This window comes from Microcystis sp. M169S2 (genome assembly GCF_020245865.1).
Taxonomy (GTDB): Bacteria; Cyanobacteriota; Cyanobacteriia; order Cyanobacteriales; family Microcystaceae; genus Microcystis; species Microcystis ichthyoblabe_A.
This window is the reverse complement of sequence record NZ_JADBUB010000034.1, coordinates 1-57,671: the sequence shown is the minus strand read 5'-3', so window position 1 is coordinate 57,671 and position 57,671 is coordinate 1. Positions and strand designations below refer to the sequence as shown.

At 42.8% G+C, this 57,671-nt stretch carries 51 protein-coding genes and 1 pseudogene (1 of these 52 running past the window's edge); 23 read left to right on the top strand and 29 right to left on the bottom strand.

Annotated elements, in window-relative coordinates; genetic code table 11:
* Window positions 1–1,129: the 5' portion of an RtcB family protein gene (locus IM485_RS03830; RefSeq protein ID WP_287741424.1), read on the bottom strand. It extends 53 nt beyond the left edge of the window; only the first 1,129 of its 1,182 coding nucleotides appear in the window; its start codon is at window positions 1,127–1,129; the stop codon falls past the left edge of the window.
* 369 nt (window positions 1,130–1,498) lie between these two features.
* On the opposite strand from IM485_RS03830, the gene IM485_RS03825 reads away from it, so the two are divergent.
* From IM485_RS03825 to gltS, 3 genes are all read left to right on the top strand, one after another.
* Window positions 1,499–2,470 (top strand): hypothetical protein, encoded by a 972-nt coding sequence (locus IM485_RS03825; RefSeq protein WP_104396034.1) that lies wholly within the window; start codon window positions 1,499–1,501, stop codon window positions 2,468–2,470.
* 658 nt (window positions 2,471–3,128) lie between these two features.
* A complete protein-coding gene (gene dnaK / locus IM485_RS03820) occupies window positions 3,129–5,033 on the top strand; it encodes a molecular chaperone DnaK (protein WP_104396035.1) in 1,905 nt (634 codons plus the stop codon).
* A gap of 138 nt (window positions 5,034–5,171) precedes the next feature.
* Window positions 5,172–6,380, top strand: a complete 1,209-nt coding sequence (gltS, locus tag IM485_RS03815) for a sodium/glutamate symporter (protein WP_104396036.1) — start codon at window positions 5,172–5,174, stop codon at window positions 6,378–6,380.
* Between the two features lie 233 nt (window positions 6,381–6,613).
* Here the strand turns inward: gltS and IM485_RS03810 are convergent, their stop codons facing one another.
* From IM485_RS03810 to IM485_RS03800, 3 genes are all read right to left on the bottom strand, one after another.
* Window positions 6,614–7,576: a protochlorophyllide reductase gene (locus IM485_RS03810; protein ID WP_104396037.1), complete on the bottom strand. Its 963-nt coding sequence runs from the start codon at window positions 7,574–7,576 to the stop codon at window positions 6,614–6,616.
* A gap of 226 nt (window positions 7,577–7,802) precedes the next feature.
* Window positions 7,803–8,804 carry a CsgG/HfaB family protein gene (locus tag IM485_RS03805; RefSeq protein WP_104396038.1) on the bottom strand — a complete coding sequence of 334 codons (1,002 nt, stop codon included), beginning with the start codon at window positions 8,802–8,804 and terminating at the stop codon, window positions 7,803–7,805.
* 72 nt (window positions 8,805–8,876) lie between these two features.
* Complete coding sequence (locus IM485_RS03800; RefSeq protein WP_287741419.1) at window positions 8,877–9,860, bottom strand: succinate dehydrogenase/fumarate reductase iron-sulfur subunit; 984 nt, start codon at window positions 9,858–9,860, stop codon at window positions 8,877–8,879.
* A gap of 532 nt (window positions 9,861–10,392) precedes the next feature.
* Here IM485_RS03800 and IM485_RS03795 point away from each other — a divergent pair.
* From IM485_RS03795 to IM485_RS03785, 3 genes are all read left to right on the top strand, one after another.
* Window positions 10,393–10,779 (top strand): AbrB family transcriptional regulator, encoded by a 387-nt coding sequence (locus IM485_RS03795; protein WP_002765913.1) that lies wholly within the window; start codon window positions 10,393–10,395, stop codon window positions 10,777–10,779.
* Window positions 10,780–11,013: 234 nt separating this feature from the next.
* Complete coding sequence (locus IM485_RS03790) at window positions 11,014–11,157, top strand: hypothetical protein (protein ID WP_287741416.1); 144 nt, start codon at window positions 11,014–11,016, stop codon at window positions 11,155–11,157.
* Between the two features lie 6 nt (window positions 11,158–11,163).
* The gene (locus tag IM485_RS03785) at window positions 11,164–11,958 is read left to right on the top strand and encodes a CPBP family intramembrane glutamic endopeptidase (protein ID WP_104396040.1); all 795 of its coding nucleotides are present in this window, start codon (window positions 11,164–11,166) and stop codon (window positions 11,956–11,958) included.
* On the opposite strand, the gene IM485_RS03780 is transcribed toward IM485_RS03785, so the two are convergent.
* Window positions 11,941–12,738: a Tab2/Atab2 family RNA-binding protein gene (locus tag IM485_RS03780; protein ID WP_194017759.1), complete on the bottom strand. Its 798-nt coding sequence runs from the start codon at window positions 12,736–12,738 to the stop codon at window positions 11,941–11,943. The two genes, IM485_RS03785 and IM485_RS03780, sit on opposite strands and share 18 nt — an antisense overlap.
* A 562-nt stretch (window positions 12,739–13,300) precedes the next feature.
* Between IM485_RS03780 and rimM the strand changes: the two genes are divergently transcribed.
* From rimM to IM485_RS03760, 4 genes are all read left to right on the top strand, one after another.
* Window positions 13,301–13,879 carry a ribosome maturation factor RimM gene (gene rimM, locus IM485_RS03775; protein ID WP_287741407.1) on the top strand — a complete coding sequence of 193 codons (579 nt, stop codon included), beginning with the start codon at window positions 13,301–13,303 and terminating at the stop codon, window positions 13,877–13,879.
* A gap of 205 nt (window positions 13,880–14,084) precedes the next feature.
* A complete protein-coding gene (locus IM485_RS03770; RefSeq protein WP_110577905.1) occupies window positions 14,085–14,864 on the top strand; it encodes an ABC transporter permease in 780 nt (259 codons plus the stop codon).
* Between the two features lie 52 nt (window positions 14,865–14,916).
* On the top strand, window positions 14,917–15,381 hold the full coding sequence (locus tag IM485_RS03765) for a hypothetical protein (RefSeq protein ID WP_104396044.1): 465 nt from the start codon (window positions 14,917–14,919) through the stop codon (window positions 15,379–15,381).
* Window positions 15,382–15,445: 64 nt separating this feature from the next.
* The gene (locus IM485_RS03760) at window positions 15,446–15,940 is read left to right on the top strand and encodes a hypothetical protein (RefSeq protein ID WP_110577943.1); all 495 of its coding nucleotides are present in this window, start codon (window positions 15,446–15,448) and stop codon (window positions 15,938–15,940) included.
* A 140-nt stretch (window positions 15,941–16,080) separates the two neighbouring features.
* Here IM485_RS03760 and cimA read toward each other — a convergent pair whose 3' ends face one another.
* Window positions 16,081–17,721, bottom strand: coding sequence for a citramalate synthase (cimA, locus tag IM485_RS03755; RefSeq protein WP_287741400.1), 1,641 nt, complete (start codon window positions 17,719–17,721; stop codon window positions 16,081–16,083).
* A 289-nt stretch (window positions 17,722–18,010) separates the two neighbouring features.
* Here cimA and IM485_RS03750 point away from each other — a divergent pair, with 289 nt between their 5' ends.
* Complete coding sequence (locus IM485_RS03750) at window positions 18,011–18,556, top strand: hypothetical protein (protein WP_287741397.1); 546 nt, start codon at window positions 18,011–18,013, stop codon at window positions 18,554–18,556.
* Here the strand turns inward: IM485_RS03750 and sds are convergent.
* A complete protein-coding gene (gene sds, locus IM485_RS03745; RefSeq protein ID WP_287741390.1) occupies window positions 18,553–19,524 on the bottom strand; it encodes a solanesyl diphosphate synthase in 972 nt (323 codons plus the stop codon). The two genes, IM485_RS03750 and sds, sit on opposite strands and share 4 nt — an antisense overlap.
* Window positions 19,525–19,904: 380 nt before the next feature.
* Between sds and IM485_RS03740 the strand changes: the two genes are divergently transcribed.
* Window positions 19,905–20,600, top strand: coding sequence for an HAD family hydrolase (locus IM485_RS03740; RefSeq protein WP_104396049.1), 696 nt, complete (start codon window positions 19,905–19,907; stop codon window positions 20,598–20,600).
* Here the strand turns inward: IM485_RS03740 and IM485_RS03735 are convergent.
* The gene (locus IM485_RS03735) at window positions 20,597–21,217 is read right to left on the bottom strand and encodes a CPP1-like family protein (protein ID WP_104396050.1); all 621 of its coding nucleotides are present in this window, start codon (window positions 21,215–21,217) and stop codon (window positions 20,597–20,599) included. The two genes, IM485_RS03740 and IM485_RS03735, sit on opposite strands and share 4 nt — an antisense overlap.
* An 86-nt stretch (window positions 21,218–21,303) precedes the next feature.
* On the bottom strand, window positions 21,304–22,365 hold the full coding sequence (locus tag IM485_RS03730) for a CIA30 family protein (protein WP_287741387.1): 1,062 nt from the start codon (window positions 22,363–22,365) through the stop codon (window positions 21,304–21,306).
* A gap of 364 nt (window positions 22,366–22,729) precedes the next feature.
* Here IM485_RS03730 and IM485_RS03725 point away from each other — a divergent pair.
* From IM485_RS03725 to IM485_RS03715, 3 genes and pseudogenes are all read left to right on the top strand, one after another.
* Window positions 22,730–22,831: pseudogene (locus IM485_RS03725) on the top strand (IS30 family transposase); the annotation flags it as partial.
* Between the two features lie 26 nt (window positions 22,832–22,857).
* The gene (locus IM485_RS03720; protein WP_287741386.1) at window positions 22,858–25,347 is read left to right on the top strand and encodes a tetratricopeptide repeat protein; all 2,490 of its coding nucleotides are present in this window, start codon (window positions 22,858–22,860) and stop codon (window positions 25,345–25,347) included.
* A 43-nt stretch (window positions 25,348–25,390) separates the two neighbouring features.
* Complete coding sequence (locus tag IM485_RS03715) at window positions 25,391–25,762, top strand: hypothetical protein (protein WP_287741383.1); 372 nt, start codon at window positions 25,391–25,393, stop codon at window positions 25,760–25,762.
* 124 nt (window positions 25,763–25,886) lie between these two features.
* Here the strand turns inward: IM485_RS03715 and IM485_RS03710 are convergent, their stop codons facing one another.
* The 4 genes from IM485_RS03710 to IM485_RS03695 form a co-directional block, all read right to left on the bottom strand.
* A complete protein-coding gene (locus IM485_RS03710; RefSeq protein WP_287741381.1) occupies window positions 25,887–29,834 on the bottom strand; it encodes a serine protease in 3,948 nt (1,315 codons plus the stop codon).
* A gap of 39 nt (window positions 29,835–29,873) precedes the next feature.
* Window positions 29,874–30,482, bottom strand: coding sequence for a COP23 domain-containing protein (locus tag IM485_RS03705; protein WP_287741378.1), 609 nt, complete (start codon window positions 30,480–30,482; stop codon window positions 29,874–29,876).
* Window positions 30,483–30,541: 59 nt separating this feature from the next.
* Window positions 30,542–31,642 (bottom strand): S1C family serine protease, encoded by a 1,101-nt coding sequence (locus tag IM485_RS03700; RefSeq protein ID WP_002736123.1) that lies wholly within the window; start codon window positions 31,640–31,642, stop codon window positions 30,542–30,544.
* A 143-nt stretch (window positions 31,643–31,785) separates the two neighbouring features.
* On the bottom strand, window positions 31,786–32,397 hold the full coding sequence (locus IM485_RS03695; RefSeq protein WP_287741376.1) for a tetratricopeptide repeat protein: 612 nt from the start codon (window positions 32,395–32,397) through the stop codon (window positions 31,786–31,788).
* A 178-nt stretch (window positions 32,398–32,575) separates the two neighbouring features.
* Here IM485_RS03695 and IM485_RS03690 point away from each other — a divergent pair, with 178 nt between their 5' ends.
* From IM485_RS03690 to IM485_RS03680, 3 genes are all read left to right on the top strand, one after another.
* Complete coding sequence (locus IM485_RS03690) at window positions 32,576–33,133, top strand: Uma2 family endonuclease (RefSeq protein WP_002763043.1); 558 nt, start codon at window positions 32,576–32,578, stop codon at window positions 33,131–33,133.
* Window positions 33,134–33,534: 401 nt separating this feature from the next.
* Window positions 33,535–33,825: a DUF4160 domain-containing protein gene (locus IM485_RS03685; RefSeq protein WP_002797746.1), complete on the top strand. Its 291-nt coding sequence runs from the start codon at window positions 33,535–33,537 to the stop codon at window positions 33,823–33,825.
* Window positions 33,809–34,057 (top strand): DUF2442 domain-containing protein, encoded by a 249-nt coding sequence (locus IM485_RS03680; protein ID WP_002785172.1) that lies wholly within the window; start codon window positions 33,809–33,811, stop codon window positions 34,055–34,057. Before IM485_RS03685 ends, IM485_RS03680 begins: the two co-directional genes overlap by 17 nt.
* A 190-nt stretch (window positions 34,058–34,247) precedes the next feature.
* On the opposite strand, the gene IM485_RS03675 is transcribed toward IM485_RS03680, so the two are convergent.
* The 11 genes from IM485_RS03675 to IM485_RS03625 all read right to left on the bottom strand — a co-directional run bounded on the left by IM485_RS03675 (window position 34,248) and on the right by IM485_RS03625 (window position 44,664).
* Window positions 34,248–34,559 carry a hypothetical protein gene (locus IM485_RS03675; protein ID WP_016514503.1) on the bottom strand — a complete coding sequence of 104 codons (312 nt, stop codon included), beginning with the start codon at window positions 34,557–34,559 and terminating at the stop codon, window positions 34,248–34,250.
* On the bottom strand, window positions 34,556–34,912 hold the full coding sequence (locus IM485_RS03670; protein WP_002735616.1) for a type II toxin-antitoxin system RelE/ParE family toxin: 357 nt from the start codon (window positions 34,910–34,912) through the stop codon (window positions 34,556–34,558). Before IM485_RS03670 ends, IM485_RS03675 begins: the two co-directional genes overlap by 4 nt.
* Window positions 34,913–34,923: 11 nt before the next feature.
* On the bottom strand, window positions 34,924–35,076 hold the full coding sequence (locus IM485_RS03665; RefSeq protein ID WP_287741372.1) for a hypothetical protein: 153 nt from the start codon (window positions 35,074–35,076) through the stop codon (window positions 34,924–34,926).
* A 137-nt stretch (window positions 35,077–35,213) separates the two neighbouring features.
* Complete coding sequence (locus IM485_RS03660; RefSeq protein WP_190381333.1) at window positions 35,214–35,480, bottom strand: type II toxin-antitoxin system HicB family antitoxin; 267 nt, start codon at window positions 35,478–35,480, stop codon at window positions 35,214–35,216.
* Between the two features lie 12 nt (window positions 35,481–35,492).
* On the bottom strand, window positions 35,493–35,837 hold the full coding sequence (locus tag IM485_RS03655; protein WP_079205650.1) for a hypothetical protein: 345 nt from the start codon (window positions 35,835–35,837) through the stop codon (window positions 35,493–35,495).
* 8 nt (window positions 35,838–35,845) lie between these two features.
* The gene (locus IM485_RS03650; protein ID WP_002763055.1) at window positions 35,846–36,193 is read right to left on the bottom strand and encodes a Tse2 family ADP-ribosyltransferase toxin; all 348 of its coding nucleotides are present in this window, start codon (window positions 36,191–36,193) and stop codon (window positions 35,846–35,848) included.
* 3 nt (window positions 36,194–36,196) lie between these two features.
* Window positions 36,197–36,358, bottom strand: coding sequence for a hypothetical protein (locus tag IM485_RS03645; RefSeq protein ID WP_002763057.1), 162 nt, complete (start codon window positions 36,356–36,358; stop codon window positions 36,197–36,199).
* Window positions 36,359–36,502: 144 nt separating this feature from the next.
* On the bottom strand, window positions 36,503–39,577 hold the full coding sequence (locus IM485_RS03640; RefSeq protein ID WP_287741367.1) for a serine protease: 3,075 nt from the start codon (window positions 39,575–39,577) through the stop codon (window positions 36,503–36,505).
* A gap of 231 nt (window positions 39,578–39,808) precedes the next feature.
* Entirely contained in the window at window positions 39,809–42,271 is a 2,463-nt protein-coding gene (locus IM485_RS03635; RefSeq protein ID WP_287741364.1) for a CHASE2 domain-containing protein, read from the bottom strand.
* Window positions 42,272–42,286: 15 nt separating this feature from the next.
* Window positions 42,287–43,414 (bottom strand): DUF1822 family protein, encoded by a 1,128-nt coding sequence (locus IM485_RS03630; protein ID WP_287741361.1) that lies wholly within the window; start codon window positions 43,412–43,414, stop codon window positions 42,287–42,289.
* Between the two features lie 2 nt (window positions 43,415–43,416).
* Window positions 43,417–44,664: an RNA polymerase subunit sigma-70 gene (locus IM485_RS03625; protein ID WP_287741358.1), complete on the bottom strand. Its 1,248-nt coding sequence runs from the start codon at window positions 44,662–44,664 to the stop codon at window positions 43,417–43,419.
* Between the two features lie 283 nt (window positions 44,665–44,947).
* Between IM485_RS03625 and ftsH3 the strand changes: the two genes are divergently transcribed.
* Window positions 44,948–46,801 (top strand): ATP-dependent zinc metalloprotease FtsH3, encoded by a 1,854-nt coding sequence (ftsH3, locus tag IM485_RS03620; protein WP_002801795.1) that lies wholly within the window; start codon window positions 44,948–44,950, stop codon window positions 46,799–46,801.
* A gap of 408 nt (window positions 46,802–47,209) precedes the next feature.
* A complete protein-coding gene (gene miaA, locus IM485_RS03615; RefSeq protein ID WP_104396065.1) occupies window positions 47,210–48,151 on the top strand; it encodes a tRNA (adenosine(37)-N6)-dimethylallyltransferase MiaA in 942 nt (313 codons plus the stop codon).
* On the opposite strand, the gene IM485_RS03610 is transcribed toward miaA, so the two are convergent.
* From IM485_RS03610 to IM485_RS03600, 3 genes are read right to left on the bottom strand one after another with little or no spacing between them, the layout of a single operon-like run.
* Complete coding sequence (locus IM485_RS03610) at window positions 48,099–49,499, bottom strand: DUF2079 domain-containing protein (protein ID WP_287741353.1); 1,401 nt, start codon at window positions 49,497–49,499, stop codon at window positions 48,099–48,101. The two genes, miaA and IM485_RS03610, sit on opposite strands and share 53 nt — an antisense overlap.
* Window positions 49,500–49,511: 12 nt before the next feature.
* Window positions 49,512–50,369, bottom strand: a complete 858-nt coding sequence (locus IM485_RS03605) for an amino acid ABC transporter substrate-binding protein (protein ID WP_104396066.1) — start codon at window positions 50,367–50,369, stop codon at window positions 49,512–49,514.
* 18 nt (window positions 50,370–50,387) lie between these two features.
* Window positions 50,388–51,425, bottom strand: a complete 1,038-nt coding sequence (locus IM485_RS03600; protein WP_104396067.1) for an AI-2E family transporter — start codon at window positions 51,423–51,425, stop codon at window positions 50,388–50,390.
* A gap of 465 nt (window positions 51,426–51,890) precedes the next feature.
* On the opposite strand from IM485_RS03600, the gene IM485_RS03595 reads away from it, so the two are divergent.
* Both IM485_RS03595 and IM485_RS03590 read left to right on the top strand, forming a co-directional pair.
* On the top strand, window positions 51,891–52,658 hold the full coding sequence (locus IM485_RS03595; protein ID WP_287663125.1) for a pentapeptide repeat-containing protein: 768 nt from the start codon (window positions 51,891–51,893) through the stop codon (window positions 52,656–52,658).
* A gap of 48 nt (window positions 52,659–52,706) precedes the next feature.
* Window positions 52,707–53,159, top strand: a complete 453-nt coding sequence (locus tag IM485_RS03590) for a DUF8637 domain-containing protein (RefSeq protein ID WP_104396070.1) — start codon at window positions 52,707–52,709, stop codon at window positions 53,157–53,159.
* A gap of 17 nt (window positions 53,160–53,176) precedes the next feature.
* Here IM485_RS03590 and IM485_RS03585 read toward each other — a convergent pair whose 3' ends face one another.
* Both IM485_RS03585 and gatB read right to left on the bottom strand, forming a co-directional pair.
* On the bottom strand, window positions 53,177–53,827 hold the full coding sequence (locus IM485_RS03585; RefSeq protein WP_002745320.1) for a ParA family protein: 651 nt from the start codon (window positions 53,825–53,827) through the stop codon (window positions 53,177–53,179).
* Window positions 53,828–54,042: 215 nt separating this feature from the next.
* Window positions 54,043–55,515 carry an Asp-tRNA(Asn)/Glu-tRNA(Gln) amidotransferase subunit GatB gene (gene gatB, locus IM485_RS03580; RefSeq protein ID WP_104396071.1) on the bottom strand — a complete coding sequence of 491 codons (1,473 nt, stop codon included), beginning with the start codon at window positions 55,513–55,515 and terminating at the stop codon, window positions 54,043–54,045.
* A 484-nt stretch (window positions 55,516–55,999) separates the two neighbouring features.
* Between gatB and IM485_RS03575 the strand changes: the two genes are divergently transcribed.
* Window positions 56,000–57,529: a pyruvate kinase gene (locus tag IM485_RS03575; protein ID WP_104396072.1), complete on the top strand. Its 1,530-nt coding sequence runs from the start codon at window positions 56,000–56,002 to the stop codon at window positions 57,527–57,529.
* The last annotated feature ends 142 nt before the right edge of the window (window positions 57,530–57,671 follow it).

Below are 57,671 nucleotides of genomic sequence, written 5' to 3'. Positions count from 1 at the left end.
CAGCCTGTTGATTCATCACCTGTTGGATCGGTTTATAAGCTCCCGGAATCTCATCAATAACTCCCTCATCCTTGCGGCATTCAACCCCTTGAGTTTGGGCGATTAAATCATCAAGAGTAAAAGTTTTTTTAGCCAGATTTCTCGACATCAAGCGCCCGGCCCCGTGGGAACAGGAACAGAAGCTATTATGTTCTCCTTTACCTTTAACAATATAAGATTGCGCTCCCATGGAACCGGGGATAATACCATAATCGGTTTCTCTGGCGCGGACGGCTCCTTTGCGGGTGACATAAACCTCCTCCCCAAAATGAATTTCTTTTTCGGCATAATTGTGATGACAATTAACCACTAAGAGGGGTTTAGTTGGTTTGCCTCCCGCTAGATGTTTTTCAACAATCCGTTTAAATCTAGCCATCATAATTTCCCGATTATAACGGGCATATTCCTGGGCCCATTGTAGATCGTGCCAGTAGGCGGTAAATTCTTCTGTACCGGCGACAAAGTAGGCCAGATCGAGGTCGGGTAATTTACCTTCTGCTAGTTTGGCTAACTCTTTGGCAGTATCAATATGACATTGGGCCAGTTGATTACCAATACCTCTAGAACCGGAATGGAGCATTAACCAAACTTGATTATCTGTATCTAAACAAATTTCGATAAAGTGATTACCACCCCCCAGAGAACCCATTTGTTTAAGGGCTTTTTTTTCTAGGTTTTGTACCCCTCGATGAATCTGTTTAAATTCCGCCCATTTTGGCCATTTAGTCACTTCCCTATCCACTTCCTTATTTTCCGCAAAACCGACGGGAATATTCGCCTCCACATCGAGGCGAATTTTTTTAAGTTTTCCCTGCAATTGTTCACCAGTAAAAGGCATTTTTAGGGCAGCCATGCCGCAACCGATATCGACTCCGACGGCGGCAGGAATTACGGCATCTTTGGTGGCAATCACCGAACCGACTAAAGCGCCTTTACCCAAGTGAACATCGGGCATTAAAGAAATGTGTTTATAAACAAAAGGTAGGGAAGCGACATTTTTGGCCATTTGGGTTTCTTGGGGTCCTAATTCATGCCCCGCCCAAGATAAAATCGGTGTCGGTGTGGAAATATCCAGAGTTTCGTAAGCCATAGTTTTTATGAAATAATCAGGTCAAAAGCCGATGTAACCAAGACAATAAGGCAATTTAGATTCTGCGATGAATTGAAGAAATTATTATCGGCGATTGTGTTTTAACACAGAGGATAAGCTGTTGACTGTCTAAATTACTCGTTCAGACTGCACCAGAGTTCTGAGCATTTGTACTAAAATTGTCAAGACGCAGTTTAAATGCAGTACAGCTTATTACCTATATTACATTATATACTACATTCGTGTTATCAACAAGTTCCCAGAAAGAGCAGGCATTGGGGAGCTTTTTGCTGTGATCGGTAAACAGTAAGCTGTTCAGCATCTAAATAGCGTATAACAGAAACAGTAACTTAGTCAAAAAATTCAATGATGAGCAATCTTACTGATTTACTCGCACTTCCATTTGGCAAACCTTTAGCTGAGATCGATGCCACAATCCTTGAGAGTTTTGGGGATAATTGTTACAAAATAAATGATCAGATTTATTTATTAACAATGAGTATTGACAATATTCCTGTATATAGAGGTCTTGCTTGGGTAGTTTCTGAGCGGGCAGCCGCCTGGATTTTTACAGGTCGTTGGTCTGATGATGAAATCAAACTGCCGCCACCAGATATTCTTTTACCAATGTTCACTATAAAAGATTATCAAAGTGTTTGTGAATTTGGCCAGCAAGTAGATCCGAAAAACTTTGTTAATGATCTTCCAGGGCCGCGAAGAGTAAAATTTAGCAACTACACTTACTATTATCGCATGGTAGAACCCCGTCAATCGGATGATCCTATTGGTATCGAGATCGATCGCCGACCAGAACAGTATAGGTATTGGGGAAATTCTCTAGTCATTATTAATAGTTGGCAAAGAACGATAACTAAAACCTTTCTTGACTTTCAACAATGTTCTCTTAACAATTTAAGAGGAGGGGGAGTCAATACTGGTAGTCATCTTATTCAGTTGAGAAGTTTTGGAAAGCCTGATAATTATCGGGAATCTATTTTATCTGTTTTTAATCCACCTACTCTATGCTATTTTGATTTGGGCTTAGAATTTGTGCCTTCTGTAGATATGCGTTTGGCCTACATCTACATCTATTTACAACCTAACTGTAGCAGTTTATTTTCCGAGGAAACCCGTTCTTCTACCTTTAGAGTTTTTTCTGGTGATCTTCTTTACGGAAATAGATTAATTAGTGCCTCTGAATTAGAGGATTTTCCTGGGTTAATTAACAGTTTTCAAGATAGCAGATTTAAACGATATGACACCGATACTTATATTCAAGAAATAAATGGAATACGCACAGGAAAAATTGTTTTTACTCATGATTACATAATCTTATATTAATAAGTAGGTGGGTGGAATTAAATATAAGATGAACGTAGGTTGGGTTGAAGCATGAAACCCAACGCCCGCTCATGTTAGGCTACCGCTAACCCATCCTACAAATAATTGTGCCTCCCTACTTAGCACGATCTTTCAGTTATTAATAAAGTAAAGTGGCTCTTCTGGTTTCTGTGTGGAAACGAGGTCTATACTGATACTTTCTTCCGCAAAATAGCCCTAAAAGTCTTGCCCGATAAGCATTTCACGATTCCATAAGCAAAAATTATCACACAAAGTCGAGAAGAGCCGTAAAGTGCGGTAAATTTCTGAACTCTGGTAATGATCTTGATGTCTGAGATTCATATTTTCTACTTAAAAGAGAGGAAGTGAGGGATTTCCACCACCACTCCAGGGAAACCAAGGAGAGCGAGCATGGAGTGGTAAGAACTAAGAGTTTGTCTCACTTCTGACTCCTTTCCTTCACCACTAACTCTTTGATCCCGAACTGACATTAGCAATACTACCAAAAAGGTTCGGATACCTACACTATCAAGAAAGCGGGGTTATTTTGCACTATAGAGATAACAAAGGAACTGATAGGGGTGGGTATCGCCTAAAAACCGAGTACAGTTCCGATTCTAGAAGTCACTATAATTTGTATCGGAGCAGCACAAAGATTATGGGAAAAGTAGTTGGAATTGACTTAGGGACGACTAACTCCTGCGTCGCGGTTATGGAAGGGGGTAAACCCACCGTTATCGCCAACGCCGAAGGATTTAGAACCACGCCCTCAGTCGTCGCCTACGCCAAAAGTGGCGATCGCCTAGTAGGACAAATCGCCAAACGTCAAGCGGTAATGAACCCGCAAAATACTTTTTATTCCGTCAAACGCTTCATCGGCAGGAAATTCAACGAAGTTACCAACGAAGCGACAGAAGTATCCTACAAAACTCTCCAAGACGGCAACGGCAACGTTAAATTAGACTGTCCCGCCCAGGGCAAACAATTCGCCCCCGAAGAAATTTCCGCCCAGGTACTGCGGAAACTGGTGGAAGATGCCAGTAAATACCTCGGCGAAACCGTTACCCAAGCAGTCATCACCGTACCCGCTTATTTTAATGACTCCCAACGTCAAGCCACCAAAGATGCCGGGAGAATTGCTGGGGTTGAAGTTCTCCGCATTATCAACGAACCCACCGCCGCCTCTCTTGCCTACGGATTAGACAAAAAAGCTAACGAAACCATTCTCGTTTTTGACTTGGGTGGGGGAACCTTTGACGTATCGGTTCTAGAAGTGGGTGATGGTGTCTTTGAAGTTCTCGCTACCTCTGGAGATACTCATCTCGGTGGTGATGACTTCGATAAAAAAATCGTTGATTATCTAGCCGGAGAATTCAAAAAAGTTGAAGGAATAGATCTCCGTCAAGATAAACAGGCCCTGCAACGTCTCACAGAAGCGGCAGAAAAAGCCAAAATTGAGCTTTCTAGCGTTACCCAAGCGGAAATTAACCTGCCCTTCATCACCGCTACCGCCGAAGGACCAAAACACCTAGATACTACTTTAACCAGAGCTAAATTTGAGGAAATTTGCGCCGATTTAATTGATCGCTGTCGGATTCCCGTCGAAAATGCCATCCGTGATGCCAAAATCGATAAATCTGCCCTCGATGAAGTGGTTCTCGTCGGTGGTTCAACCCGGATTCCCGCCGTTCAAGAATTAGTTAAAAAAGTTCTGGGCAAAGATCCTAACCAAAGCGTTAACCCCGATGAAGTGGTAGCCGTAGGTGCCGCTATTCAAGGTGGTGTCCTCGCTGGTGAAGTCAAAGATATTCTTCTGCTTGATGTTTCGCCCTTGTCTTTGGGTGTGGAAACCCTCGGCGGTGTGATGACGCGGATTATTACCCGCAACACCACTATTCCCACCAAAAAATCGGAAGTTTTCTCCACAGCAGTGGATGGACAAACTAACGTGGAAATCCACGTCCTGCAAGGGGAACGGGAAATGGCCAAAGATAACAAGAGTTTGGGAACTTTCCGACTCGATGGCATCCCTCCCGCTCCTCGTGGTGTGCCTCAAATCGAAGTGGTTTTCGACATCGATGCTAACGGTATTCTCAATGTCACCGCTAAGGATAAAGGTACAGGAAAAGAACAATCGATCAGCATCACCGGCGCTTCTACCTTGCCCCAAAATGAAGTGGAACGCATGGTAAATGAGGCAGAATCGAACGCCTCGGTGGATAAGGAACGTCGCGAACGCATTGAACGCAAAAATCAAGCTGATTCCCTGGTTTATCAAGCTGAGAAGCAGTTGGAAGAGTTAGGCGATAAGGTTCCTCCATCCGAGAAAAATAAAGCCCAGGGATTGATTAAGGATCTGGAAGAAGCGATCGCTCAAGACGATGATGGTAAGATCAAAACCATCCTACCGGAATTACAACAAGCCCTCTACGCGATCGGTAGCAGTATGTATCAGCAAGGAGCCCCTAGCAATCCCACCGGTGGCAATGATGACAATGGACCCTCTGGCGGTGCTGGTGGTGGCGATGATGTCATCGATGCGGAATTCTCCGACGCTAAATAAAAATTAAGTTCTTAGCTTCGGGAAGGACACAAGTTAACTTGTGTCCTTTTTTTGTTGCAGCTTTCTTACAGATAAGGTTGTTACTGAAAATTAGGACTAAACTTAAGTAGAGCATCTTGGAGAACTAAGATTAAGAAAATGGAAATTTACCAATTTAGCCAACGCCAGACAATTATTATGGCTATTCTAGTCCTCTATCTCGGTAAGTATTTAACCAAAAATATCAAATTTCTGCGAGATTATAACATTCCTGATGCCGTTGCTGGTGGTGTCTTAGCTTCCTTATTTTTCGGTCTATTTTTTGCTGTTTTTAAATGGCAAATTGAATTTACCCTTAATGTTCGGGATGCCCTGTTAATCGTTTTTTTTACTACTATCGGACTGTCCTCAAAACTAAAAACCCTGCTGCAAGGGGGTAAACCCTTGCTAATTTTATTAATAACCGCCGTGGTTTATCTCATTCTACAAAATTTAGCCGGGTTAGGAGTGGCAAAAGTGATGGGATTGGATTTACCCATCGGTTTGATTGCTGGTTCCGTTTCTTTGAGTGGGGGTCACGGGACTGCCATTGCTTGGGCTCCTATTTTTCGTGATAATTATGGCATCGTCAAAGCATCAGAAATCGGTGTAGCTAGTGCTACTTTTGGGCTAGTTTTAGGGGGAATTATTGGCGGACCGGTGGCTCGATGGTTAATTACGAGAAATCGACTGCGAGCCAATAATCAAGATCAAGATTTAACGGTGGGAATTAAACAAACCCAGAGGAATGTTAATATCGATTACAATACGATGCTCCATTCGATCTTGGTGATTGGTTTAACTATCGGTTTGGGTATTCAGATTAACTACTGGGTAACTCCCCTCGGTTTAAAATTGCCAGATTTTGTCACCTGTTTATTGGCAGGAATTATCCTGACTAATACCGTACCTTTGCTATTGAAACGCTTTCCTTGGCCTGCTAATACGCCCTCTTTAGCCTTAATTTCTGATGTTAGTCTCGGTTTGTTCCTATCTATGTCCTTGATGAGTTTACAATTATGGACATTGATCGATTTGGCTGGACCGATTGCTATCCTGTTATTAGTGCAGTTCTCACTCAGTATTATTTATACTGTTTTACTGGTCTTTCCCTTAATGGGAAAAAACTATCATGCTTCAGTAGTTTGCGCCGGTTATTTGGGTTTAACTCTAGGGGCAACTCCCACAGCTATCGCCAATATGACAGCAGTAACGGAAAATTTTGGGGCTTCTCCCCAGGCATTTATTATTGTTCCTTTGGTGGGGGCATTTTTTATTGATTTGTTTAATGCTTTTATCATCCAGCAATTTTTGAATTTTCTGACTTAAAAATTTTTACCGATCAAGTGATCATTGAGGAAAGTTCACTAATCTTGTCCGTCAAGATTGGCCAAAGCTTGCGGTAAAATCGGAATAATACCAAATCCGTTTTTAATAATATGATTAACTGCCAATCAAACTTTAAAAACCCAGTTATGGACTGTTTCTCCCTGTCCCAGCGCTCCCCGTTTCCACAAGGACACAAGTTAACTTGTGTCCCTTTTCAGGCTCAAAATCAGAAATTAGGCTAATCCGACTAATTTAGCGCTGTATTCCCACATTTTTGCGCCTCTTTCATCGTCGCGAGCTTGAGGAGAAACCCTTTGTACAAAGGATTTACCCTCTTTTTTCTGACGGTTGCCCCAACTCCAGTAAGCACCGGATTGACGGTATTCGGGGTCAGCCACCACCATGGCCACTCTTTCCCCGGCTAATTCTTGGGAAACATAGCCACCGGTGATATTTTTCTGGAACCAGGGGAAAAACTGCTGGAAAAAGGGGTAATGATTGCGGAAAAGGGGTGTATCGGCCACACAACCCGGATAGAGGGAAGTAAAAGTGATTCCGGTGGATTCGTGATAGCGTTTGTGCAGTTCCCGCATGGTGAGAACATTACAAACCTTACTATCTTTATAGGCCTTGACCGATTCAAATTTTTTACCGTCGGCCATAGTAATCGGCTCTTTGAAACCCTTGGCAAACCCGTCTAAATCGCCCAAATCGGGACGAGGAGGAATTTTGCCGCCTAATTCATCGGGATTATGGGTGACAGTGCCGAGAATGACTAAACGCCGGTCGGGAGAGGGGGAATTTTTTAGATCTTCCAAGAGCAAATTCGAGAGCAGGAAATGACCTAAATGATTGGTGGCCATGCTCAATTCATAACCTTCGGGACTTCTTAAGGGTTCTTTGAGCAAAGGCAGATAGATAGCGGCATTGCAGACTAAAGCGGTTAGAGATCTGCCCAAGGCCCGGAAATTTTTAACGAAGCGCCGGACGCTATCAAGGGAACCGAGGTCGATAAATTCAATACAGTAGTTATCCCGGGGAATGTTTAATTCCTTGGCCGCCTGTTCCATTTTCGGGATATCCCGACAGGCCATAACCACAAACCAACCTCTTTGAGCAAGGGATTTAGCGGCGTAGAGACCGACTCCAGAAGTTGTCCCAGTAATGATCACCGTGGGTTTTTGATCTTGTACCATTGTTTGATAGTTTTCGTTAATCGCTCTGGTCTAGGGAATATCCAAGGGATTCCGATCATAAATTTTATCGGTTGTCTTACCTGACCCCAGGGTTCCCTTTACATAACTTCAAATTTTCGTGAGTGTTCACTTATCAGTAATCAGTAATCAGTGATCAGTTATCAGTGATCAGACTTGAGTTTTAAGTTTACCGATCTTCCCACTCCCCACTTCCCCACCTCCCCAATTAACGAATGGGTTTAGCTAAATCACCGATTTTGAAACCATTACCGGTAATGATGCGACCGACGCTAGATTGACCATCAGCTTCGACAATTTCGAGAGTGCCAATCGGTTGAGTAATCTGACGGATAACCTTACCCGTTTGGGGATCCTTGACCGTTTGAGTCGTCCTTTCGATGGAAATGCGTAAACCAACACGATAACCCTCTCCCGTACCTTTATTGAGAATTACCTGATTTCCCGCCACGGCAGCCACTAAAGCGGTGACAGTCGGGAGCGAGCGGGGTGTAGCGGCGATTTGGTCGGCTTTATTGTTGAGATTATCCACCACCTGCGCTACTGCCTTATCGGTGGCAATACTGAGTAATTTCCCTTCGTTGGAGGTTTGGGAACCACCCCCAACCCCTAAAACCACGGTTGAACCATCGGATTGATTGGCACTACCATCTCCCTGAGCGGTGGTAATAATTTCGGCCGTGGTGGTATTAATTGCTCGGACATTCAACTTGACAAAAGCATCGGTTTCTGTCTTGGCGGTGCTAAAAATAATAAACGAGCCACCGGATTGTTTTTTTTGTAAATCGAATTGGGTAATCGAACCGATAATCACCACGTCCACCCCCAAAATTTGCCCGATTTGAGCGGCGGTAGCGGCATCTACCCGTCCCGAAGCCCCAAAATTTTGTTCTCTGAGGACAGCATCAATGCGACTGCGCTCAATGACTGTATAGCGACCACTTTCCACCAATCTATTGACGAGAATATCACTGACACCACTGGCTCCACCATTGAGAAATGTTAACCACTGGGGATTACTGAGACCGCTATAATCGAAGTCTAAAACCGCTACGCGCACCTTTTCGCTTTTTTGGGCTAAGAGTAATGGTAAATTGTTAGAGGTAGCTTGGGAGAAAGCCGGTGCGTTGAAGCTAAAACCCAAACTAGAAGCGACTCCCACAAGGGTAATCAGGGCAGAAAAACCACGGATACTATCTCGATCGAACATGATAAGGGGTTCTCCAGTCAAATAGAATATAGATCATAATCATCTCAGAATTACTCTAACTATCGAGAGTGATCAAGAGCGAGAATTTTGAATGGCAGTAATTAAACCTCTTACTTCCTCGGTTCCCTCGGAAGCTTCAAAGGAAGTGGGAAATTTACCCTTAGCAATCATCCGCAATCCCAAGGGGGCAATACTTAATAAACCCTGTAAATCGCGCCAATAATTGCCCAGCACATAGAGGCCGAATTGGCGTTCATCCACCCATCCCCCTGCTTTGACTAATTCCACTAAAACTTTCCGGTGACGAATGGGACGACTACTATCGGCCGACTTGCGAGCGAGTATTTCCTGTTTAATTTTACCGATCTGATCCATAGGAGCCACTTCCATAGGACAAACCGCATTACAGAAATAGCAACGAGTACAACCCCAAACCCCTGCGGTGCCTTGGTTATAAAGTTCTAGGCGACTTTCCTGATTACCATCGCGGGAATCTGCTAGGGTGCGCTGCGCTTTTGCTAAAGCATGGGGCCCGACAAAATCGGGATTCACTTGCTTGGCATTACATTCCGAATAACAGGCGCCGCACATAATGCAGTTACCCATCTGATTGAGATTGGCTCTTTCTTCGGGAGTTTGCAGAAATTCTCGTTCGGGAATGGTGCGTGCTTGACTACTAATATAAGGTTCAACCTTTTCTAAATCGTCCCAAAACGGTTGCATATTGACGATTAAATCCCGGATAATCGGTAAATTCCCCAGGGGTGCGATCGTGATTTCGGGAATTTCTCCGGCATCTTTTTGGCTACAATGGTTTAATTCACTGGCGATATTTTTTTGACAAGCCAAGGCCGAACGGCCGTTAATTTTCATCGCACAGCTGCCACAAATTGTATTGCGGCAATTTTTGCGAAAGGCCAAAGTTCCATCAAGTTCCCATTTGATGCGATTAAGGCAGTCGAGAATTGTATTTCCCGCCTCCACCTCTAGGGTAAAATTTTCTAGGTAAGGGGTGTCGTTGGGTCGTTGACGCAGAATTTTAAAATAAACTTCCATACTCGGCACGGGGGTGAGGGACTCCTAATACTCAGGATAATCGATGTTAACGGGCCAAAGGGGAGCTAGTAATGGTAATTAATCCTTAAGATTTTCCCCGGTCGGTTGAGCCAAGGGGTGGGTATCTAGACCTAATCATAGATGGGGAAGTCGATCGAAAACAGTTTAATCCCCCCGGATTTACTGCTCTGGGTCATTAGTTTTTTGCCAACTCCAACCACAAGTATAGTTTCTCAATTCCTTGCTAGGTATAGCTTAAACGGTTTTATGTCCTCACTTTCTCCTTCCTGTTTTCCTCGCACCCGACCAAAAATTGCCAGAGTCTTGGCCAAAAATTTCCTCTCCCCCACAAGGTTTACACTTACTACCTAGTCTGGGGTCTTCTTAGCACGATTGTCATCACCGAACCATCAGTTTTAAAAAATTTATTATTCCCCTCTAGACATTTTTGGCAAGATTTTTGGTATGATCAATTTGTCAGTGTAAACTTAATTGACAGTCAGTCAAAAATCAAGGGACATTAAAAAGTACCATGAGTGATATCTCTCCTACTCCCCTAACCGGGAAAGCTCTACTACAAAAAGTCAAAGAGTTATCCCACTTACCCCGTCGCGAAACAGCAAAACGTTGTGGTTACTACTCTCAAAGTAAAGATGGCCAAGTTCGGGTCAATTTAACCGACTTTTACGATGCTGTTTTAGGTGCAAAAGGGGTTCCTCTCGATCCCGAAGGGACTAAAGATGGCCGCGGCCGCGAACCCACTTTCCGGGTTAGTGTCCACAAAAATGGTCAAATCGTCATCGGTTCCACCTATACCGAACAAATGAACTTGCAGCCCGGCGATGAGTTTGAAATCAAACTTGGCTACAAGCACATCCACCTCAAACAAACGGAATCAGAAGAATCGGTAGAAGCTTAAATAGGTTACGGAGTAGGGATAAGGACAAAAAAAATCGGCAGTCAAAAGGGCTAGTTTTGACAAGACCGACCAAAAAGACAATATAGATTCTTACCCCTAATTCTAACCCCTGACCGCCTCTTTTATCAACTTGAGGGGTTTTCCTTAAGCACTTTTTCTTCTTTTTCGCAACCCCCTAGGGATGGATTTTTGTTGGAGCTAGGCTTTACCAGAGCAAAGTTCCACAGTTATCCTATGCCTAGGGGGTTGGTTTTATGGGTGTTAGGAGACAGGAGACTCCGAGTTAGTATTCAGGAGATTATTTTTGTTTATTCTTCCCACACCCCACACCCTACACCCCACACCCCACACCCTACACCCCACACCCCACACCCCTAATTGACAATGGAGATTGCCGCCTTAATAAAAATTATTATTTTCCTGTTAGCCTGGTTAATTCTCTGGCTGCCCATTGCCATGGTTTTAGGGAGTCGTTTGGGATGGCAACCGCTGCAAGGGACAAAACCTGACCAAAAATTGCCCCTAGTGGCCTCTCTTTACGCCTTGGCTCCCTTAGTTATCTGGGGATTATTAAAGATAGAGGGGAGCAGCCTCCATAATTACGGATTAATTTGGTCATTTTCCCTATTTATCTCCCTAGCTAAAGGATTAATCCTGGCAGTGGTGGGATTAGGGATAATTTTTTTCCTAGAGGGGATTTTGACCTGGGTACATTGGCAGCCAAAAAATCTAACTCGTGCTTTTTCCTTGAGTTTACCCCTGTTGATAGTGGCCCTCTGGGTGGGTATTACCGAGGAATTAATCTTTCGGGGCATCTTTTTGAGCCAATTAAGCCAAGAATACGGTTTTTGGGTGGCGGGAGCCATTTCTAGCCTAATTTTTGCCCTGCTGCATCTGCTTTGGGAACGTCAGCAAACACTGCCGCAACTACCCGGTTTATTTCTGATGGGCATGGTTCTGGTCTGGGCGCGGGCGATCGATCATGGTAGTTTAGGATTAGCTTGGGGACTTCATAGCGGTTGGGTGTGGGGATTAGCGTTGCTAGACAGTGCCGAATTGATGTCTTACAGCGATTCTGGGTTAGCTTGGATTAAAGGTATCTATAACCAACCTTTAGCGGGTTTAGCCGGCATTCTTTGCCTCTTGGGGACAGCTTGGGGGTTAAACCTGCTTCAGTAGCCAAAAGCCGGTAAAAGTGCGACCAGAATCATCCGGTTGTATGAGGAGAAAGTGCAAACCTTGGCTTTGCTCTTTAGTTGCCTGATAAACATTGGCTGCCAGGGCCACTTCTTCATCCTCGTAGGTCAGAAAAATCCAACGCTCATTTAGACCCGATTCCAAGACCAAACCGCCCGATCGCCCCGTTTCTGTGGGAATATGATCGATAAATACCGGGTTAATTTCCTCCAACCAACGAGCGATGGCAAGAGATTTTTTACCACCGGTAATAACCACACCGGGGATCATTAAAGTGGAGGCTAAACCTAATTTTAAAGGAGAAAAGGCCTCTGGTAGGGAAAGAATCGGTATTCGGCGATCGCCAAAAAAGTTAACTAAATCAACGGCGGGAAAACGAGCAAAACGCCACTCTTGACCTAAAAATTGCTCCGGTAGGGGTTGCGGTGGAGGAGAGTCGATATTGATGGGGATTTGTCGCAATTCTAGCTGTTTTTTCAGGGCTTTAACGTGACGGGTTAACTCAATTTTGATCTGTAAATTTTGACCAGCGAGGAGAAATAAATTGGCGCATTGGGGGCGAAAAACTTGGATAATTTCCGGAGGGGAGACTTGACAAGCTTGCTGTAACTGTTGGGTTAACCAGTCGCTATTAGCTTGGGATTGGGGACAGGAATTTTCATAGATAAGATGACCGAGAGAATCTAAAATTAACAATTGCCAGACTGTCTCAAGAGGAGAAGAAGATGAAGATTTATAAAAATCCGCTTGCCAAATAGTCATAATTGAGTAAAAAGCCACCAGTAAAAAGTCAAAAAATGGTCAGGAGTAGAGGTCAACTAAAAATTTTACCTTACCAAGACTTTAAGAATAAACCTCTTGCATATAGCGGTAAGCGCTTGAGTGAGATACAGACCAAGCTTTGCCTAGCATGGTTTATAGCTCGTGATACTGTACCTCATACGACTGCACACCGCTATAATTAATTTTTGAAGGTTTAAAAACGGCAAAAATAAGGATTAAATTGCCTAAAATTTGTAAATAAACCATTTAATTGATTATTATTTATACTAAATCCGTTGAGCAACGCACAGAAAACGGGTTTCTCCGAGAAACCCGTTTTCTGCTGATGCACTCATGCAAAAAAGGGAATAAATAATCAGTCTTTAATAACCAGATTCAGTATTATTCTTAATTCTCCTGACTACTGAAGACCGGCTACTGACGACCGGCTACTGACTCCTAACCCTAACAACAATTTTTGATTTTTACAAGAGGTCTAATCTAGGAGCGAGACAAAAAAGGCTATATACTAGGGAAAGCTATAGCAAAAAATGTCAAGACAATGGAAGAAAATTGGCTAGAAATTGGGACAATAGTAGCACCCCAGGGACTGGAGGGAGAATTGCGAGTTTTATCGGTATCAGATTTTCCCGAACGTTTTCAGAAGCAAGGGATAAGGGGAATACAAGGACCCCAGGGGGGAGAAATCCGAGAAATTACTCTGCTCAGGGGACGTGGGCTACCGGGCAAAAATGTTTATGTTATCAAGTTAGAGGGGGTTGAAAATCGGGAACAAGCCGAAGCTTTGCGCGGATATAAATTATGGGCGAATAAACTAGAAAAACCTCGCCTAAAAGCGGATGAATATCATGTTAGTGAGCTAGTAAACTTGGAGGTTTATCATCACCTGACAGGAGAAAAAATCGGGGTTGTGGTAGATATTTTGTGGGCGGGTAATGACATTTTAGCAGTGCAACTAGAAGCAAATCTCGCCTCCGTCAAGAAAAAAAGTCCATCCTCCGACTCAGGGGCCCAGGCCCTGGTCCCCTTCGTCAAAGAAATTGTTCCACTGGTAGATCTGAAAGCGGCACGCATCGAGATCTCGCCACCACCGGGGTTATTGGAGATCAATTTATCCTAGGCTGATTCTTGATGGTGGATTTCGACAAAGATAAGGTAACACTGGAACAGTAAGGATTAGCTGCTGTTTTGGCTAACTTTAAGAATACCTAGTCATCGTTACGGACTGCTACCGTGACAATTTTTGATTTTTAGAGGAAGTCCACTTTTGCCCCGGAAATGGGTAATCTCAAAAGGAAAGACAGATATTATTTTGATGAAAGGCTATGGGTATCAGCATCCTGAGAATTTGGGCGATCGCAGCTAATAGTTTTCGCGAGGTTATTCGCGATCGCATTCTTTACTTTATCGGGTTTTTTGCCTTGTTGATGGCCTTCGCTTGGCGTTTATTACCAGAAATTGCGGTGGGAACCCATGAGAAAATCTTTCTTGACTTGGGATTAGCCGCTATCGGACTATTAGGGATAATTGTCGCGGTTTTTGTGGGTACAGGGCTAATTAATAAGGAAATTGACAAGAAAACTATTTTAGTTTTGATTCCTAAACCCCTGAGTCGGGCCGAATTTATCCTTGGTAAACACTTGGGTTTGTCCGGGGTTTTAGCGGTGATGTTGGGGGTAATGTTGGTGATTTACCTGCTGATGTTGCTGGGGATGAAAGTATCTTTTCAAGCTTTACCCCTGATTGTTTCGGTTTTCTATCTCGGTTTGGAATTAATTCTCATCGCGGCCGTGGCGATCGCTTTTGGGGTATTTACCAGTTCGATTTTAGCCACGTTAATGACTTTTGGGGTCTATCTAATGGGTCACATCAGCAAAGACCTGATCCAATTGGGTATAATCAGCAAAAATCCCAATATTCTCGCTATCACTAAAAATATTTATCTAATTCTCCCAGATTTGGAGAGATTGAATTTTAGAAACGAGGCCGTTTATGGTTTGCTCCCTAGTGCTGATGTCTTAATCGGTAATGCCCTCTACAGTCTCGTTTATACTGGTCTATTATTGGGTATCTCCATCCTCATCTTTTCACGACGACAATTTTAAATGGCCTTGCCGAATGTCATCGCCATCGATTAGTTTATAGACATGATTAGCCATGAAATTAAAGGCACAACTGCATATTTTAAGTCGAGAAGCGGTCAATTACGGACTGGCAACCGTGGTCATGGAAGAAGCGGTTAATCCCGTCCTGGCAGCTTTTGCTAGACAGTTAAAACATTTACAATACTATGTAGTTCAGAATAGCCAAGGTGATTGGTTACTAACCACCTTAGCCCATCGGCAGCAGCCACAACAGGAAAAAAGGGTAATCTATGCCTTTGCTACAGAAAAAATGGCCCTATCCGCCCAAAATACTGCTAATTCACCCCTATCAACGCTCCTGATTCCTGTAACCCATCTTTTATTCCAATTATTTGCCGTAGAAAAAGTAGATAGTATTATTTTTCTTGAAAATGCACACACCGCTCAAACAGGAAAAGAAATCTCCCGGACCCAATTAAAGGCCAATATTGAAAAACAACTACAAAAACTGGGGACAATTCCTGCCAATCTTGCTTAATTAGTTATCAATAGGGAAAAGTTAATTATCTGCAATGGCCTTTTTTACTCTTACTCAGATTACCATGACCGAGCCAACCCGATTAAACTATCACGATACCTATTCTTGTCCCGTCTGTCGCCATGGTAAAATTGCCACTTTACCACTCATGGAAGCCTATGCTTGTAACTTTTGTCAACACATTTTTACTGCTAATTTAGAACAACAGGTTTTAAAAATGGCCGATAGTCAATTACCCTTAACTTGGTATTGGAATGGTAAGTATTGGCAGGGTTTACCGAGAGAAGGAATGGAGATAGCAGGTTTTTACTTAATTATCGGTTTAGGATTTGTGATTTTTCCCACAGCAATTGTGACTACGGGAGCCTATCTTTTTCCTCCAGTCGAGGGGAGTCCTTTGTCATGGGTGCCTCTATTTTGGTCGATTTTAACCTTTATTTGCCATGCTATTTGTTTACTCTGGTTAATTATCGAATATTATCAGTTTCCCGTTAATATGTATCTGCGGGCTTTGGCTCGTCGTTGGCAAAATTCTGTCGTCACTAGATTATTATCCTAGGAAACATTCAATCCCAGAAAGGGGAGATGGGAATTATGAATTATGAATTATCAATTATCAATTATCAATTATGAATTAGGAGAGTGAGGATAAAAAATCTGATAACTGATAACTGATAACTGATAACTGATTACTGTTCCCTAAATTATCCCCAAAGGACAAAATTGACCCGATAATTCTAGTTTATTGTTTTGCAGCAGATATAAACCGTACTCAATTCCTTCTACTACTGCTTGATAGGAAGCTTCCAAAATATTACTAGACACTCCCACGGTAGTCCATCTTTGTTGACCGTTACTGGACTCGATTAAAACCCTAGTTTTCGCTGCCGTCCCCGAACCACTATCGAGGATTCTCACTTTATAATCGGTCAGGTGAAAGTTAGCAATTTCGGGATAGAATTTGACTAAAGCCTTTCTTAAAGCCCGATCTAAAGCAGCCACAGGCCCGTTACCCTCGGCCACTTCTAATAAATCTTCCTCTTTTACCCGTACTTTAATTGTAGCGATCGCATTACCACTATCCCGGAGCATATCACAATAAACTTGGAATCCTTTTAATTCAAAAAGGTAGCTTCTTTGTCCCAAAGCTTCCCGCATTAATAACTCAAAACTAGCTTCGGCTGCTTCAAATTGATAACCCTCACTTTCCAAGATTTTTAAACGTTCCAATATTTGCCGACAGGTGGGATCATCTTTATTTAAATCGATGCCAAAACTGCGCGCTTTCGCTAAGACATTACTTAATCCCGATTGGTCAGAAATGACAATGCGACGCTGATTCCCGATCGCTTCCGGGTTAATATGTTCGTAGGTGAGGGGATTTTTCGCCACCGCAGAAACGTGAATTCCGCCTTTATGGGCAAAAGCAGAACGTCCGACGAAGGGAGCGTGATCATCTGGGGCTAAATTGACCATTTCGCTGATTTTTCGGCTAGTTCCCGCCAATCGGCCTAATTGATTTTCTTCTAGGCAAGAAAAGCCCATTTTTAACTGAAGATTGGGAATTAAAGTACATAAATTGGCATTGCCGCAGCGTTCCCCATAACCGTTAATTGTGCCTTGAATCATGCGTGCGCCCTCGTTAACTGCCGCTAAGGAGTTAGCCACGGCGGTTCCTGCGTCATTATGAGCATGGATGCCTAATTGAGGCGCATTTTCATCATCGGGATCGATACCCAATTGCTGCCGCACTTTCTCCACGATAGGGGCGATTTCTTGGGGTAAAGTGCCGCCGTTGGTATCACAGAAAACTAACCATTCGGCCCCGGCATCCCTGGCGGTTTTGAGGGTTAAAAGGGCGTATTCGGGGTTATTTTTGTAACCATCAAACCAATGTTCGGCATCATAAATGACTCGTTTTCCCTGACAGCGTAGATACTCGATCGTATCTCCTATCATGGCTAAATTCTCCTCCAGACTGGTTTTTAAGCCCTCTGTGACGTGCAGATCCCAAGATTTGCCGAAAATTGTCACCCAACGGGTTCTAGCGGCGAGAATGGCGGTTAACATCCGATCTTCCCGGGCCTCGACATGGGGGCGACGAGTGGAACAAAAAGCGACTAATTCTGCTTGTTTTAGGGGTTCTTCGTGCAGTTTCCAGAAAAATTGACCGTCTCTAGGGTTTGCCCCTGGCCAACCGCCTTCGATAAAAGGAATACCCATCCGATCTAATTCCCTGGCGATTTTAATTTTATCTTCTAGGGAGAGGGAAATACCTTCTCGCTGGGCCCCATCCCGGAGAGTAGTGTCATAGACCCAAATGCGCTTACCATTGTTCATAGAAATAGTCAATAAGTGTTAATATTAATTAATAACTGTAGCAAGTTAAAATCACGCCCCTAATGCCTAGAATAACAGTTTACGGTCAAACAATCACCTGCGATCGAGGTGCAAATCTTCGTTCAGTTATCAGTTATCAGTTATCAGTTATCAGTTGTCAGTTTTGAATGAACAGTATTAAGTGTTAAAGTGTTAGAGCATTAAGTGGCAAGTTCGGAGCCTTCTTTTCACTGATTAATGATTACTGTTTACTGTTCACTGTTTACTGTTTACTGATTAAGGTTATCAAATGAACGAGACAATAATTTTTCGGATATCACCAATAATTCGGGTAACTTTATTAAGTTTATATGTGGCGTTAACCATCCCTTTACCCTTTTTAGCAAAAGTAACTAATTCCCCTGTTAGTCCCAATTTTCTCTGGTTAGGAATCAGCTTAGGATTAATCGCTTTATACGGAGCTTTAAGTGAAAGAGTGATTTTATCAGAGACAGGGATACAAGTTACCTATCCCCAATGGTTTCCCGCTTTTCTTCGCTCTGGTTGGTGGTTAAATTGGACAGATATAAAAGAACTTAAATGTCGCAGTACAGGACAGGGTGGTTTAGTTTATTATTTCCTTGATCGCTCCGCGGAAAAAGCCTATTTATTGCCGATGCGAGTAGCGGGGTTTAATCGCATGGTCAAAATAATCGAGGAAAAAACTAACTTGGATATGACCGATATTCGCCCCCTTTCTCAGCCTTGGATGTATGGAATTCTTTTTATTCTCACCCTATTTTTATTATTAGTCGATGCTTGGACTATTGCTACGGCGAGAACTATTATTCCCTAATAAATTCGGCTCAAAACGTAATCTACTAGCTCGATTAACACGTCTTTTGAGGGAGAAGAAGCTAAACAGTCAAGGTGTTTTAAGGCACTTTGTCCATATTGAGATGCTAATTCTTTTGAGCGAGGAATACCTTGGCTAGAGTGAATAAAATCAAGAGCTTTTTCGATGTCTCCTTCCTGACTAAATTCCCGTTCGATTAACACTTCTATATAGGGATTTTCCTCCATAGCAAAGAGAGCGGGAGCGGTGATATTACCACTGATCAAATCGGAGCCAGAGGGTTTTCCTAATACTTCCGTGGGGGAGGTAAAATCGAGAATATCATCGACGATTTGAAAAGCTAATCCTAAATCACGACCATAATTATATAAATGATGATTAACTTCGGCCGATTGATCGCTTAATACCCCGGCTGCTTTGGCACTATTGGCAATTAAAGAAGCAGTTTTGTAGTAACTTTTTTCTAGATAAGCTTCTAAGGAGATACTGGTATCAAAGCGATTAATTCCCTGTTGAATTTCCCCTTCAGCAAAATCGCGAATCACTTCTGAGAGCAATTTTACCACTTCTAAATTATCTAAATTAGCTAGATACCAAGAGGATTGAGCGAAGAGAAAATCCCCCGCTAAAACCGCCACGCGATTGTCAAATAAACTGTTAACGGTGGGAACACTGCGCCGCAATTCTGCCTCATCTACCACATCATCATGGACGAGACTGGCAGTGTGGATCATCTCCGTGATTTCCGCTAATCGACGATGACGGGGGGTGATATCCCGGTCTAACATGGTAGCGCGAGATACCAGCAACACGATCGCCGGTCGAACGCGTTTACCACCGGCCTCGAACAAATGTTCTGCTGCCGCCGCTAAAATGGGATGACGAGCGCCGACGAGGTTTTTTAAGTTATCGGTCAAAAGACGGAGATCATCGTCAACGGGTGCGAATAAAGAAGTTGTTGGGATCATTGGTTAGCCAATTGGCGAGATAGTTACGAAAGTTTACATATCCTTACATTTATTTTAATCTAACCGTCCAGACTAGGGAAGGGGAAGCATCAGTGATCAGTGATCAGTAATCAGTGATCAGTAATCAGTAATCAGTAATCAGTAAACAGTAAACAGTAAACAGTGAGGGGTTGGGGTTTTAGGGTATTGGGGTTTTAGGGGAAATTTCCCCACTTCCCCCCACACCCCACACCCCACACCCTACACCCCACACCCTACACCCCACACCCCACTTCCCACTTCCCACTTCCCTAATTTTTTTCCCGACAAAACTCTTGTCATTGTCAAGACTCTAGGGTAACTTGTATATAAAAATTAATAAAGCGAGAAGTATTAGAACGATGTTGAGACTAATTAGCGACTTTGACGGCCCGATAATGGACGTATCGGAGCGATATTACCAAGTTTATCAATACTGTTTACAGAAAACCGCCTATAAAGGTCAAATTATTGGGGAATTATCGAAAGCGGAATTCTGGCAGTTAAAACGGGATCAGGTTTCTGAGAAGCGTATCGGGGAAATGTCAGGATTAGATGAAGATCAAGCGCGTAAATTTGCCCATCTTCGTCGTCAAACTGTTCACACTTCACCCTATCTTGTCCACGATCGCCCAGTGGTTGGTTCTTTGGAAACTCTCCAGAAAATCCAAGAGTTAAAGATCGATTTAGTCGTGATGACGATGCGGCGGGTATCCGAGCTAGATCATGCCTTTAATCGCTACGATATCGGTCGTTTTTTCGCCGCTAATCGTCGTTATTGTCTAAATAACAATTACACCAAAACTAACGACGTGCGCGACAAAACTCTGCTTATGGCTAAGGCCGCTAAAGAACTGCCGGCGGCTGCCGATACTTGGATGGTGGGGGATACGGAAGCGGATATTGCCGCCGCTAAGAGCCAAAATATTAAGGTTATTGGCGTATTATCGGGGATTCGCAGCCGTTCCCGTTTAGAGAGCTACGAGCCTGATTATATCGTCAATAACCTTGGGGAAGCAGTGGACGTGATCTTAGGATCCCTGCGAGCGATTGGTTAACGGAAAAAACTACTAATCACCCAAAAGATCAGAAAAGTGACGAGCGCATAAATTTGGCGATCACCAAAAATATTCAAATCAGCATTGGCCGCTAAACTGGCTAATCCCGCTCCCAGAGCGACTCCTAGCACCAAACCAGCGAGAGTGAATAGTAAGGCGCGGCCAAAACGTTTTTCTTTGCGGTTGAAAAAATAGATATTAACGAAAACACCAAAAGCTAGGAGCAGCGGTAAAAGGGAGCCACTGGGATCGGGAACTAACAGCGTGATTGCTCCTAAACAAGCGTAAATCACTGCTGGCACAGCGATATCTCTTGCAGAAGGTGTATCGATTAGGCTTTTCCACCAGTTAGGAGATTTGCCGCTAGTAACTGGTTTACTTTCCACCGGAATCGTCAGACGTTCGGGAAAACGAATGCGATCGGGTACTTTAATTCTACCTTCCTGTCGCATCCGCAGTCGATCCATGAGGACAGAATCGTAGGCCGCCTCGATCGATTCGACAATTTTGCTATCATTCTGATACTGTTGCACCAGTCTTTGTTTGGCCTCTTGAATTTCTTCAAAAGAGGATTCTTCAGTAACCCCAAGTTGTTCGTAGGGATTCTGTTCACTCATGAACATACCTCCTTAATTATGCTCCCGATAGTCATGATCTTAACCCTATGTTCTGTAGTTTAACTTGAGATCCAAGCTTATTTAAATTAATTAAGTTTAGCGAAAATCTGAGCAGAATCGATCGCTTCGTAGGGATAACCACTGGCATCTAAAAGGCTTTTTTCGGCGATTTCTCCTTCTTTAACGATAATTAAGCGGTTTTTGCCGCCGTAGGCTTTAATTGTGACAATTTCTAAAGCAAATAACCCCGGAGAGAAACGGGGATTTAAGGCCCCATCGTACTCGAATTTACTCTGCATTAACTGCAAAGCATAGACGCTACTGCTATCAAAGGGTGCTGCCTCCCGCAGGGTTTTGGCCCGCAGCACTGGGATTAAATCGCGAAAGGGAATAGAAATCTTTTGCAGGGTGCGATCAAGTGTATCAAAAGAATAACAGTAACCGATGCCGTCCCAACGTCCTTCACAGCGCAGAATTAATTTATAGCGTTTTCCGTCCCCTTGTACCTGTAATTCTATTCCCTCGTAGTTAGATAAATTTAGGGGAGGATTCAGGTTTCTGGTACGAACTGAGGCAAAACCGCCGTTATTTTCGGTTCTAACGATACCAGAAAAGAGAGCGCGTCCTCCGGTTAGGGTTATCTGACTCTCACTCACTCCTCCCATTACCACATCATCCACCGCACCCCAGATTTCTTTTATATCACTGCTGGGATTGCTAAAGTCAAAGAGGGTTTTTTCGGCGGTTATACCAGCATTTTTCAGTAAATCGAGTAAATTGGCTAAACTATGGCGGTTATTCTCCCCTTGACAGTAGATAATCTCATCAATCCCCATGAACAATTGCGGGGTTTGCAGAGCGAATAAATCGACATTTTCAGCAAATAATTGACGTGCAGACTCGATATTATCGACTAAAGCGCGAATTTGATAGTTTTGCTGCTGTAGTTGAGCGATTACCTTTCTACCGATCGCATTTTCACCACCAATGACTAAAATAGTCTTCATTGCTTGCTCATTTGTTAGCTGAATTTTTTTATCTTCTCCGAAACCGAGCAGCTTTTGCAGACAACTCCAGAGGGGAATACTATCAAAATAGTCGAGAGTTTGCCAAAATCTCTGAAAATCCCAGCTTTTTGACTCAGCCATAACTTTTCTCTCCTTACTGCCGTTAATTTTTATTTTATCGAGTTAATTTGGCTGTTTGAGATCAAAAGCTCTCCTGTAAACCTCAAAAATCTTCCGTTAGGTGAGGAAACTCCGAGACAGGAGGAGAAAAAAGACAAGAGACAACTATCCTACCCATAAAACCGAAGATGATGTCAAATTTATCTGTGCTTTTAGATATTTTGACCCGATAGCGGCTCGAGAACTTACTTTGACAGGATATTAATTCTAACAAAAAATATTTTGGCTTTATTCGATTCCATACTATCTAAGTTTTTAAGCTCATTAAAACTACTAATTTGCCATAACCAGTCTAGAGAGCCAACGGGAGGAAGCTGCAAAAGTTGTGGAGTTAATTAACAATCATCCCCGAAAATGTCTTGACTATCCAACCCCCTTTGAGGTATTTTATCAAATACGATCGGATAGTGATGCAATTCAGATTTGAGTTTACTGCAAATTTTTTTAATCATCATGCCACAACAATCCTTAATCCCTAAAACCCCGACAGATCAAGCCCTCCCCAATCCTCTAGCACAAAATAGTTTAAATGTCAAGCTTTTTAGAAAAATATTTTTATTGTCTCCCCTGTTGTTTTGGGAATTATTTGGTTTAGCAGTTAGCTCGGTGAGAGCAGTAGAAAATCTACAATGTCCTGTCATTTCTAAGGAAGAAGTTGATACAAATGCTCTCCAAAGAGAAATTGCTAATTATTCGGCCACTCTGCGAGTATATCCTAGCGATCTGGGTACGATTAAACTTTATCTTCAACGGGGAATGGCCCGAGAAAAAATCAACGATCGAAACGGTGCGATCGATGATTTCAGTCAATACATTTGGTATAGTAATTATAATGCCCCCGGATTCAAAGATCGACAGTTACTAGCTCAAGCCTATTATCAAAGAGGTAAGTTAAAGTTAGCCATGGCGATGGAGGAAGAAGAAACCCCTATAGCCGAGGAAATCCCTGTTATTGAGGAAGAAACGCCTATAGTTGAGAAAATCCCTGTTATTGAGGAAAAAAAACCTATAGTTGAGGAAATCCCTGTTATTGAGGAAGAAACACCCCTTATTGAGTCAGAAAGGCCAATAAGGAAGCAGCATCAGCTAAAATTATTAGAAGCTGCTCAAGCAGATTTTCGGCAAGCCTTTAAATATAATCCCAATGAAAGTGAAGTTTACTTTAACCTAGCAAGTGTTGCGTCTTTGCTCGATCATCAATCCTTGGCTTTAGATTATTATCAGCGTTTTATCGGTTATGAAACTGAAAATTATCGCGGCTATTATCATCGAGGACAGCTATACTCTAGGTGGGGAAATTATGCAGAGGCTATCAAAGATTATGACCTGGCTATTTCATACCAACCTGATCTAATGGAACTCTATTATAATCGGGCCATAGCTTTAGAAAAGATAGGAAGAAAACGAGATGCTTTTAAGGATTATAAAATCGTTTTAAAATGCTCACCTAACTTATTTTTAGCCAAGAATGCTCCTAGCAGTTATCAAAACCGTGCCAGAGTACAAATTGAAATGGCTGACGAGGAAGTAGAATTAGCCAATTTATCGAATAATTCCCCGGAAGGATATCAAACAGCGATCGAGTATTATAATGGAGCCATCAAAGACTTAGCACTTGTCATCCGTGTTAATCCCAACTACGATAAAATTCCTCATTCTAGAGCATTTATTAAACGGGGTTATGCTCACCTAAGACTCAACAATAATCAAGGGGCAATTCAAGATTATAACCAAGCAATTTATCTGCAACCCCAAGACGCAAAAGCCTATGTATATCGGGGTTTAATGCGAGCGAATAAATATCAAGAATACGCAGGAGCTTTAGAGGATTTTACTGCGGCAGTAGCACGAAATCGTCATGATGCAGCCGCTCACTATCATCGGGGATTAGTGCTGTATAAATTAGGGCGTTATCAGGAGGCAGTAGATAATTATAATATTGCCTTAGCCCAAGATGATCGGATCAATACACCTAGTTTTACTTCTCGCTCTGTCTGTAGCGAAAATATCCGAGAATCTGCCGACAGAAATTATTTTTATAACTCCAGAGAAACCGATTTTCGTCCTAATTATAACGTCTCTTGTCATGCTCTGGCCCGGGGAGATGCTTATTTTGCTCTGAAAAATTTTGCTGCGGCCGAAAGAGATTATACTACTTATATAGTTGCCTATCCTAACGATCCAGAAGGGTATCATAAACGGGCGAATGCGCGTTTTGAAAAAGGGGACAAACAGGGAGCGATCGAGGATTATAATGTATTTCTAGAAAAAGTCCGTGATGCGAGAATTTTCTATAGTCGTGGTAATAGTAGCGCTGACGTGGGAGATGATCAAGGAGCGATTACAGATTATCTGCAATCTTTGAGCATTAATCCTATCGATGTGACGGTGTATAGTAATCGGGGAAATGCACGCACGGATACCGCTACTATTCCCGATAATGTACAAGTAACACCGAGAATATCGGCCAATCCGATCGCCTATAATAATCGGGGTGTTATTCGACGACAAACTGGGGATAAGGAAGGTGCTTTAGAGGATTTAGATAGGGCAATTAGATTGAATTCCAATAATCCGATCACCTATAATAACCGAGGAGTTATTCGCTTTGATTTGGGAGATAATGCCAGAGCTTTGGAGGATTTAAATATCGCTATTGCTCTCCAGTCTAACTATGCTGAAGCTTACTATAATCGAGGTTTAGTTAAGGAAAAAATGGGCGATAAGAAGGAAGCGATCGCTGATTATCAATTAGCAATTACTTATCGGCCTAATTATGGCGAAGCTTATTATAATTTGGCACTTGCCACCTACGATGATAAAAATCCTAGTAGTCGAGTAGCGAGCCTTAACTATTTGCAAAAAGCCGCTAATGCCTTGATAAAAACTGGTAATTTAGAACTCTATGAACGGGCGGTAGAATGGATGTTAAAAATGCAGTAATTTCTCTAAAAAATAAGCTCAGGTTTGACAAAGGCTTCAAGATTTGGCTATTTCAAGCCTTCAAAGAGCGGGGGAGTCTCTTATTGCCGATCAATTAGCCGCTAATCATCATGCTCTTGCTCAACAGCTACAGCAAGTTTTAGGAAAGCAACGGTTGAAACAGATTCCAGAGAATGGATTAAGATTACTTCCTAGATATCGTCACAGTGGTCAGGATTTAGTTATACTTAAAGAAAACTCTATAGATTCAACTCAAATTGTCTTTAATCAAGAAACTCAAGCTAAAATAGAGAGAGTCTTAGATGAACATCGTCAACGACAAAAATTAGCTAAGTATGGATACTTACCAAAGACTAAACTTCTTTTCTGGGGTTTTTCCTGGTGTGGTAATAAGATTAAGTGCTGTTATTTCTAGACCCAAGGAAACCCAACAAAAAGATTCAGACGGATTTAGGTGTTGGGTGTTGGGTTTCCCTTTCCTTGAGAATTGAGAGGTTTTCTTTAACATATTTATTCGCTCAACCCAACCTAGAAAACTACTACAGTTGCGAGAACAGTTTTCGAGCATCGGCGATGATTTTATCACCCCAGAGATTTTTTTGCAGGGTTTCAACCTGAGCAAATTCAGGGTCGATTTTAAGCGCACTTTTAGCAAGTTTGATCGCTTTCTCCGTATTGCCTTGACGGTAGAGGGTAACAGCGAGAGCCAGTTGATTTTCGGCAGATTGGGGGTTAATTTCAAGACTTTTTTGAAATTGGCTACTGGCCAAATTTAGATCGCCTTGTTCGTAATGAATTAAGCCAATATTGGTAATCGCAATCAGATTTTTTTCGTCCAGTTCGAGAAGTTTTTGATAGTCTTGTAATGCCTCGCTATAGCGTTTCTGTCTTTTGTAAATATCTCCTCGGAAATTATAAGATTCCTTGAGCTTGGGATCGAGAGCGATCGCTTTGTCGAAATCTGCTAGAGCGAGATCCCATTTTTCGGTTTGATAGTAAAGGATTCCTCGAATGTAGTAGGCGATAGCGTTATTTTGATTAATAGCGATCGCGCGATCGAGATCGGCGAGAGCTAAATCCCATTTTTTCTGGATACGGTAGATATCTCCCCGCAAGGAATAAGCGTTATCACCTTGACTATTGAGATCGATCGCCTTATTAAGATCGGCTAAAGCCAAGTCCCATTTTCCCAATTGGAGATAAACTTTTCCACGCATGAAGTAGCTATCTGGTTTTCCATCGATCTCGATAGATCTTGTGATACTCGCGAGCGCTAAATCCCAGTTTTTTTGTTGAAAATAAAGACGACCAAGCTGTAAATAAGCGGACGAGCAATTCGGATCGAGTTCGATCGATCGACTGTAATCGCTTAGGGCTAGATCCCATTTCTGCTGTTGCTGGTAGATTTTTCCGCGGTTGTAATACAGAACCGCCTCGTTACTATTAAGCTCGATCGCCTTATTATAATCGGCAAGGGCGAGATCGAGTTGATTTTGACGGTAGTAAAGAGATCCCCGAAATCGATAAAATAACTCGAAATAAGGATTTAATCGAATCGCTTGGCTGTAATCGGCGAGTGCGAGATCTCCTTTTTTCTGTAACTCGTATAAAGCCCCTCGTTGGAAATAGGCGAGTTCGGGATTTGGAGCGGTTTCGATCGCCTTATTATAATCGGCGAGAGCCAGATCCCACTTTTGTTGTTGGAAATATACACTTCCTCGACGACTATAACCATCGAAATTACCGAGTTCGATCGCCCTGCTATAATCGGCGATAGCGAGATCCCACTTTTGTTGTTTATTGTAAAGATTTCCCCGCGCCTCGTAACTCGCGGCGGAATTCGGATCGAGTTCGATCGCTCGATTATAATCCGCTAGGGCTAAGTCCCATTCGCGCCGCCCCTCGTATAATCCCCCGCGACCACCATAACCGAAGGCGGAATTCGGATCGAGTTCGATCGCCCGGTTCAAATCGGCTAAAGCTAAGTCCCATTTTTTGAGGGAAACGTAGGCCAAACCGCGCATGATATAAGCGACAGCTTGATAAGAATAACTGTCGATCACTCTCGTGAAATCGGCGAGCGCTAACTCGTTTCTTCCTTGAAAATGATAGAAAATCCCCCGTGGAAAAGAAAGGATAGGATTATCGGGATCAATGCTAATCGCTCGATTATAATCCGCTAGAGCTAAATCCCATTTTTTACGCGCCATGTAAAATATCCCCCGACTCGCATAAGCTCCTGCGAAATTAGCATCGATCTCGATCGCTCGGTTATAATCGGCTAGAGCTAAATCAAATTCTTTGCGCTCTTTGTAAACATCGGCGCGGTTTATATACGCCCTAGCGTTATTCGGATTTAACGCCAGTGCTTTATTATAATCGGCTAACGCGAGATCCCATTTTTTCCAAGCACCGTATAACATCCCGCGATTGCTGTACCAACCGGAACGGGGAGCGATTTCTATGGCGCGGTTGATCGCTTCTAAGGCTCGATCGTATTGTCTTACGTCCTGTCGTATAAAGGATTGTCGTATAACCAATAGCGTCGATAAACTATTGTAGTAATTCGGATTGCGGGGAAAGATTTTTATCGCTTGTTCATAGCTCTCGATCGCTTTTTCGTATTGACCTAGACTTAACGCCCAATACAGTGAACCCCTCTCGTGTAAAATTTCAGCGTGAAATTCCGAACCTTGCTCGCGAGTGGGTAGGGTAGCGAGGGCTTTCTCGATCGCTTCAAGAGCGTCCCGATATTGATACTGACGATTGTAAACTAACGCTTTACCGTACCAAGCTAAATAGGTGTATTCGGGATCGTTTAATTGTATCGCCCGATCAAAAGCTTGCAATGCTCGATCGTCTTTTTTCAAGCGCCAGAGTTGATTTCCCCGCTCGATCCAGATGTCTGCGGAGGCGTTGGTTTCCGGTACTTCTACACTGACAAGAGTGCGATCGATCTGCTGCTGTTGTTGTGCTGTTAACTGGGGTTGAGCGGTAACGAAAGAAGATAATTTAACTCGAAATCTTTCCTGTAAACCGATAAAACTATTAATGGGAATCCCTAAGCTAAAACCTAGCTGAATTTTACCCTTAACCCCCTCGGAGCGCCCGTGAATACCGATCACCTGTCCTGCAGCGTTTAAGACTGGACCGCCGCTCATACCGCCGAAGGTAATACTGGTATAGACCATATCGTAACCGCCGCTCAGGGAACTAACCCTGATCGATGCCCCACTTTGGGTAATCGTAAAATCACTCTGTCGCGTGGCGAGAAGTCCTTCCTCCTGACTTTTCACCGCACCGCCGCTAAAGAGCCATCCCGCTCGTTTATCGCCGATTTTGGGAAATCCCGCCACAAAAATGGGACTCTCCCGATTGGGGCTATAGTTGGCGATTTCTGCGACCGGATAATTCTCGTTACTCTCGAAGGTAAAAATGGCCAGATCGACCCCTTCCTGTCGAATAATGGTTTTTCGGTCGAGGGGAAGGGTTTTACCGTCGCTGGTGGTGAGGGTATAGGTGTAATCGGCACAGGTTTTCTCCTCGGAGATTTTCTCACAGAGGACATGATCGGCGGTTAATACGGTGTAGGATTTTCCTTCGCGGGCGATAATTGCGCCGCTACCGTTGGCCTGACTGCTACTATCGATCCGGACGGTGAAACCCTTCGCTTTTGTTTCTAATTGGGCGATATAGCCAGTATAGGTGGGGTTTTCGATGCCCGGTGAGCTTTTCGGTAAGGGTAATTGGTACGCGGTGAGGATTTCGGGCCGGATGTAGGTTAATAGGGTATTGATGGAAATGCCCCAGTTAACCGCTCTCATCTGTTGGATTTCCGCGTCTGTGGGTTTTGTACCGTCTTCGTAGGTGTAGTTAGAGAGAATCGGATAGGCCGATCGCCCGTTAATACCGATTAACTCATCCTCGAAAAAGATACCACCGCCGCTCATTCCCTGCACGACCTCCCCACTATAACCGACGCTGTAGCCCTCTTGGAGGGGTCGATCGCTTGTTTGTTCAATTTTCCCGTTATCGGTGGTGTACTGCCCCGTTTCTGCGGAATAACCGGTTACAGTGATATCTAGTTCCGCATCCGGGGAAATGGCGCGAATTTTAGCGATCGGATAATCCCTGGTATCGCTAAACTCCACGAGGGCCAGATCCTTATCTTTTAAAAGGGAATTCGGCGCGATCGAGGCTGTGCGGGTTTGGCCGTCGTGGGTTTGGATCTGTAGGGTGGTCGCGCCGCGGGTAACGTGAGCGTTGGTCAAAACGAGGTATATACTGCCTTTTTTCCCGATAATGATTCCCGATCCCCGATTTATCTCGCTAGTAATCTTAACAGTGACTTGACGGATCGATCGCTCGATCTGCGCGTTTGGGCTGTCTTCCGCCACGATCGCCGGAGCAGAGAAAGGGGATAGCGCTTTAACTGGTACGACGGGCAGAAGTAGGAGGCTTAGGAGTAGGGGAAAGGGTTTCAACATGGTTATTATGGGGAAATTCGGGGTAAAACAGCGAAAATTCTAGCGGGTGGGAACGCAATTATTTTGCGGGCCAGCAGATCTCGTACCACAGGGTGCGTCGCGATCGGCGAGTGGAGCTTTGGCGAAAAACTCCGTCATCGAGATATAGGTTTTATCTCCGGAATTCTGGAGGAGCATATCCGAGCTTTTCCCCTCTAGGATGTCCATGAGTTGTTGCAAGACTAAATCTGGATTATCGTGGGGTTTAAGGGTAAAAAGTTGGCTATTGCCGTCGCAGGGATCGCCGGATCGTGAAACGCTGCAGATGATCGGGTATCCCTTCGCCCGGCCGGTGGTAAGGTAGTTAAAACGCCCTTGATTATATGCTTCCTGGAATTTTTTCGTGACTTCCTGGCAACGAACCGGGGAACGTTTGGAGAAATATTCCGATTTCCAGCCGATAATCCGCACATTGCCGCTTCTTTGGGGAATCCAAGCGAGGGTAGCGGGGATTTTTCCTCCCGATGCGCGATCGAACACCTCTTTACAGAAGAAGGTGACGCGATTCGGGGTGGTCGATTGGCTGAAACCGGGGGCGATACCACCGAGGAGGACAGTGGCGAGGAGGCCGACGCAAGCGAGACGGTGGGAAATATATCTAGAGTTCATAGGGATAGTTCCTCAGAAAATAGGGATTAGAATCGTGATTAGGGTCAAAATGGGATTATTTAAGGGTTAGCGGCGGCGTTGAGGGTGTAGCGACCCGATTCACCCCCTTCGCGAGAGGTAGCCACTAGGATATAAACTCCATCGGCGGGTAATTCGGTTACAAGTCGAGCGTTAAAATCCCCGGGAGCGCGATCGACACGCTGGTCACTACGGGCGACCTGTGGGTATTTTGTCCCCTCGGAAGATTGGAGAACGCGATAGAGGACAAGATAGGGAGCGATCTCGTTGCTGTTCATATCCAGAACGATTTTCTGTCCGGCACGACCCTCGAACCCGTAATATTGCTCGTTTTGGTCTTTGGTCAAGTTGCCTTGAACGGTCTGACCGTTAAGAGGGAGGGCGAGTAACTGTATCCGATCGTCCTGTCCTAATGTTGAGACGGTGGAGACATCACCTGTTTTAACTGCGGTGAGGAAAGCTTGCAGGCGATCGAGGGAAACGGCGAAATTAATCCCGCTCTGGGTAAGACCGATCGGGTTTCCCGCACCGTCGTAAACGTAACTCCCGATATCGCCTGCGACGTTAACCCCCACCACTTCCCCCCGTGAATTCAAAAGCGGCCCGCCGGAATTCCCTTTGTTGATATTAGCGTTGTGTTGTACGATGCCTTTTTCGGGGTCGAGACGGCTGATAATGCCCTGGGTGAGGGTGTTTTGATAGTCCTCGTTTAAAGGTGTGCCGATGGCGAAAACGCTTTCGCCGACTTTGGCGGAGTTCGCACGGGCGAGGGGAAGATAGGGCAGGTTTTGGCGGTTATAAATCCGCAGGACGGCTAAATCCACGCCATTTTTAGCGAAGCCGATCACGTCTGCCGAGGCCTGCTGTCCGTTGGAAAATTTCACTGTCACCACCCGGGGTCCGTCCGCAACAACGTGGGCGTTGGTAATGATGATACCGTCGGGACTGACGAGAAAGCCGCTACCGTGGCCGCTGCCATTTTTGACGGTGACGACGGCGGGGCTGGCTTTCTGATAGACTCTAGAAGCGGTCTGCTCCTGGGCGAGGATGGGTGGAATGTTTTCCATCAGGAAGCCTCCTGGTTGAACGAGTAGGCCAGTGGTGGCCAGTAGCACCGATAGGGTGAAAGTAATTGGTTTCATCGGGTTGGCTCCTCTTTAGTCGAGGGATACTTGCAAGGATGTTATCGTTGGTTTTTTCCCAATTATGCGATCAAGTTTTAAGTCTTCAGGTTGCTTTTTTCACAAAAGTTTAGAGGGGGAGAGCGATCGCTCTCCCTGGCAACTTACGCACCTATCTGCCGTAGTGCTTCTATGGCGCTGTTGTACCTTTCCGTGTTTCCCTGCTGGCGAAATAATTCGGCGGCTTGTCGTAAATCTTTGATCGCTTTTTCTGTTTCTTTCCGACTGTAATAAATAGCCCCCCGAATGAAGTAAGCCTCGGCAAATCGGGGATCGAGATCGATGGTTGTATTGAAATCGGCCAGGGCGAGGTCGTTTTTTTTCTGTAGGTAGTAAAGACTGCCCCGATTGATGTAAGCCACGGCCAATAGGGGGTCGATCTCGATCGCACGGTTCCAATCGGCCAAGGCGAGGTCGTGTTTCTGCTGTTGATAGTAAATATCCGCCCGATTGTTGTAAGCCAGGGCGTAATTTGGATCGAGTTCGATCGCCCTGGTGTATTCTGCAATGGCAAGGGCTAGTTTTTCCTGTTGAGTATAATTAATTCCCCGGTTAAAGTGGGCGATCGCTTCTTTGTAGTTCGCTTGAGCGATCAGGGTTTCGGTTCGCAGTTGGCTCCCTGGGATCATGATATTGCGGACGGTTCCGATGGTGACAAGGCTGAGTAGGCTGACGGTGGCGATGAGAGTAGAGGTGGGGAGGGCGAAGGATTTCATGGGTAGTTCCTCGGTGAGGGTGATTTGAGCTTCTACCTAATTCATCGGTTGCTTTTTTGGGAATATGCAGGATAGGGCGATCAATTTTTTTTCCTTTCGGGTACAAAAGGAAAAAGCGCGGCAATCGGCATCGCTTTGTTATCATTTAGTGAAAAATACTTGTTTTTTTTGATGCAATATGGTAAGCAAATCCCCGACGATTACTGATGCGGAATTAATTCGCCTCAGTTGTCAGAACCCGGAATTAGGCTTTGAACGCAATGCAGATGGAACGTTAGTCACTATGCCCCCGATCGGAAGTATTTCAGCGAATCGAGAACTGAAAGCCGGCGCTCGCCTGCTCTACTGGGTCGAACAGAACGGGTTAGGAGAGGTATTTAGTTCTAGCGGCGGTTTTAAACTGGCCAATAGCGCGGTACGCTCTCCCGATGTGGCTTTCGTGGCGAGAGAACGTTTACCGTCCGGTTGGCAGGAAAGGGAGGATGAATTTCTCGATCTCGCGCCGGATTTCGTGATCGAGATCCGTTCTAAAACCGATAGTTTATCCAAGTTAAAGCGGAAAATGGAGGAGTATCGGGAGAACGGGGTGAAGTTAGGATGGTTGATTGATCGCCACAATAAACAGGCTTTCGTCTACCGTCAGGACGGGACGATTACCTGTTATCCCGAGAACGCGATTTTAAGCGGGGAAGATGTGGTTCCGGGGTTCACCCTAGCGCTAGAAATCTTGCTGTAAGATCGATCGCTTTTTTCGGGGTGAGATTCAAAATCGATCGAGTATCTAGACCGCGCCTAATTGCCGTAGGAATTGCAGGGCTTTTTCGCGTGCTGGCGCGTTCCCTTGCTGGCGGAACAGTTCGGCGGCTTGTCGGAAATCCTCGATCGCTTTTTCCTTGTCTAGCCGATAGACGTAAGGAAACCCAACAATAAACCCAAGGAAACCCAACAAAAAGGAAACCCAACAATAGACCCAAGGAAACCCAAAAAAAAGATTCAGACGGATTTAGGTGTTGGCTGTTGGGTTTCGCTCCGATGACCCAACCTAGGAAAGGATGCGATCGCTTTTCGTTCTCTAAAACAGTGATCGCACCAAGATGACAAGCACTGTAGCATAACCCACCGAATATTATAAAATTGATGGTGCGTTACATTTCATGCTTGGCGAAATCCGGCAAAATAAGCTTTAACCTCATGCCAGAAATTTTCAGACTGGAAGGCTATGTTTTCTTTTTCTATGCCAATGAAGGCAATGAACCCATGCACGTTCACGTTCGACGGGGCGGCGGATATGCTAAATTTTGGCTAGAGCCGCTAGAATTGGATTATGCTAAAGGTCTAAAAACCAAAGAAATTGTTCGGGCTGAAGTTATCATTACAGAAAATATAGAAATAATACGGAGGAAATGGCACGATGTATTTGGTACATGAAAGCATAGTAAAAGCTCAAAAAGTTTGGGTTGAAGATAAATGGATTTGTATTCGTTTAGAAGACGATAGAGAAATTCGTTTTCCTGCTTATAAAAATAAACGCTTATCAAAAGCAACCTTTGAACAATTAGCAGAGGTTGAGTTAATTTGTGATGGCACGGGATTACATTGGGAAACCTTAGATGAGGATTTGTCCATCATTGGCATTTTAGAAGGAAGATTGGGTGCTTAAATGTTAAATGCTTAAAAAAAATCGGCTCTACCGAACCTAGTAATCATAGCAATTATCGTCGATTGGGTTGACGTAAGGAAACCCAACAAAAAGATTCAGACGGATTTAGGTGTTGGGTGTTGGGTTTCGCTTTTCCTGAGAATTGAGAGGTTTTCTTTAACATATTTATTCCCTCAAACCAACCTAGGAACTACGGGCGCTCACTACTTAATTTAATCACTTGTTGCTCAGGAAATTTAAGGGTAAGTTCCCATTCTCCCCCTAATTCCCTCATCATACGGGTTAAATTTTCTAGGGTAAGATGTTGTTTTAAATCATCCGATTTTGCTGAGAAACAGGGCTGTTCACTTTCGCTTTCCGTGATTTCTTCTGAAGCAAGTCCTAGGCGTTGAAGAAGTTCATCAATGATTTGCATTTCTTGTAAAAGCTCTTGGGTTTTAGCTTCAATTTTTGCCCTTCTTTCAGAGGGCAGTTTATCCATTTCTTCATCAAAGGTAATCATAGATTTTGCTCCGTTAAGGTTTTTAAATAGGCTTCAAATCTTTTTTCAGCGATGGGAATGTTTTTTTCATACCATCTTTTATCGCCAGTTTTATTCCCTCCTACTAGCATGATAGCTTGACGGATAGGATCGAAAGCAAAAAGCACTCGCCAAGGTTGTCCTTGATGCTGTACTCGCAATTCTTTAAGGTTGGGGTAACGACTGCCTTGAAGAGTGTCAACATAAGGTCGTCCTAACAAGGGTCCTTTTTGTTTAAGTAGCCCAATATAAGCCAAGATTGAATCTTGTACAGTTTCTTCTTGTTCGTATAGCCAATCTCGAAAGGCTTCATCAAAGATAATATTCCATTCCATCTTTTTTTGTCCTAATTTTTACTCATTTCTTGGCGAATGATGCTGATTAGTTTTTGAGCTTGTTGATAACCTGCTTCATTCCCTTGTTGTCGATCAATTTTTGCTTTTTCGGTTTGTTTTAATTTGGCATATAAAAGACCACGACTACGGATTATAGTAATCATAGCAATTATCGTCGATTGGGTTGACCCAAGGAAACCCAACAAAAAGATTCAGACGGATTTATATTTTGGCTGTTGGGTTTCGCTTTTCCCTGAGAATTGAGAGGTTTTCTTTAACATATTTATTCGCTCAAACCAACCTACGGAACTACTGATACCTCAATGAGTAGAAAAGCGATCGCATCTTGATGATCCGCGTCGGTTAAAATGGTTTCGAGGGTGCTAGGGGTGGGAATTTCGTCCCCATCTGCCAACATAAAGGAAATATGACCTTTTAAGGCTTCAGTTGCCATTTTTTTCGCTTCTTCGATGGTTTCCCCTGCACTAATACAACCCGGAAAGTCATAAAATTGTACCCCATAATCACTATGGTTATCTTTATGAACGGTGGCTAAATAAGTAATCATTGATTTCTCATTTCAGGTTCGCATTAGATTATATTCTTCGCGGATTGATGAAGTTAGAGATTCCAATAAGATTAATTTTTCCTCAATTGACAGGTTTTTTCCTTGTTTAATTAATGTTTGTAAAGACATTTTTTTTAAATCAAATTCCGGCACAAGTAGAGCCAATTCTTGTGTTTGTTGATTTTGTAAGTCAGTAATTAATTCTTGTAAAAATAAAGAATCATTACTTAAGTCTGAAATTTCATCTTCATAGTTTTCGAGAGCTTCTATTTGTTGAATACGGTCACTATAATTTTTGAGAAGGGATTCGAGAGCTTCGATAATAAATTGGATGTCTTTAAATGATAGAGTTTTCATAGTTTACCTCAACTTACACGATAAAAAAATTCACCAATTACCCTTAAGGCTTGTTGATAGGTTTCTATTGACATGGGAAATAAGGGTTTCCATAACCAGTGATTACCTCGATCATTAATTAATTCTAGCTCACTGGGAATAGAAATTCCCCGATCTAGTTTCCACCAGTTGTTTCCTATTCCCTGAACGGAAAAGGTCGAAATTCCCCCCGGTGTTTGTCCATCGACAAGGGTTTCTTTTACCCATATTTGCCCATTATTTTCATAGATAGCAATATCTTTGTTAGGACGAACATGATCCATTCTGGGAGATGTAGCATTACCTCTACGGTATAAATCAACGGGTGTTTTTATCATTTGTCACCTCCCTAATTCGCGTAAAAGTTGCATCACCTTTTCATAAGTTGCCATATTATTCTGTTGGAGGAATAATATAGCTGCTTGTTGTAGATCAATTTTTGCTTTTTCGGGTTGTCCTAATATGGCATATAAACCACCACGACTACGGACTATAGTAATCATAGCAATTATCGTCGATTGGGTTGACCCAAGGAAACCCAAAAAAAAGATTCAGACAGATTTAGGTTTTGGGTGTTGGGTTTCGCTTTTCCTGGGAATTGAGAGGTTTTCCTTAACATATTTATTCGCTCAACCCAACCTACGAAACTACTGATTAACATAATTTTTTAGTTCAGGATGTGCTAATAATTTTTGAGCATCAGCAATTATTTTATTTCCCCATAAATTCTTTTTAAGGAAATCAATATTGGCAAATTGAGAATCAATTTTTAAAGCACTTTCAGCGAGTTTTAATGCTTTATCTTTTTCGCCTTGTTGATAAAAAACAACGGCTAAGGCTAATTGAATTTCGGCTGATTGATTGTTAATTGATAATGCTTTTTTGAATTGTTCATCGGCTTCATTTATTGCTCCTTGTTCATACTTAATTAATCCGATGTTTGTCATAGCAAACCAAGCATTTTTGTTAAGTTCAATAGCTTTGTTGTAGTCAGCTAAAGCTAATTCGTATTTTTGTTGGTTATGGTAAAGAAACCCCCGATTGTAGTAAGCCTCAACTAAATTAGGATTAATTTCAATGGCTTTGTTGAAGTCAGCTAAAGCTAATTCGTCTTTTTGTTGGAGACTGTAAATACCCCCCCGATTGCTGTAAGCCATAGCTAACTTAGAATCAAGTTCAATAGCTTTGTCGTAGTCAGCTAAAGCTAATTCGTATTTTTGTTGGTTATAGTAAATGCCCCCCCGATTGTTGTAAGCCATAGCTAACTTAGAATCAAGTTCAATAGCTTTGTTGAAGTCAGCTAAAGCTAATTCGTATTTTTGTTGGTTATAGTAAAGAAGCCCCCGATTGTTGTAAGCCATAGCTAACTTAGAATCAAGTTCAATAGCTTTGTTGAAGTCAGCTAAAGCTAATTCGTATTTTTGTTGGTTATAGTAAATGCCCCCCCGATTGTTGTAAGCCATAGCTAAATTAGGATTAAGTTCAATGGCTTTGTTCCAGTCAGCTAAAGCTAATTCGTATTTTTGTTGGTAATAGTAAAGCTCCCCCCGACCAAAGTAAGCCATAGCTAAATTAGGATTAAGTTTCATAGCTTTGTTGAAGTCATCTAAAGCTAATTCGTATTTTTTTTGCAAGGAATAGTTACTCCCACGAATCGCATACCAAAAAGCACGAGGAGCGCGATTAATTGCCTGAGTAATTGTGTCTAATCCTTCATCATAGCGTTTTAAATCATATAATACTAACCATTTTATGATATAAGATTTAGGATTATTGGGAAACAGAGAAATCGCCTGATTAATCACCGTTAAGGCTTGCTCATAATTTTCTAAAAAGCGATAAACAACACTTTGCTGTTGTAAAATACTACTGTGAAACTCCTTTAAATCTTCCCCTTTAGGTAAGGTATTAATCGCTTGTTGCAAAGCTTCTATAGCTGGTTGATCTTTATCTAAAGCACCTAACGCTAATCCCTTCCCATACCAAGCTAAATAGACATTCTTGGGGTCATTTTGCTTAATCGCCTCATCAAAGGCTTTAATTGCTTCCTCAAACCTGAATAACCGCCATAATTGTCCTCCCCTTTCTATCCAAATATCCGCCTTCGCATTGGTATTAGGGACAATAACACCAGTAATCGCTTGAATAATTTCTTGTTGTTGTTGCGGACTAACTTGGGGTTGAGCAGTGGTTAATAATTGCGGTTTTACCTTGAATCTTTCTTGCAATCCGATAAAAGTGCTAATGGGAATCCCTAAACTAAACCCTAACTGAATTTCCGTTACCCCTGCTGTTTCCGAACTTCCATGAATCCCTATTACTCTCCCCTGGGAGTCTAAGACTGCACCGCCACTCATGCCCCCAAATGTGATGCTGGTATAAACTAATTCATAGCCTTCGGTTAAAGAAGCAACACTTTGTAATGTTCCCCCTTGTTTATTCCTTAAAGGACTTTGGCGGGTTTGTAGTAATCCCTCTTCTTTCTCGAGAATTGCACCGCCACTAAACAACCATTTCGAGGGATTTTGGCCAATTTTGGGGAAGCCTGCCGCAAAAACAAAATCCTTGCTATTTGGGTTATAATTCGCTATTTCCGCAACGGGATAATTGTCCAGGCTTTCAAACTGAAAAACTGCTAAATCTACCCCTTCCTGCCGGATGATGGTGCTTTTCTCGATGTTTCGAGTTTTGCCGTCGCTGGTGACGACGGTGTAGGTGAAATTGAGACAAGGTTTACTTGCAGCATCTTGACTTTTTTCCTTCTCGCAGAAGACGTGATCGGCGGTTAAAACTGTGTAAATATTCCCTTCTTTAGCGATAATGACACCGCTACCGTTTCCACCGCTCGTACTATCAATCCGGACGGTGAAACCCTTCGCTTTCGCTTCTAATTCGGCGATATAGTCAGTAGGGGCGGTGGTTTCTATATCGGGGTTCACCTGCGGTAGGGGTAGGTTATAGGCGCTGAGGATTTCGGGCCGGATGTAGGTTAATAGGGTATTGATAGAAATGCCCCAATTAACCGCTCTCATCTGTTGGATTTCTTCGTCTGTGGGTTTTGTGCCGTCTTCGTAGATGTAGTTAGAGAGAATCGGATGGGCCGATCGCCCGTTAATGCCGATTAAATCCCGCTCGACAAAAATGCCACCGCCACTCATTCCCTGCACGATATCGCCACTATAACCGACGCTGTAGCCATCCCGGAGGGGTCGATCGCTCACCTGTTCGAGGGTTCCCTTTGTCGTCCGATACTGTCCCGTTTCGGCAACATATCCCGCGGCCACCACTTCTAAACCGATCCTGTTTTGATTGATGGTAAACTCCGCGATGGTGGCGATCGGATAATCCCGGGTATCGCTAAACTCCAGCAGAGCGAGATCTTGATTCTCCGATAGGGAATTGGGGACAATGCGGGCCGCACGGCTGTGGCCGTCGTAAGTTTGTACCTGTAGGGTTTTCGTGTTGCGGGTAACGTGGGCGTTGGTTAGGATAAGGTAATTATCGCCTTTTTTAGCAATAATCGTCCCCGATCCCCGATTTGTCTCGCTAGTAATCCGAACGGTGACTCGTTGTAGGAATTGCTCCTCGGTAAGCTCCCGATCGCCCTGTGCCGTCAGAATGGGATGATTAGAAATATTTCCGGCAGCCGGGGTGACAAGGGTTAACCCGGGTTGAGGCAGTAGGGAGAAAAGAAGGATGAGGGCGATCGAAGGTTTGATCATGGCTGTTACCTAGAGTTTGCTGAATAAATGTGAAATGTAGGCAAGGTAAGAGTTTTGTCGTTTTTCTCGTGAAACAGGTGCAAGATTTTGAGAGAATCGTGCTTCAAAACCTTGCGTCTTCATCGGCCCGGGTCCTGTAGGGGCGAAGCATTCGGGCAATAACCTATCGGTGAAACCGGAGATTTTCTATCCGAATGCTTCGCCCGTACTTTTTCAGCAAGCCTTACCTAGCTATTTTAAATAGTAAGAACGAAGAAAAAAGAAGATACCGGAGGTGGTGAGAATTGCGATCGCTGGGGGAATAATCGGAACCCAGAGACCGAAATAACTAAAGAGAAGCCAACCGATACCAGTAAGGGAAATCACAGCGATCGCCAATGTCAAAAGTACCGTTTTTACCCGAAGAAAACGCCACGTTAATAATCCCCCCACCAGGGACCAACCCAGCACCCAGAAAGTCTCCTGTAGGGGATTCCAGAAAGCGATCGAGGTACGTTTTCCTGTCATTGTATCGAGAATTTGACTGACTGCGTGCGCGTGCAAATAAACCCCCGGAATTGCTTCCGATGGGTTGCGACTAAAGGGGGTTAAAAAATCATCGATCCCGGGTTCTGTTACTCCAATCAGGACAATTTTTTCCCGGACTGATTCGGAATTAAAACCCGGATCTAAAACCTGTCGGAGAGATTTTTTCGGGGCAATTTTTATGATTGCATCGATGCCATTATCGGCGATTCGACGGTAAGCGAGCATAACTTGACGGCCGGATCGGGTATCGGATTGACTGGTTCTGTAGGGGCCGCGGTTGGATTGTAGCCAGTCACCGAGATGAGTATCCCCGATATTAATTTCTAGAATTCCCCGCTCCAGTTTATTGCAGTCAAAATCTTGATTCTGGGATTCTAGATATCTTTTGGCAATTAGGAGACTAAAACTAGGAGCATAATCTTTAAAATTACAGGACATTGAGTCAACTTTGGCCAAAGAATCCGGGGGAAGACAGGGAGAGGTGCGATCGAGTTTTGCCTGATATAAAAAACGACGAATTCGGGGAACTCCGGCAATGGTTTCGTCTGGGACTATGTTACTAAAACCACTCTGATTTTTTGGCAGTTCTGGGGGTGGGGGAAATCCGTCCGGTTGCGGGTAATTATTAAACTTACAAATCGAGATAAAATTAGGAGTATTTTGTAATTGTTTGGCTAGGGGTGGATAATCTTGACTGGCAGCGATGGGACGGAGGATATCTAAGGCGATAATTTGCGGTTCGTAGGGCAGTAATTTATTTAAAAGCTGCGATAATGCTTCTCCTGCGAGGGAACGTTTTTGATCGCTTCCTGGTATTGTTGGTCTTTTCATACCCATGCGATCTTGATATTCCCAATCTTGGCGATCAATGGTAATAATTAATAATCTTTCATCGGGTTTATCTTTGGGTTTTAGTTGCATCAGGCGATCATAAATATTTAATTCTAAGGGTTCTAAAATTCCTGTTTCTCTTATTGCCAAGACTGTCATCGTTACGGCTAAACCTAAACCGAAAGTTAGAGCGAATCGTCGCCAATTTTGTTGTTTTTGAGGGGAGTTACTGAAACTATGCCAAGTGGGGGGTTCTTCGGTGGGATTGGGGCAAACTACGGGCAGCCAACTGGCACAGGGATAGTCTTTTTCCCAGTCATCGTGGAGATTTTTTTGGGCTTCATGTACGGCACTATAGAGAGATTTATTATTGGTAAAAGCGGTTAAAAAGTATTGCAGAAATTTGGGAGAAACAGGATCGGGTAATTTCTCGCGCATAAAGATTAGATGGGGTAATGCCATCCCTTTTTCCCGTGATAGTTGTTGTGCCAAACCGATACCATCACAGGAGTTAAATATCGCTAACTTTAACCCGTTTTTAGTAGCTTCTCCCAGGGAAAAGCTAAAATCAGCTATCTTTAATTTATGAGTTTCTGTTAGTTGAATTTCGCAATCTTGGCCATCTTCTGTACTGGCACTATGACCGCTAAAAAAGAGGATATTCCAAGTTTCTTGACGCAATAACTGATTTAATTTTTGCGGGTGAGGGGCTTTTTCCCAGATAATTTCGGCTCCTGCTTTTCCCGCAATATCGTCTAAAGTTTTGCGATCTTCTTCGAGAAATCTTAAGTCGGTGGCATAGCCTAAAATGGCTAAAATCCGAATTTTTTCATGATTTCTTAATTGTCTGGTTAAGGTATCGTATTCTGAGACAATAATGGCTATATCTGCGCCAGTATTTTGGAGGATTTCCCATTTTTCCCAGGGGAATCTTTGCAGCCAAATATTATCGGTTTGTACCCAGATACGAAAGTTATTGCCAGAGCGCAGAATTGCGGTTTTAATCGGTTCAAATTCTGGGCTATTATTCAACCATTTGTTTAAGTTATCCTCAAATAATTTGGCTTTTTCTTGGCAGTTTTTAAAAACTAAACTCTGCTGAGAACTATTGGTAATTTGTTGGGGATTGCTATCTTTTAAGACTTTAAAAAATCCCTCTAATTCACTATAGTGACGTTGCCATTGACGGTAAAAAGTTAATAACTCTAAATTAGCTGGTAGCCTTGCTTTGATCACAGTTTGGGGACGAGAATTAAGATCGGGACGAATTTCTAATTTTACTTTAAATCCCCGATCGAATGTGCCATCTAGTTCGAGAGTTAAGAGTTTAATCATTAAGTTTTTCCTCGCTTATACTTGTAAATATTCGGTGACTCTTGCCGATTCTAAGGCCACTTCAATGAAGAATTTATCCCCCAATTCAGCATCAAATCGATAACGAATAAATTCATCGTTATCTGTGGCAATTACTTCTCGAAAAACCTGACCAGTTTCGGTGAGAATAGTTAATTTTAAATGGGGGGGTAAAGTGCTTGTTTCTCCGGTGGGGTAAACAGTCGCTTGCAGGCTAAATATTTCTTCAGTTTTAGCGATAGTAATCATCAAAGCGAGGGGATTTCCCAGTAATTCTACTCCTAAATCTTTGATGCGTTTAATTTCTGTATTTTTGAAAGCTGGAACCAGTGACAGTGAGCTAAAATTGAGGATACTTTGCCAATCAATGGGGAAATTATCAGTAAACCAATTGGTTAACTTGACGGGGGATTTTTGCCGACGGGTAATTAAAATTTTTCTCCAGTTACTATTGACGATAACTGCTGCCCATTCTTGAAAAGCAATAGCTTTTCTGGGAAAGATTAACTGAGGATTAGCTAAGATGTCTAGTAAGGTTGTCAATCTATCTAAAGATAGTTTTTCTTCCATCTTTTCCCGTTCAATCTTAACTGGTTGTAATTGACACTCTCCCCATAAATCTAAAGAATCTGATCCTGATTGCAGTTGATTTCTCGGTAGAGAGTAGTTAAGATTACGCTTAATATATTGTCCTTTTTCCTTAATATCTTTATGGGTAGTAGAACCCCAAATTCTTAGATGACTTTCGGCAGTGTTTACCTGTACCGCTAAATAATAATCACCAATTAATTGAGGAATATCTACCCATTCTTTAGGAATTTTGATCGCTTCTAGATCCAGAGTTTCGCTGGCAATAACTATTACTGACTTTTCGCCTAATTTAACGGTAAAACCATTAACTCCTAGTTGCCAGAAATCCTCTTGATTTTCTACTAAGCTAACCCCAGGCATCCCTGACTGTAGATAGTTAAAAATAACTTGTTGACAGAGATAATTAATATAAAATCTCTGACGAATACTGGCATCAGTAAAACTGGCACTTTTTGCCCAAATGATCTCTTGAACATCTGCGGGTATTTCTAGCCAAATGCTATCAGGAGTTAGTTCTAACCAATCATTAACCATAATTAATCCTCCTGAGTTGTTGCGCTGGTTTGATAGTAGTATGTTAGCCATGGTTCTATTGCTTTACTAATAACTTCTCTATCGTGAGACTGGAAAGAAATATGCAGGTTTTCGCTGGCCCAGGGTAAAAACTTTTTAGCGAGGTGACGATAAACTTTATCCAGTTCCCTAGAAACCTGATATTGTTTGATAACTACCGTGGTAATTTCTGTAATCTTAGCGGCAATTGCCACTTGTCCCAACCCTGAACCATAAGTCATCTCTAGAATTAACTGAATTTGCGGATGCAGTTTTACCTGTTGCGGCTGCTGACAAATCTGTGAAATTTCTGCCCGCAACCAAGCTAGAATTTTTTGGTGGTTTTGTTGCGACTCGCGAAAATTTTCCGCCGCTTCTAATTGCTGCCAAGGGGTATCATGGTCAGTATCTTCGATCATTTCTTCCCTCGTGCTACTTTCCTCACCCCCTAAAGGTTGCTGTAGAGAAATTGTTTTTCCTTGGGGAAATAAATAATCAAAAATAGCTTGTCCTGCATCCTTTAACCATCGGTTAATTGTCGCAGAATTGATTTTGATGGTAGAGTGGCTATCCGAGTTATAAGCAGCGGCGATTTTTTGCCAGATTTCTGGACTAGGTTCCTGAATTTTACCATCGGTTTTAATTTTTGCCTGGGCATAAATTTCTTTATAGTAATCCCAAGCTAAAAGGTAATTTTCGAGAGTTTCCCCCACTAATCCCCTCGCCAGGAGAGCTTGGCTGAGACGCGCTCCGGTAGAATTAAGTAGTAGGCTCCAAGTATTATGGCCGAATGCTTGACTAATCTGACGGATGCGATCGATTAAGCGATATTTAATCCTCTGATTGGCAAAATTATCGAAGCGAGTAGAGAATAAAGGCTTAAAGTCAGCTAAGATAGCCTCAAAACCAAGAATTCCTTCGTTAAAGTAGTCTTCGATCTGATAATCTAGTTTAGCTTGATATTTTTGATAGATTTCGGCAGCAGCCCAGTAGCAAGGTTCCTGTAAATAAGCGTATAAATGCCCACGGAAAAGATGATTTTGGGAACCGTGATTCTGATACTGTTGGTGAAAGAATAGGGACCAATACTCCTCGGACTCGACATTAGGATCGATTGGGCCATAGCTTTCCATGTTACGACGCAAACGCCGATCGCAATTCCATTCTGTCCTATTTTGCTGCAAAACTAAAAAGCAACAAAACTTCTCCAGCAAAGTCTCTCGTTTTTTCATCTAGCTAGTCCCCGTGGAGGTCAACTAAACTCTCTATCGTTCCACTTGCAGCTTTTATGCAGTATTTTGGCATTTTGTTACAAATTGATCATACTCGGTCGAGGAGAGTCACAGTAAATGGCTTTTTTACCCACTCCCAACCCCCAACAGCTAACCCCCAGGGAGGACTACGAGGGGCATCTTTTAAAAAAACCTGTCCACTGTTCCTGAGAAACGTTAACATAAGTTAACAACCCCTTAACAACCGATAAGATCATCCTCAATTTATCAGGAGTTCGACAGCGTGAACAAAAACGGTAATAACAAAAAATGGCGCAATGCGGGACTATATGCCCTATTGTTAATCGTAGTCCTTGCCTTGGCCTCAGCTTTCTTCGATCGCCAGCCAGCAGTGCAACAGACTTGGAAGTATAGTGAATTTTTACAGGAAGTACGGGAAGGTAAAGTAGAAACCGTGCGCTTAAGTGCCGACCGGCAACGAGCGATCGTACCCACCCAAGACGGTACAAATGTATTAGTTAACCTGCCCAACGATCCGCAATTAATCAACATCTTGGCAGAAAATAACGTTGATATTTCCGTACTACCCCAAAGAGAAGAAGGAGTATGGGTAAGAGCTTTCAGTAGCCTATTTTTCCCGATTTTACTTCTTGTTGGTCTATTTTTCTTGCTCCGTCGCGCCCAAAGTGGTCCTGGTTCCCAAGCGATGAACTTCGGCAAATCGAAAGCAAGAGTACAGATGGAACCCCAAACCCAGGTTACTTTCGGTGATGTGGCCGGGATTGAAGGGGCAAAATTAGAATTAAACGAAGTGGTGGACTTCCTCAAAAATGCCGATCGCTTCACGGCAATTGGGGCAAAAATCCCCAAAGGAGTCCTTTTAGTCGGTCCTCCGGGGACAGGTAAAACCCTGCTTGCTCGCGCAGTAGCTGGAGAAGCAGGAGTCCCGTTTTTTAGCATTTCCGGTTCGGAATTCGTGGAAATGTTCGTCGGGGTGGGTGCGTCTCGCGTCCGCGACCTATTTGAACAAGCGAAAGCGAATGCACCTTGTATCGTCTTTATCGATGAGATTGATGCTGTCGGTCGTCAACGGGGTGCCGGTTTAGGGGGTGGTAACGATGAACGGGAACAAACCCTCAACCAATTATTAACGGAAATGGACGGTTTTGAAGGTAATACAGGTATTATCATTATCGCCGCCACTAACCGCCCCGATGTGCTGGATGCCGCTTTATTACGTCCGGGTCGTTTTGATCGCCAAGTAGTGGTGGATCGTCCCGATTACGCTGGCCGTAAGGAAATCCTTAATGTCCACTCCAGAGGCAAAACTTTGGCCCAAGACGTGGATCTCGATAAAATCGCCCGTCGTACCCCCGGTTTTACCGGTGCGGATCTGGCTAATTTGCTCAACGAAGCCGCAATTTTAGCGGCACGTCGCAATTTAACCGAGATTTCCATGGATGAGGTCAACGATGCGATCGATCGTGTTCTGGCCGGTCCTGAGAAGAAAAATCGCGTCATGAGTGAAAAACGCAAAACTTTAGTTGCTTACCATGAAGCTGGTCATGCTTTGGTGGGTGCTTTAATGCCGGATTATGATCCTGTCCAGAAAATTAGTATTATTCCTCGCGGTCGCGCTGGGGGTTTAACTTGGTTCACCCCTAGCGAGGATCGCATGGAATCCGGGTTATATTCTCGCGCTTATCTGCAAAATCAGATGGCTGTAGCTTTGGGGGGTCGTTTAGCTGAAGAAATTATCTTCGGTGAGGAAGAAGTGACTACGGGTGCTTCTAATGACCTGCAACAGGTGGCACGAGTAGCGCGGCAAATGGTAACTCGTTTCGGAATGAGCGATCGCCTCGGTCCAGTGGCTTTAGGTCGTCAAAATGGTAATGTTTTCCTAGGTCGTGATATCGCTTCCGATCGAGATTTCTCCGATGAAACTGCGGCAGCTATTGACGAGGAAGTGCGTAACCTAGTGGAACAGGCCTATCGTCGCGCTAAAGAGGTTTTAGTCAATAACCGCGTCATCTTGGACCAGTTAGCGCAAATGTTAGTGGAAAAAGAAACCGTGGACGCAGAGGAGTTGCAAAATATCCTCGCTAATAACGATGTGAAAATGGCGGCTTTAGCTTAAGTTTTGTAACATTTTCTTGACAAACAGCATCCTGATGGGTGCTGTTTTTTTTGTTCAACGAAAATTAATGACAAACTTAATTTCTTGCTGATAAGCTGTTAATCGGGTACATCTCAATTTTTGTAAATCTACTAATTTGGGGTTTTTAAGCGGAAACTTTCTCCTAAAATTGGGCGTTACTTTCGGTTTTATCACTCAATCCAAGCTTTTGGGGGGTAGAACCCCCCAAACCCCCCGCGCATTAGTTTAACTGTGAGATGCTTACACGCGATTGTTCATATTTTTGTACTAATTTAAGAGTCACTGATAATTGCTGATTGTCGGTATTTCTGCAAATGTGGGATGCACCCGTCTTAACTTAACATTCCTGTCTTTTCACTGATTACTGTTCACTGTCATGTAGCATCGATGACTACTTCCTCTTTACCTATTTTAATTGTTATTTGTGGGGCAACTGCCACGGGAAAATCCAGTTTAGCACTACAATTGGCTGAAAAGTTTAATTCAGTAATTCTCAGTGCCGATTCCCGACAAATCTATCGAGAATTTAATATTGGTACCGCTAAACCTAGCTTAGAAGAATGTCAGCGGATTCCCCATTATCTAATTGATATTTGCGCTCCTCAAGATAATTTCACCCTAGCACAGTACCAAGAACAAGCTGAGGATTTAATCACCACTCTCCACTATTCTCCCCTGTTTTTAGTCGGTGGTACGGGACTTTATATCAAGTCCATTGTCAAAGGTTTAAAAATACCGAGGGTTTCCCCTCAACCGGATTTAAGACGGCAATTACAAGCTTTAGGACAATCCTATCTTTATCAAATTCTGACCCAGGTAGATGAGGAGGCTGCTAAAAAAATTCATCCCCATGATCAGGTAAGGACTTTACGCGCTTTAGAGGTTTTTTATCTGACAGGAAAACCTATCTCTAGTCAGCAGGGAGAAAATCCTCCCACTTATCCAATTTTACAAATTGGTTTAGATTGTTCCCCAGAAAGTTTAGACAAGCGGATCACTGTTCGTACTGATCAAATGATTGCAAAAGGATTAGTAGCAGAGGTGCAGAATTTGGGGGATAAATACGGTTGGGATTTACCACTTTTGCAGACTTTGGGTTATGCAGAGATTAAGCAATATCTGCTCGGGGAAATTTCTTTAGAACAGGCGATCGATCTAATTATCCTCCACACCCGTCAATTTGCCAAACGTCAGCGCACTTGGTTTCGTGCCGATGCTGATATTGTCTGGTTTCCCGTCGATAAAGAAAATTTATTAAAATCGGTGGAACGAAAAATTATTTTGTTTCTTGAGGGGTTGCCCGATATAAAAACACATCATCCTGATTAAAGATTAACTGAAAGTTGTCATTTTGATTCAGTTTATTTAAGTGATAATCAATTAGTTCTGGTGAACTAGACCAACCGGGATGACGGCGATCAAGTAGGATATAATTAAATTGATTTAAATCTAGGGATTGGGAACCTTCGATCGCTAATTTGATCATTTCTCGATGGGTAAGATGGGGGGCAATTCTAGAAGTAGTCAAGACACTCTCACTGGTGGTAATTTGGGTTAGAGCTTTTTGGGTGGCGGACCAAGTATCGAGGGAATTTAAATACAGTGACCAAAAATAGCCGTATTTAGCTAAGGCAAAAAAGGCAATAATTGCCCAAGTAATTATCCATTTAGGCTGCTTCAACCAGTTACTATTATGGGCTAAAGTGGCGATAACCGCTAGAAATAAAAAGGGCAAAATTGGCAGGTAATATTGAGTCGTTAAGTTTTTTTGTGGGGCATGATCTGCTAATAAATTTAAAGCGAGTGCGGGAATAGCGGCAATTATTGGGGCAGAATAGCGCCAGGATAAACCCCAAACTAAGGGAATAATTAATAGGATGAGGTATTCTAGATTATTGCCAGTAAAGATTTTTCCCAAGACAAGATCGGGTTTGAGGAAAAGATTAAAGATAATTGCCGGTAAACTATCTCCTAGATAACTATATCGAGAATCAGCCATTTCAATAACTGCTGATTTTCCTGTCAGGAGGGGAATTAATAACTTCGTGGTGATAATAAACCAAAGAATGCCGGTAATCATGGCAATTATTCCGGGGATTTTTTTCTTTTCCCAGAGAAGTAACCAGATACCCATTCCCAACAATGTTAAAGAGAGAATTGCTTTACAACCGAGAATAATAATGATTCCTAGAAAAAATCCCCAGAGATTATTTAATCTTGCTGCCAAAATTGTCCAAAAAATCGCTGGCACTGCGATAACTTCGGGATGAAAATCAAAGAGATTAACATTAAAAATTAGGGGATAGAGCAGATAAACTAAGGCTAATGTATAAGCTTGTTTTTCTTTTAATCCCGCTTGTATTGCCAATTGCCAGAGGGGAAAAACGGCAAGGGAAAGGGAAAAAGCTTGTAAGAAAAGCAGCCAATAAACGCTAGGATAAATTTTATAAAGTAAGGCTATAGGATAGAGAATAAAAGCGATATGATCGCCTAAAATATGGTAATCAACAAAAGATATAATCGGTGGTTTACCTTGAGAAATTAGGTAAACTCCCTGATCAAACCAACCAAGATCGAGAGCGTTAGATTGAAATAAAATATGTCTGACAGCACTGCAAATAAACAGGATTATTGTAGCGCAACCAATCAACCAAAATAAATCTTTTTTTTTGTGCATAATCATTAAGTTTTACTGAGATTTTTCGGGATTATTACGACAATACTGCCAGGTATATCTAAAATAGGAAGCAACTTCAGTAAACCATGCTTTAAAAATATTTCTGTTCTCACTGGTGACGATAACCCCATTAATAAACTCTTGCCATTGGGGATCATTAGCGGGAAGAATGAAACCATAATAATCGCAATTTAAAGGATTGCGTGGGATAAGTTGATAATCTTGTTCTAAGGATAAACCGAGAATGACAGCTTCTCCAATTAGCAGAATGCCATCACTAGCAAAAGCATCTATTCTATTCCTTCTTAAACTTTGGATACCCCGCAGTCTTCCCGTCACTCCTTGAAATTCTTGATAGGTAGCAAGAGGATATTTTTGTCTTAATAATTCTTGAGTGGTGGTATCTCGCAAAACTCCAATACTTATACCTTCTAAGGACGAAGAAAAGTCAAAATTTTTCTGATTATCACTCCGAACTAAAAACTGAGTTCCCGTGACAAAAAAAGGACGAGAAAAACTGACACCATCAGGTATATTTTTTCTGATACTATTAGGACCACACTCGAAATCAACGGTTTTATTTTCCAATAACTGGAAGCGATTAAATAAAGTCGATTTATAAATTTTGACACTGATGATTTGGAGGTTTAATTTGTGCTTAAGTTCCTCTCTAAGCAATTGGATAAAATCTAAGCATAATCCCTGCAAATTATTATTACTATCTCGATAGCCAAAAGGAATCGCATCTTCTCTCATCGCTACTTCTAATAATCCCGTGCGTTTAATTTTTTCTAGAACCGTTTCCGACTTAGCTGGGAGAGCAGCAAAAACATTAGATAAAATAACGAGAGTAAGAATGATTAATTTCATGGTTTTTGCCGAGATTATTTAAGATTTGTTATGACCGTGATCCCATTGATCTAAAATGTCTTTGAATAATAATTCATCTAACCATGTTTTTACTACCACTGTCAAAGGTAAAGCCAATAATAAACCTAAGATACCAAACATTTGAGCAAAGAAAATTTGAGCAATTAGGGTAATTGCTGGTAGTAAAGATACCTGTTTAGCCATGACAGTGGGTGTCAGCAAATAACTTTCGACATTTTGGATAATAAAATAGAGAATCAGAATAGCGACAATTTTCCAAGGTGCATCGATAACAGCAATGAGGATCGGAAAAATCACACTAGCAGTCGGTCCGATATTAGGGATAAAATTGAGCAATCCTGCTAGGATAGCATGAACGAGAACTAGATTGATTTGTAAAACAAAAAGACCGAACCCACTGAATAATCCTACCATAGTTGAACTAATGGCAATTCCCAACAACCAATTACCTAAACCCGCTTCCGACAGGGTAAGAATTTCCTCGGCACGACGACGATAGAAGTTAGGAAATAATTTTAAGAAAGCTTGTCGATAGGGTTGGGGGTTGACTAACATCATCATTGCTAACACCAGCACGAATAATAATTGCAAAATGGCCGCCACTGAGTTAGAAAAGAAGGTAAAAAAGTTACTAAAAACAAAGGTTCCTAAAGGTTGTAACTGCTGGACTAAATCAGTTAAATTAGGCAGCGATGGCAACCAATCAAATTGGAATTGTTGTCGCCATCGAATCGAGTTATTACGGACTAAATCCCAAGCTTGCGGTAAAAGTTCAATTAATTTTTGAAACTGTTCGATAAAGGGGGGAACAATAATTATAAAAAATAAAATCACAATTCCTAGACTCGTCAGCAGGGTGATTAAAATAGCCAAACCCCTTTTAATCCCCAATCTCTGCAATCCTTTCACACATCTATTTAAGGCTACGGTAAACACGATCGCCATAAAAATCAATAATAACAGCTGTCGAATCTGCCACAATACATAGAGAGCCATTATTAAACAGATAAACCCCAACCACTGACCAAATTTCACGACCTTGATTTATCCTATCGGGACAAGTTTTATCATACAGCAGTCGGGAGGCGGTCGGCGGTCGGCAGGTTTTAGGTGTTGGGGTTTTGGGGTGTTGGGGTTTTGGGGTTTTAGTTCAATTTCCCCACTTCCCCACCTCCCCACTTCCCTATCTCCCCATCTCCCCCCGCAACGCGCACGAAGTGGTCTCCCTATCTCCCCACCTCCCTATCTCCCCACCTCCCCACAGCAAAAATTAAGTTTTGTATCAAAAATTTGCTAATTTTGCTGTTATGTGCTATACAGTTACGCCACAAAACAGGATAGAAAAACGAGATTTTCTTAATTACCAGACATTTTCTCAAATTTTATGGCAACTCTCCCAGAGTCAAATTATCCTGAAAGAAATCCTCTCCTAGAAAATCCGACAAGACTCAGAGAAATTGTAGCCATTAATGCTTTTATCCTTGTATTAGGACTTCGATAATGAAAGAATTGGAGCGATACTATAAAGTTTTAGGGTTAGATCATGGGGCATCTCTCGACGAGATCAATCAAGCCTACAAAGATTTGGTGTTTATTTGGCATCCCGATCGCATTCCCAAAGATAATCAGCGTCTTTTGGAAAAAGCCACCGCTAAACTGCAAGAAATTAACCACGCTAGGGAACAATTGCGGCAAATTCATCAAAATTCTCCTAAACGCTCCAATTCCCCCCCTAAAACTGAAAAACAGCCCGCCCACGCCTATAAAACTGCGTCCCCCTATCAGCCTCACCCTAGCCAACCCAGCCAAAATTCCCAAACCCATAGTCAACAAACCCACAGTCAACACAGCCACTCCCAGAATAACCATCAGGTCCACAATCATGCCGCCTGGCGCCCTCACTATCGGGATTTAAACGGAGCCGATTTACAGGGAGCCAACCTGAAGGAAAAAGATTTCTCTAGTCGCAGTCTCATCGGGGCAGATTTAAGCCATGCCGACTTAAGCGATAGCTTCCTGCACAAAGTTAACCTAGAAAAGGCTAATCTGTACAAAGCTAATCTTTTTCGTGCCAATCTCCTCGAAGCTAACCTTAAAGGCGCAAATTTACAGGAAGCCAATCTCATCGGGGCGGATTTAAGCGGGGCGGATCTGTCGGCGGCAGATTTACGCGGGGCAAAAATTGGCTTTGGTAAGCGTATTATGGTGAAATTAACTGGAGCAATTTTAACAGGAACAATTCTCCCCGATGGTTCGATTCATCAATGAATAACCTCCTGCTAATTTTGATATTTTTTTAATAGGAACTATCACCCGATGGGCATTTATTACACAATCGCTGCTGTTTTTCTAGGAATGCAATTAGCTGCAGAAGAGAATTTATCAGCGGCGAATCCTGATTTTTTACGTCTGCAAAAAGCTCTAGAAAAACACAATTTTATCGTCAAACTTGCCCCGCCACCAGTGCGAGGAGCCTACGGTTTATTTGATAGTAAAACTAGAATGATTTGGATTCATCCCCTAGTTTTTGACTTAGGTATTGCTCGACCAACATTAATTCATGAAGCTGTCCATGCCGCTCAACTTTGTCATGGGGGCAAAACAGTTAAAGCTCTTAATTTAGGTATAGAACCCCCGGCAATGACCAGGAGATTTTTTATGAATTATGAGGGTTTTAGCAGACAAATTGAAGCTGAAGCCTATACTGTTCAAGTTCAGCCCGATGGTCTAGATTTAGTCATTTCTTTACTGCAAAAATATTGTCCTTAGAAAACCTGTCCTTAAATCTACCAATCCCGTTCTAATTCTTCGGCTACACGACGATAATCGGCGCTGGCTTCTTGGGCGTTTTTACCGCGCCAATTGGTAATAGCTACCCCGTCTAAAACGGCTTTTTCGTGAGCCTTATAATTTCTGACAAAAGCATGACAGGCGGGAATACCTAATTCTAATAAAGTATTTTGTGCTTCCAAAGTTTCCTTAAGACTACGAGAATCCACTTTTGTTAACAAAACCCGATAGGCAATTCCTAGGGGTTTAACTGCCGTGCGTACCGTGTCAATTAAAGCCATTAAATCCATCGGTGCGGGAGGAGTCGGTAAAATTAAATAATCTGATTCTGCTATTACTGCCGTAAGTAATTCGGAACGCAAAGCTGGTGGTGTGTCAATCACGATCAGATCATACTCGATAATTTGACGCAATTCTCCTAATTTCTCTGTATTAATTTGTTTGGCTAAATCAAATACCATACCCGCTTGATTTCTTTCTACCCACCAAGTGGAGGAACCCTGCGGGTCCGCATCCACCAGCAAAACACGCTGATTCTGTCCCCAAATTGCCGCTAAATTAACCGCAGTGGTGGTTTTACCCACACCACCTTTACCGTTGACAACAGCGAGAATTTTTGGGCTATTAGGCTTTAATTGCGAGGTCATTTTCAGTTATCAGTTATCAGTTATCAGTTATTAGTTATCAGTTATCAGTTATCAGTTATCAGTTACCAGTTATCAGTTATCAGTTATCAGTTACCAGATTTGAGTTTTAAGTTCACTGATTACTGTTTACTGGACGGCTACGCCGTGCCTTTGGCAACACTGAAAAAAAGCTCCCCACTGATTACTGTTTACTGATTACTGATCACTGAATATAACTAACCAGAAAGTTTTTGATCTAAGATTTGGCTAGTTAATTTAGGATCGGCTTTACCGCCGCTTTTTTTCATGACTTGACCGACAAAAAATCCCTTAAGATTGGTTTTACCAGACCGGAATTTTTCTAACTCACTTGGATGGGCAGCGATAATTTCCGCGATCAGTTTTTCGATGGCAGAAGTGTCAGAAATTTGTATTAATCCTTTCTTTTCCACCAGCGCTTTGGGTGAACCGCCCTGGGTGAGAAGTTCGGGTAAAATTTCCTTAGCAATTTTGCCACTAATTGTTCCCGTTTCAATCAGTTTAACTAATTCAGCCAAGTCTGACGCTTGCAGGGCAATTTCTGTGATCGTCAGCTTATTATTATTCAAATAAGCGGCGATATCTTGACTGATCCAGTTAGCAACTAATTTCGCATTTGCCCCCGCAATTACAGCAGTTTCAAAATATTCGGCCACGGTGCGATCATCGGTTAAAACCCTGGCATCGTAGGCGGAAAGACCAAATTCTTCTTCATAACGACGACGTTTACGAGCGGGTAATTCCGGTAATTCTTCCGCCCAAGCTTTTAACTGTTCGGGGGAGACTTCTAGGGGGGGTAAATCCGGTTCGGGAAAATAGCGATAATCGCTAGAACCTTCTTTTTTCCGCATACTAATCGTCCGTTGAGTAGCTTCTTCCCAAAGACGGGTTTCCTGTACGATCAATTCCCCATTTTCGATCGCTTCAATTTGTCGATCGATCTCGTATTCTATGGCTTTTTGGATAGCACTAAAGGAGTTCATATTTTTGATTTCTACCTTAGTCCCGAACTTTTCAGTGCCTTTTTTACGAACGGAAATATTAACATCGCAGCGCAGGGAACCTTCCTGCATATTGCCGTCACTGATGCCGAGATAACGCACTAAACGCCGTAATTCTTGGGCATATTCCGCCGCTTCGGTGCCGGTGCGTAAATCCGGTTCCGAGACGATCTCCAATAATGGTACACCTGTACGATTAAAATCCACGAGGGAATGGGTGGAACCGGAGAGACGTTCGCTGCCAGCATGAACCAGTTTTCCCGCGTCTTCTTCCATGTGCAGACGGGTAATGCCGATAATTTTGCGGCTAACTTCCTTAGTTTTTTTATCGACGATCTCGATTTCTAGTTGACCCTGTTCGACAATAGGGAGATCATACTGGGAAATTTGATAATTTTTCGGCAGGTCGGGATAAAAATACTGTTTGCGATCAAATTTGCTATGAGGTGTAATTTTACCATCGATAGCTAATCCCAGTTTAACGGCACTGGCCAGGACTTCTTGGTTAAGGACGGGTAATACCCCCGGATAACCCAAACAGACGGGACAGACGTTAGTATTGGGGGGACTATCGAAGTTGGTGGGACAGGAACAAAATATCTTGCTTCTGGTGTTCAGTTGACAGTGGGTTTCTAAACCGATAATTGCTTCGTATTCAGTGGCAGACATATTTTCTCGCTCTCGCCGACACAGGAATGATCTGTTTAATCATTATAGTCGCGATTCTGGAGCATTCCCTCCCTTCATAAAACTTAATAATGTAGTTACTAATAACTTTATGCACCTTTAATATAGCTCAAAAAAGATAATTTATTCAACCAATGTCCGCCATTATTTTTAATTTTATCAAAGGCATAAGATTAAAGAAGCTTATCGATAATTTTTCACCGATAAACCTAGCCTTTCTAGTATCGACCACCGACCACCGACTCCCGAAAACGAAAACTTCCCAACTCACCATGAAGATAACCGACATAAATCGTAGCAAAAATTAACTTCTAGAGACGAGATATTTGCTTAGTATAGAAACAGAGAGATTATACCTAAGAACTGACCCCATAACCGCCCAAAAGCAATATAAGCGGGGAAAGTGATCATTTTCTAGGCGAGTATTGCCTTAGTAATTGACGATTTTTAATTTTTACTTGATTTTATGTCTTTAACTCTCTCAGAACAACTCAAACGAGAACAATTATCCTACCCTCAAACTCTCCTCCATCATCTGCAAAAGTTACGGCATTTTGTGACAGTAGAAGGAGAGGAGAAATTGCAGCAGTGGAAAAACCTGATTGAAAAGGAGAATTTTCAACCTAGCACCCGTAATTTAGCCTATTATCTCGCCCTGAGACAAGAAGATATCCGGGATTTACAATTAGCTTTAATGCCCTGGGGATTATCTTCCCTAGGCCGGATTGAATCGAAAGTTTTACCGACCCTCGATGCCGTAATTGCCACTTTAGGGGCGGTTTGTCATCAAGAATCCTCATTATTACCCAAACATCCCCCTTTAGAGGCATTTTTCCAGGGAGATCAACTTTTAGCCTCCCATAGCGCCGAAGTTTTCGGTCTGCCTTCCCCCCGGCGTCGGGTGCGAATTATGGTGACAATGCCGACGGAGGCGGCAACCGACCTCGATTTTATTGCTCAATTACTGCGTTGCGGGATGGACTGTATTCGCATTAATTGCGCCCATGATGGCCAGAAAGAGTGGCAGGGAATGATCGAAAATCTGCGCGAGGCGGTCAAAAATCCCGAAAATTTAATCAATGGACATACCTGTAAAGTTTATATGGACTTAGCTGGCCCAAAACTCCGTTTAGAGCAGATTTTAGCCCCCCAGTCCCAAACCAGACTATATCAAGGGGATTTTTTCCTCTTAACCACCCAACCGCCCCATACTGCCCATCCTCAGTATTTTCAGGCTAATTGTTCCCAACCGGAAATTATTCCCCAAATTCCCGTCGGGGCGAAAGTTTGGATTGATGATGGTCATATTGGGGCTGAAGTTATTGCCATAATGCCGGAAGGTCTTTTACTAAAAATTACCCACGCCAGGGAGAAAGGGGAAAAACTCAAAGCAGATAAGGGACTAAATTTCCCCGATACCGTCTTAAATATCGATCCTTTGACCGCAAAAGACCGGCAAGATTTAGATTTTATTGCCGAAAATGCCGATATTATCGGTTACTCTTTTGTACAAAAAGCCAGCGATATCGAGACACTACAGCTAGAGTTACAAAGTCGTTTGGGGGATGCTTGGCGACAAAAAGCAATCGTGGCCAAAATAGAAACACCTTTAGCCGTGAAAAATCTACCGGAATTAATCATTCATGCCGCCGGTAAACAACCTTTTGGGGTGATGATTGCCCGGGGTGATTTGGCCGTAGAAATTGGCTATCAAAGACTCGCAGAAATTCAAGAGGAAATTCTCTGGTTATGCGAAGCGGCCCATATTCCAGTAATTTGGGCTACCCAAGTCCTAGAAAATCTGGTCAAGAAAAGTATTCCCTCCCGGGCTGAGATTACTGATGCCGCTATGGCCGAAAGGGCCGAATGTGTCATGCTGAATAAGGGGGAATATATCCGCGAAGCGGTGACAATTCTCGATGATGTTTTACAGAGAATGCAGACCCACCAAGCTAAAAAAACCCCCCAATTACGCGCTCTCCATTCTTGGGTTTAGGCAGTTTCAGTTATCAGTTATCAGTTATCAGTTATCAGTTATCAGTTATCAGTTATCAGTTATCAGTTATCAGTTATCAGTTATCAGTTATCAGTTATCAGTTATCAGTTATCAGTTATCAGTTATCAGTTATCAGTTATCA

Excerpts from the sequence above, each read along its gene's own strand:
- rimM (WP_287741407.1), top strand. The coding sequence starts at position 13,301 with ATGGAAGAAAATTGGCTAGAAATTGGGACAATAGTAGCACCCCAGGGA.
- gltS (WP_104396036.1), top strand. The coding sequence starts at position 5,172 with ATGGAAATTTACCAATTTAGCCAACGCCAGACAATTATTATGGCTATT.
- sds (WP_287741390.1), bottom strand. The coding sequence starts at position 19,524 with ATGATCCCAACAACTTCTTTATTCGCACCCGTTGACGATGATCTCCGT.
- IM485_RS03750 (WP_287741397.1), top strand. The coding sequence starts at position 18,011 with ATGAACGAGACAATAATTTTTCGGATATCACCAATAATTCGGGTAACT.
- IM485_RS03670 (WP_002735616.1), bottom strand. The coding sequence starts at position 34,912 with ATGGAATGGAATATTATCTTTGATGAAGCCTTTCGAGATTGGCTATAC.
- IM485_RS03675 (WP_016514503.1), bottom strand. The coding sequence starts at position 34,559 with ATGATTACCTTTGATGAAGAAATGGATAAACTGCCCTCTGAAAGAAGG.
- miaA (WP_104396065.1), top strand. The coding sequence starts at position 47,210 with ATGACTACTTCCTCTTTACCTATTTTAATTGTTATTTGTGGGGCAACT.
- IM485_RS03800 (WP_287741419.1), bottom strand. The coding sequence starts at position 9,860 with ATGGAAGTTTATTTTAAAATTCTGCGTCAACGACCCAACGACACCCCT.
- IM485_RS03635 (WP_287741364.1), bottom strand. The coding sequence starts at position 42,271 with ATGATTAAACTCTTAACTCTCGAACTAGATGGCACATTCGATCGGGGA.
- IM485_RS03590 (WP_104396070.1), top strand. The coding sequence starts at position 52,707 with ATGGGCATTTATTACACAATCGCTGCTGTTTTTCTAGGAATGCAATTA.
- IM485_RS03645 (WP_002763057.1), bottom strand. The coding sequence starts at position 36,358 with ATGATTACTATAGTCCGTAGTCGTGGTGGTTTATATGCCATATTAGGA.
- IM485_RS03730 (WP_287741387.1), bottom strand. The coding sequence starts at position 22,365 with ATGGCTGAGTCAAAAAGCTGGGATTTTCAGAGATTTTGGCAAACTCTC.
- IM485_RS03575 (WP_104396072.1), top strand. The coding sequence starts at position 56,000 with ATGTCTTTAACTCTCTCAGAACAACTCAAACGAGAACAATTATCCTAC.
- IM485_RS03610 (WP_287741353.1), bottom strand. The coding sequence starts at position 49,499 with ATGCACAAAAAAAAAGATTTATTTTGGTTGATTGGTTGCGCTACAATA.
- IM485_RS03780 (WP_194017759.1), bottom strand. The coding sequence starts at position 12,738 with ATGACTATTTGGCAAGCGGATTTTTATAAATCTTCATCTTCTTCTCCT.
- IM485_RS03625 (WP_287741358.1), bottom strand. The coding sequence starts at position 44,664 with ATGAAAAAACGAGAGACTTTGCTGGAGAAGTTTTGTTGCTTTTTAGTT.
- IM485_RS03705 (WP_287741378.1), bottom strand. The coding sequence starts at position 30,482 with ATGAACTCTAGATATATTTCCCACCGTCTCGCTTGCGTCGGCCTCCTC.
- IM485_RS03810 (WP_104396037.1), bottom strand. The coding sequence starts at position 7,576 with ATGGTACAAGATCAAAAACCCACGGTGATCATTACTGGGACAACTTCT.
- IM485_RS03785 (WP_104396040.1), top strand. The coding sequence starts at position 11,164 with ATGGAGATTGCCGCCTTAATAAAAATTATTATTTTCCTGTTAGCCTGG.
- IM485_RS03605 (WP_104396066.1), bottom strand. The coding sequence starts at position 50,369 with ATGAAATTAATCATTCTTACTCTCGTTATTTTATCTAATGTTTTTGCT.
- IM485_RS03630 (WP_287741361.1), bottom strand. The coding sequence starts at position 43,414 with ATGGTTAATGATTGGTTAGAACTAACTCCTGATAGCATTTGGCTAGAA.
- IM485_RS03700 (WP_002736123.1), bottom strand. The coding sequence starts at position 31,642 with ATGAAACCAATTACTTTCACCCTATCGGTGCTACTGGCCACCACTGGC.
- IM485_RS03770 (WP_110577905.1), top strand. The coding sequence starts at position 14,085 with ATGGGTATCAGCATCCTGAGAATTTGGGCGATCGCAGCTAATAGTTTT.
- IM485_RS03825 (WP_104396034.1), top strand. The coding sequence starts at position 1,499 with ATGAGCAATCTTACTGATTTACTCGCACTTCCATTTGGCAAACCTTTA.
- IM485_RS03695 (WP_287741376.1), bottom strand. The coding sequence starts at position 32,397 with ATGAAATCCTTCGCCCTCCCCACCTCTACTCTCATCGCCACCGTCAGC.
- IM485_RS03690 (WP_002763043.1), top strand. The coding sequence starts at position 32,576 with ATGGTAAGCAAATCCCCGACGATTACTGATGCGGAATTAATTCGCCTC.
- IM485_RS03680 (WP_002785172.1), top strand. The coding sequence starts at position 33,809 with ATGTATTTGGTACATGAAAGCATAGTAAAAGCTCAAAAAGTTTGGGTT.
- IM485_RS03685 (WP_002797746.1), top strand. The coding sequence starts at position 33,535 with ATGGTGCGTTACATTTCATGCTTGGCGAAATCCGGCAAAATAAGCTTT.
- IM485_RS03655 (WP_079205650.1), bottom strand. The coding sequence starts at position 35,837 with ATGAAAACTCTATCATTTAAAGACATCCAATTTATTATCGAAGCTCTC.
- IM485_RS03640 (WP_287741367.1), bottom strand. The coding sequence starts at position 39,577 with ATGATCAAACCTTCGATCGCCCTCATCCTTCTTTTCTCCCTACTGCCT.
- IM485_RS03735 (WP_104396050.1), bottom strand. The coding sequence starts at position 21,217 with ATGAGTGAACAGAATCCCTACGAACAACTTGGGGTTACTGAAGAATCC.
- IM485_RS03805 (WP_104396038.1), bottom strand. The coding sequence starts at position 8,804 with ATGTTCGATCGAGATAGTATCCGTGGTTTTTCTGCCCTGATTACCCTT.
- gatB (WP_104396071.1), bottom strand. The coding sequence starts at position 55,515 with ATGTCTGCCACTGAATACGAAGCAATTATCGGTTTAGAAACCCACTGT.
- cimA (WP_287741400.1), bottom strand. The coding sequence starts at position 17,721 with ATGAACAATGGTAAGCGCATTTGGGTCTATGACACTACTCTCCGGGAT.
- IM485_RS03720 (WP_287741386.1), top strand. The coding sequence starts at position 22,858 with ATGCCACAACAATCCTTAATCCCTAAAACCCCGACAGATCAAGCCCTC.
- IM485_RS03765 (WP_104396044.1), top strand. The coding sequence starts at position 14,917 with ATGAAATTAAAGGCACAACTGCATATTTTAAGTCGAGAAGCGGTCAAT.
- IM485_RS03710 (WP_287741381.1), bottom strand. The coding sequence starts at position 29,834 with ATGTTGAAACCCTTTCCCCTACTCCTAAGCCTCCTACTTCTGCCCGTC.
- IM485_RS03760 (WP_110577943.1), top strand. The coding sequence starts at position 15,446 with ATGACCGAGCCAACCCGATTAAACTATCACGATACCTATTCTTGTCCC.
- dnaK (WP_104396035.1), top strand. The coding sequence starts at position 3,129 with ATGGGAAAAGTAGTTGGAATTGACTTAGGGACGACTAACTCCTGCGTC.
- IM485_RS03650 (WP_002763055.1), bottom strand. The coding sequence starts at position 36,193 with ATGATAAAAACACCCGTTGATTTATACCGTAGAGGTAATGCTACATCT.
- IM485_RS03585 (WP_002745320.1), bottom strand. The coding sequence starts at position 53,827 with ATGACCTCGCAATTAAAGCCTAATAGCCCAAAAATTCTCGCTGTTGTC.
- IM485_RS03665 (WP_287741372.1), bottom strand. The coding sequence starts at position 35,076 with ATGATTACTATAATCCGTAGTCGTGGTCTTTTATATGCCAAATTAAAA.
- IM485_RS03740 (WP_104396049.1), top strand. The coding sequence starts at position 19,905 with ATGTTGAGACTAATTAGCGACTTTGACGGCCCGATAATGGACGTATCG.
- IM485_RS03660 (WP_190381333.1), bottom strand. The coding sequence starts at position 35,480 with ATGATTACTTATTTAGCCACCGTTCATAAAGATAACCATAGTGATTAT.
- IM485_RS03795 (WP_002765913.1), top strand. The coding sequence starts at position 10,393 with ATGAGTGATATCTCTCCTACTCCCCTAACCGGGAAAGCTCTACTACAA.
- IM485_RS03595 (WP_287663125.1), top strand. The coding sequence starts at position 51,891 with ATGAAAGAATTGGAGCGATACTATAAAGTTTTAGGGTTAGATCATGGG.
- IM485_RS03790 (WP_287741416.1), top strand. The coding sequence starts at position 11,014 with ATGCCTAGGGGGTTGGTTTTATGGGTGTTAGGAGACAGGAGACTCCGA.